This window comes from Paraburkholderia sp. GAS32, assembly GCF_050434225.1.
Taxonomy (GTDB): Bacteria; Pseudomonadota; Gammaproteobacteria; order Burkholderiales; family Burkholderiaceae; genus Paraburkholderia; species Paraburkholderia madseniana.
Genome location: NZ_JBNPVS010000058.1, coordinates 1 through 54434, shown reverse-complemented (window position 1 = coordinate 54434; position 54434 = coordinate 1). Strand labels below are relative to the sequence as shown.

57 protein-coding genes and 8 pseudogenes are annotated in these 54434 nt (G+C 60.0%); 33 read left to right on the top strand and 32 right to left on the bottom strand.

Annotated elements, in window-relative coordinates; translation table 11 throughout:
- Positions 1-124 precede the first annotated feature (124 nt).
- Entirely contained in the window at positions 125-832 is a 708-nt protein-coding gene (locus P3T25_RS41925; RefSeq protein WP_429363106.1) for a glycosyltransferase, read from the bottom strand.
- A gap of 1336 nt (positions 833-2168) precedes the next feature.
- Here P3T25_RS41925 and P3T25_RS41920 point away from each other — a divergent pair.
- The 3 genes and pseudogenes from P3T25_RS41920 to P3T25_RS41910 form a co-directional block, all read left to right on the top strand.
- Positions 2169-2465 (top strand): annotated as a pseudogene (locus tag P3T25_RS41920) (AI-2E family transporter); the annotation flags it as partial.
- A gap of 158 nt (positions 2466-2623) precedes the next feature.
- On the top strand, positions 2624-2950 hold the full coding sequence (locus tag P3T25_RS41915; RefSeq protein WP_429363130.1) for a hypothetical protein: 327 nt from the start codon (positions 2624-2626) through the stop codon (positions 2948-2950).
- Between the two features lie 217 nt (positions 2951-3167).
- Positions 3168-4415 carry a DUF2252 domain-containing protein gene (locus tag P3T25_RS41910; protein WP_154566556.1) on the top strand — a complete coding sequence of 416 codons (1248 nt, stop codon included), beginning with the start codon at positions 3168-3170 and terminating at the stop codon, positions 4413-4415.
- Positions 4416-4574: 159 nt separating this feature from the next.
- On the opposite strand, the gene P3T25_RS41905 is transcribed toward P3T25_RS41910, so the two are convergent.
- From P3T25_RS41905 to P3T25_RS41885, 5 genes are all read right to left on the bottom strand, one after another.
- Positions 4575-5120, bottom strand: coding sequence for a ferritin-like domain-containing protein (locus tag P3T25_RS41905; protein ID WP_429363104.1), 546 nt, complete (start codon positions 5118-5120; stop codon positions 4575-4577).
- 787 nt (positions 5121-5907) lie between these two features.
- On the bottom strand, positions 5908-6387 hold the full coding sequence (locus P3T25_RS41900) for a hypothetical protein (RefSeq protein WP_429363102.1): 480 nt from the start codon (positions 6385-6387) through the stop codon (positions 5908-5910).
- Entirely contained in the window at positions 6384-6983 is a 600-nt protein-coding gene (locus P3T25_RS41895) for an SAM-dependent methyltransferase (protein ID WP_429363100.1), read from the bottom strand. The genes P3T25_RS41900 and P3T25_RS41895 overlap by 4 nt, the downstream gene beginning before the upstream one ends.
- Positions 6980-8005: an acyl-CoA dehydrogenase gene (locus P3T25_RS41890; protein WP_429363098.1), complete on the bottom strand. Its 1026-nt coding sequence runs from the start codon at positions 8003-8005 to the stop codon at positions 6980-6982. The genes P3T25_RS41895 and P3T25_RS41890 overlap by 4 nt, the downstream gene beginning before the upstream one ends.
- A 297-nt stretch (positions 8006-8302) precedes the next feature.
- The gene (locus P3T25_RS41885; protein ID WP_097389064.1) at positions 8303-8776 is read right to left on the bottom strand and encodes a PRC-barrel domain-containing protein; all 474 of its coding nucleotides are present in this window, start codon (positions 8774-8776) and stop codon (positions 8303-8305) included.
- A 721-nt stretch (positions 8777-9497) separates the two neighbouring features.
- Here P3T25_RS41885 and P3T25_RS41880 point away from each other — a divergent pair.
- The 3 genes from P3T25_RS41880 (at position 9498) to P3T25_RS41870 (ending at position 11990) form a co-directional block, all read left to right on the top strand.
- Complete coding sequence (locus P3T25_RS41880; protein WP_429363096.1) at positions 9498-9926, top strand: transposase; 429 nt, start codon at positions 9498-9500, stop codon at positions 9924-9926.
- A gap of 103 nt (positions 9927-10029) precedes the next feature.
- Positions 10030-10422 (top strand): PRC-barrel domain-containing protein, encoded by a 393-nt coding sequence (locus tag P3T25_RS41875; RefSeq protein ID WP_097389062.1) that lies wholly within the window; start codon positions 10030-10032, stop codon positions 10420-10422.
- 665 nt (positions 10423-11087) lie between these two features.
- The gene (locus P3T25_RS41870; protein ID WP_171927255.1) at positions 11088-11990 is read left to right on the top strand and encodes a YihY/virulence factor BrkB family protein; all 903 of its coding nucleotides are present in this window, start codon (positions 11088-11090) and stop codon (positions 11988-11990) included.
- A 38-nt stretch (positions 11991-12028) separates the two neighbouring features.
- Here the strand turns inward: P3T25_RS41870 and P3T25_RS41865 are convergent, their stop codons facing one another.
- Together P3T25_RS41865 and P3T25_RS41860 are read right to left on the bottom strand one after the other, a co-directional pair.
- Positions 12029-12292: a hypothetical protein gene (locus tag P3T25_RS41865; protein ID WP_171927254.1), complete on the bottom strand. Its 264-nt coding sequence runs from the start codon at positions 12290-12292 to the stop codon at positions 12029-12031.
- A gap of 64 nt (positions 12293-12356) precedes the next feature.
- Positions 12357-12602, bottom strand: coding sequence for a DUF6723 family protein (locus tag P3T25_RS41860; protein WP_266261077.1), 246 nt, complete (start codon positions 12600-12602; stop codon positions 12357-12359).
- 287 nt (positions 12603-12889) lie between these two features.
- Here P3T25_RS41860 and P3T25_RS41855 point away from each other — a divergent pair.
- Positions 12890-13273: pseudogene (locus P3T25_RS41855) on the top strand (MgtC/SapB family protein); the annotation flags it as partial.
- Between the two features lie 247 nt (positions 13274-13520).
- On the opposite strand, the gene P3T25_RS41850 reads toward P3T25_RS41855, so the two are convergent.
- The gene (locus P3T25_RS41850) at positions 13521-14024 is read right to left on the bottom strand and encodes a DUF421 domain-containing protein (protein WP_429363093.1); all 504 of its coding nucleotides are present in this window, start codon (positions 14022-14024) and stop codon (positions 13521-13523) included.
- A gap of 113 nt (positions 14025-14137) precedes the next feature.
- A complete protein-coding gene (locus tag P3T25_RS41845) occupies positions 14138-14734 on the bottom strand; it encodes a ParB-like protein (RefSeq protein ID WP_097389057.1) in 597 nt (198 codons plus the stop codon).
- A 1513-nt stretch (positions 14735-16247) separates the two neighbouring features.
- Here P3T25_RS41845 and P3T25_RS41840 point away from each other — a divergent pair.
- Complete coding sequence (locus tag P3T25_RS41840) at positions 16248-16583, top strand: PRC-barrel domain-containing protein (protein WP_429363090.1); 336 nt, start codon at positions 16248-16250, stop codon at positions 16581-16583.
- Here P3T25_RS41840 and P3T25_RS41835 read toward each other — a convergent pair.
- Positions 16482-16814 (bottom strand): annotated as a pseudogene (locus P3T25_RS41835) (BPSL1445 family SYLF domain-containing lipoprotein); the annotation flags it as partial. The gene P3T25_RS41840 and the pseudogene P3T25_RS41835 sit on opposite strands and share 102 nt — an antisense overlap.
- Positions 16815-17389: 575 nt before the next feature.
- Between P3T25_RS41835 and P3T25_RS41830 the strand changes: the two are divergent.
- The 3 genes from P3T25_RS41830 to P3T25_RS41820 all read left to right on the top strand — a co-directional run bounded on the left by P3T25_RS41830 (position 17390) and on the right by P3T25_RS41820 (position 19919).
- Entirely contained in the window at positions 17390-18685 is a 1296-nt protein-coding gene (locus P3T25_RS41830; RefSeq protein WP_429342985.1) for an NRAMP family divalent metal transporter, read from the top strand.
- Positions 18686-19141: 456 nt separating this feature from the next.
- On the top strand, positions 19142-19438 hold the full coding sequence (locus P3T25_RS41825; protein ID WP_154567733.1) for a CsbD family protein: 297 nt from the start codon (positions 19142-19144) through the stop codon (positions 19436-19438).
- Between the two features lie 106 nt (positions 19439-19544).
- Positions 19545-19919, top strand: coding sequence for a phage holin family protein (locus P3T25_RS41820; RefSeq protein ID WP_171927251.1), 375 nt, complete (start codon positions 19545-19547; stop codon positions 19917-19919).
- A gap of 1056 nt (positions 19920-20975) precedes the next feature.
- Here the strand turns inward: P3T25_RS41820 and P3T25_RS41815 are convergent.
- Both P3T25_RS41815 and P3T25_RS41810 read right to left on the bottom strand, forming a co-directional pair.
- Positions 20976-22671: pseudogene (locus P3T25_RS41815) on the bottom strand (RecQ family ATP-dependent DNA helicase).
- A 51-nt stretch (positions 22672-22722) separates the two neighbouring features.
- The gene (locus P3T25_RS41810; protein ID WP_154567765.1) at positions 22723-23259 is read right to left on the bottom strand and encodes a hemerythrin domain-containing protein; all 537 of its coding nucleotides are present in this window, start codon (positions 23257-23259) and stop codon (positions 22723-22725) included.
- A gap of 320 nt (positions 23260-23579) precedes the next feature.
- Here P3T25_RS41810 and P3T25_RS41805 point away from each other — a divergent pair, with 320 nt between their 5' ends.
- Positions 23580-24515, top strand: a complete 936-nt coding sequence (locus tag P3T25_RS41805; protein ID WP_233465451.1) for a hypothetical protein — start codon at positions 23580-23582, stop codon at positions 24513-24515.
- Positions 24516-24750: 235 nt separating this feature from the next.
- Here the strand turns inward: P3T25_RS41805 and P3T25_RS41800 are convergent, their stop codons facing one another.
- From P3T25_RS41800 to P3T25_RS41790, 3 genes and pseudogenes are all read right to left on the bottom strand, one after another.
- Complete coding sequence (locus P3T25_RS41800; RefSeq protein WP_233465452.1) at positions 24751-25029, bottom strand: hypothetical protein; 279 nt, start codon at positions 25027-25029, stop codon at positions 24751-24753.
- A gap of 511 nt (positions 25030-25540) precedes the next feature.
- Complete coding sequence (locus tag P3T25_RS41795) at positions 25541-26059, bottom strand: phasin family protein (protein ID WP_429363087.1); 519 nt, start codon at positions 26057-26059, stop codon at positions 25541-25543.
- Positions 26060-26211: 152 nt separating this feature from the next.
- A pseudogene (locus P3T25_RS41790) lies at positions 26212-26628 on the bottom strand (manganese catalase family protein); the annotation flags it as partial.
- Between the two features lie 635 nt (positions 26629-27263).
- Here P3T25_RS41790 and P3T25_RS41785 point away from each other — a divergent pair.
- Both P3T25_RS41785 and P3T25_RS41780 read left to right on the top strand, forming a co-directional pair.
- Positions 27264-27701: a response regulator gene (locus P3T25_RS41785; RefSeq protein WP_429363085.1), complete on the top strand. Its 438-nt coding sequence runs from the start codon at positions 27264-27266 to the stop codon at positions 27699-27701.
- A gap of 467 nt (positions 27702-28168) precedes the next feature.
- Positions 28169-28642, top strand: coding sequence for a PRC-barrel domain-containing protein (locus P3T25_RS41780; RefSeq protein ID WP_429363083.1), 474 nt, complete (start codon positions 28169-28171; stop codon positions 28640-28642).
- 399 nt (positions 28643-29041) lie between these two features.
- Here the strand turns inward: P3T25_RS41780 and P3T25_RS41775 are convergent, their stop codons facing one another.
- Both P3T25_RS41775 and P3T25_RS41770 read right to left on the bottom strand, forming a co-directional pair.
- On the bottom strand, positions 29042-29317 hold the full coding sequence (locus P3T25_RS41775) for a GlsB/YeaQ/YmgE family stress response membrane protein (protein ID WP_154567498.1): 276 nt from the start codon (positions 29315-29317) through the stop codon (positions 29042-29044).
- A 29-nt stretch (positions 29318-29346) separates the two neighbouring features.
- The gene (locus P3T25_RS41770) at positions 29347-29664 is read right to left on the bottom strand and encodes a DUF883 family protein (protein WP_154567515.1); all 318 of its coding nucleotides are present in this window, start codon (positions 29662-29664) and stop codon (positions 29347-29349) included.
- A gap of 824 nt (positions 29665-30488) precedes the next feature.
- On the opposite strand from P3T25_RS41770, the gene P3T25_RS41765 reads away from it, so the two are divergent.
- The 3 genes from P3T25_RS41765 (at position 30489) to P3T25_RS41755 (ending at position 32115) form a co-directional block, all read left to right on the top strand.
- Positions 30489-30710: a hypothetical protein gene (locus P3T25_RS41765; RefSeq protein ID WP_154567516.1), complete on the top strand. Its 222-nt coding sequence runs from the start codon at positions 30489-30491 to the stop codon at positions 30708-30710.
- Positions 30711-30761: 51 nt separating this feature from the next.
- Positions 30762-31286 (top strand): PRC-barrel domain-containing protein, encoded by a 525-nt coding sequence (locus P3T25_RS41760; protein ID WP_429363080.1) that lies wholly within the window; start codon positions 30762-30764, stop codon positions 31284-31286.
- A gap of 562 nt (positions 31287-31848) precedes the next feature.
- Positions 31849-32115 carry a hypothetical protein gene (locus P3T25_RS41755; RefSeq protein ID WP_171927246.1) on the top strand — a complete coding sequence of 89 codons (267 nt, stop codon included), beginning with the start codon at positions 31849-31851 and terminating at the stop codon, positions 32113-32115.
- Positions 32116-32497: 382 nt separating this feature from the next.
- Here the strand turns inward: P3T25_RS41755 and P3T25_RS41750 are convergent, their stop codons facing one another.
- Entirely contained in the window at positions 32498-32653 is a 156-nt protein-coding gene (locus P3T25_RS41750; protein WP_174825350.1) for a hypothetical protein, read from the bottom strand.
- 420 nt (positions 32654-33073) lie between these two features.
- Here P3T25_RS41750 and P3T25_RS41745 point away from each other — a divergent pair, with 420 nt between their 5' ends.
- The 4 genes from P3T25_RS41745 to P3T25_RS41730 all read left to right on the top strand — a co-directional run bounded on the left by P3T25_RS41745 (position 33074) and on the right by P3T25_RS41730 (position 37798).
- On the top strand, positions 33074-33427 hold the full coding sequence (locus P3T25_RS41745; protein WP_429363078.1) for a HigA family addiction module antitoxin: 354 nt from the start codon (positions 33074-33076) through the stop codon (positions 33425-33427).
- A gap of 105 nt (positions 33428-33532) precedes the next feature.
- A complete protein-coding gene (locus P3T25_RS41740; protein ID WP_216674273.1) occupies positions 33533-35020 on the top strand; it encodes an ATPase domain-containing protein in 1488 nt (495 codons plus the stop codon).
- Positions 35007-37070 carry a hybrid sensor histidine kinase/response regulator gene (locus P3T25_RS41735; protein ID WP_171927244.1) on the top strand — a complete coding sequence of 688 codons (2064 nt, stop codon included), beginning with the start codon at positions 35007-35009 and terminating at the stop codon, positions 37068-37070. Before P3T25_RS41740 ends, P3T25_RS41735 begins: the two co-directional genes overlap by 14 nt.
- 551 nt (positions 37071-37621) lie before the next feature.
- The gene (locus P3T25_RS41730; protein ID WP_429363075.1) at positions 37622-37798 is read left to right on the top strand and encodes a hypothetical protein; all 177 of its coding nucleotides are present in this window, start codon (positions 37622-37624) and stop codon (positions 37796-37798) included.
- Between the two features lie 26 nt (positions 37799-37824).
- Here P3T25_RS41730 and P3T25_RS41725 read toward each other — a convergent pair whose 3' ends face one another.
- The 5 genes and pseudogenes from P3T25_RS41725 to P3T25_RS41705 all read right to left on the bottom strand — a co-directional run bounded on the left by P3T25_RS41725 (position 37825) and on the right by P3T25_RS41705 (position 40440).
- Positions 37825-38331: a hypothetical protein gene (locus tag P3T25_RS41725; RefSeq protein ID WP_429363073.1), complete on the bottom strand. Its 507-nt coding sequence runs from the start codon at positions 38329-38331 to the stop codon at positions 37825-37827.
- 35 nt (positions 38332-38366) lie between these two features.
- Positions 38367-38711: a DUF1488 domain-containing protein gene (locus tag P3T25_RS41720; protein WP_154566213.1), complete on the bottom strand. Its 345-nt coding sequence runs from the start codon at positions 38709-38711 to the stop codon at positions 38367-38369.
- A complete protein-coding gene (locus P3T25_RS41715; protein WP_429363071.1) occupies positions 38708-39277 on the bottom strand; it encodes a DUF4142 domain-containing protein in 570 nt (189 codons plus the stop codon). Before P3T25_RS41715 ends, P3T25_RS41720 begins: the two co-directional genes overlap by 4 nt.
- 97 nt (positions 39278-39374) lie before the next feature.
- Positions 39375-39926 (bottom strand): type 1 glutamine amidotransferase domain-containing protein, encoded by a 552-nt coding sequence (locus tag P3T25_RS41710; RefSeq protein ID WP_429363069.1) that lies wholly within the window; start codon positions 39924-39926, stop codon positions 39375-39377.
- Positions 39927-39995: 69 nt separating this feature from the next.
- Positions 39996-40440 (bottom strand): annotated as a pseudogene (locus P3T25_RS41705) (chemotaxis protein).
- Positions 40441-40571: 131 nt separating this feature from the next.
- On the opposite strand from P3T25_RS41705, the gene P3T25_RS41700 reads away from it, so the two are divergent.
- Positions 40572-41861: a DNA topoisomerase IB gene (locus P3T25_RS41700; RefSeq protein WP_429363125.1), complete on the top strand. Its 1290-nt coding sequence runs from the start codon at positions 40572-40574 to the stop codon at positions 41859-41861.
- A 50-nt stretch (positions 41862-41911) separates the two neighbouring features.
- On the opposite strand, the gene P3T25_RS41695 is transcribed toward P3T25_RS41700, so the two are convergent.
- Both P3T25_RS41695 and P3T25_RS41690 read right to left on the bottom strand, forming a co-directional pair.
- The gene (locus P3T25_RS41695) at positions 41912-42208 is read right to left on the bottom strand and encodes a hypothetical protein (protein WP_429363067.1); all 297 of its coding nucleotides are present in this window, start codon (positions 42206-42208) and stop codon (positions 41912-41914) included.
- Between the two features lie 207 nt (positions 42209-42415).
- Entirely contained in the window at positions 42416-42607 is a 192-nt protein-coding gene (locus tag P3T25_RS41690) for a hypothetical protein (RefSeq protein WP_429363065.1), read from the bottom strand.
- Positions 42608-42868: 261 nt separating this feature from the next.
- On the opposite strand from P3T25_RS41690, the gene P3T25_RS41685 reads away from it, so the two are divergent.
- The 5 genes and pseudogenes from P3T25_RS41685 to P3T25_RS41665 all read left to right on the top strand — a co-directional run bounded on the left by P3T25_RS41685 (position 42869) and on the right by P3T25_RS41665 (position 46636).
- On the top strand, positions 42869-43099 hold the full coding sequence (locus P3T25_RS41685; protein ID WP_154566218.1) for a hypothetical protein: 231 nt from the start codon (positions 42869-42871) through the stop codon (positions 43097-43099).
- 171 nt (positions 43100-43270) lie between these two features.
- Positions 43271-43799: pseudogene (locus P3T25_RS41680) on the top strand (PRC-barrel domain-containing protein).
- 162 nt (positions 43800-43961) lie between these two features.
- Positions 43962-44360 (top strand): DUF3175 domain-containing protein, encoded by a 399-nt coding sequence (locus tag P3T25_RS41675; RefSeq protein WP_429363062.1) that lies wholly within the window; start codon positions 43962-43964, stop codon positions 44358-44360.
- 135 nt (positions 44361-44495) lie between these two features.
- Positions 44496-45818 (top strand): cation:proton antiporter, encoded by a 1323-nt coding sequence (locus tag P3T25_RS41670; protein ID WP_429363060.1) that lies wholly within the window; start codon positions 44496-44498, stop codon positions 45816-45818.
- A 236-nt stretch (positions 45819-46054) separates the two neighbouring features.
- Positions 46055-46636 carry a BPSL1445 family SYLF domain-containing lipoprotein gene (locus tag P3T25_RS41665; RefSeq protein WP_429363058.1) on the top strand — a complete coding sequence of 194 codons (582 nt, stop codon included), beginning with the start codon at positions 46055-46057 and terminating at the stop codon, positions 46634-46636.
- Positions 46637-46924: 288 nt separating this feature from the next.
- On the opposite strand, the pseudogene P3T25_RS41660 reads toward P3T25_RS41665, so the two are convergent.
- Positions 46925-47212, bottom strand: a pseudogene (locus P3T25_RS41660) (hypothetical protein); the annotation flags it as partial.
- Positions 47213-47261: 49 nt separating this feature from the next.
- Between P3T25_RS41660 and P3T25_RS41655 the strand changes: the two are divergent.
- On the top strand, positions 47262-47480 hold the full coding sequence (locus P3T25_RS41655) for a high-potential iron-sulfur protein (RefSeq protein ID WP_429363056.1): 219 nt from the start codon (positions 47262-47264) through the stop codon (positions 47478-47480).
- 894 nt (positions 47481-48374) lie between these two features.
- Positions 48375-49361, top strand: a complete 987-nt coding sequence (locus P3T25_RS41650) for a hypothetical protein (protein ID WP_171927236.1) — start codon at positions 48375-48377, stop codon at positions 49359-49361.
- A gap of 343 nt (positions 49362-49704) precedes the next feature.
- Here the strand turns inward: P3T25_RS41650 and P3T25_RS41645 are convergent, their stop codons facing one another.
- On the bottom strand, positions 49705-49938 hold the full coding sequence (locus tag P3T25_RS41645) for a hypothetical protein (RefSeq protein ID WP_429363054.1): 234 nt from the start codon (positions 49936-49938) through the stop codon (positions 49705-49707).
- Between P3T25_RS41645 and P3T25_RS41640 the strand changes: the two genes are divergently transcribed.
- The gene (locus P3T25_RS41640) at positions 49931-50653 is read left to right on the top strand and encodes an IS6 family transposase (RefSeq protein ID WP_429363123.1); all 723 of its coding nucleotides are present in this window, start codon (positions 49931-49933) and stop codon (positions 50651-50653) included. The two genes, P3T25_RS41645 and P3T25_RS41640, sit on opposite strands and share 8 nt — an antisense overlap.
- A 492-nt stretch (positions 50654-51145) precedes the next feature.
- Here the strand turns inward: P3T25_RS41640 and P3T25_RS41635 are convergent, their stop codons facing one another.
- Both P3T25_RS41635 and P3T25_RS41630 read right to left on the bottom strand, forming a co-directional pair.
- Positions 51146-51724, bottom strand: coding sequence for a glycine zipper 2TM domain-containing protein (locus P3T25_RS41635; RefSeq protein WP_266258829.1), 579 nt, complete (start codon positions 51722-51724; stop codon positions 51146-51148).
- Between the two features lie 327 nt (positions 51725-52051).
- Positions 52052-52339, bottom strand: a complete 288-nt coding sequence (locus tag P3T25_RS41630) for a hypothetical protein (RefSeq protein ID WP_429363121.1) — start codon at positions 52337-52339, stop codon at positions 52052-52054.
- On the opposite strand from P3T25_RS41630, the gene P3T25_RS41625 reads away from it, so the two are divergent.
- The 3 genes from P3T25_RS41625 (at position 52332) to P3T25_RS41615 (ending at position 53278) form a co-directional block, all read left to right on the top strand.
- Positions 52332-52715 carry a hypothetical protein gene (locus P3T25_RS41625; protein ID WP_429363052.1) on the top strand — a complete coding sequence of 128 codons (384 nt, stop codon included), beginning with the start codon at positions 52332-52334 and terminating at the stop codon, positions 52713-52715. The two genes, P3T25_RS41630 and P3T25_RS41625, sit on opposite strands and share 8 nt — an antisense overlap.
- Positions 52716-52756: 41 nt before the next feature.
- Positions 52757-52879 carry a hypothetical protein gene (locus P3T25_RS41620; RefSeq protein ID WP_429363050.1) on the top strand — a complete coding sequence of 41 codons (123 nt, stop codon included), beginning with the start codon at positions 52757-52759 and terminating at the stop codon, positions 52877-52879.
- Positions 52880-53140: 261 nt separating this feature from the next.
- A complete protein-coding gene (locus P3T25_RS41615) occupies positions 53141-53278 on the top strand; it encodes a hypothetical protein (protein ID WP_429363048.1) in 138 nt (45 codons plus the stop codon).
- A 381-nt stretch (positions 53279-53659) separates the two neighbouring features.
- Here P3T25_RS41615 and P3T25_RS41610 read toward each other — a convergent pair whose 3' ends face one another.
- Both P3T25_RS41610 and P3T25_RS41605 read right to left on the bottom strand, forming a co-directional pair.
- Positions 53660-53878 (bottom strand): hypothetical protein, encoded by a 219-nt coding sequence (locus P3T25_RS41610; RefSeq protein ID WP_429363046.1) that lies wholly within the window; start codon positions 53876-53878, stop codon positions 53660-53662.
- The gene (locus P3T25_RS41605) at positions 53875-54315 is read right to left on the bottom strand and encodes an SET domain-containing protein (protein WP_429363044.1); all 441 of its coding nucleotides are present in this window, start codon (positions 54313-54315) and stop codon (positions 53875-53877) included. Before P3T25_RS41605 ends, P3T25_RS41610 begins: the two co-directional genes overlap by 4 nt.
- Positions 54316-54434 lie beyond the last annotated feature (119 nt).

The window sequence follows — 54434 nt, the reverse complement described above, 5'->3', positions numbered from 1 at the left end:
CGATCAACGCGAAGTGCGAGCTTCGAGGTTCGAGCAGGCACCTTCGCGTACTGCGTCAGTCCGTCGTGAAATTGACCCTGCGCGCGTGGCGAACTATCCGTGCCCCGTGCACAACCTTCCTTGTTCACTCTGGCTCGAATTCATCGAGCAATGCGGCGCGGGGCCAGCCCAATGGCGCCAATCGTCTGCTGACCCCCCGCAACGTTGCACCAAATCCCCGGCGAGCCCGGCAGTCCATCCGTGCGCTTGTCACGACACGCGTCGATGCGGTCCACGCGATAGTGGCGCCGGTGCCAATCAGTGCCTGGACGAAGGCGACATCTTCGTTAGATTCAAGCAACGGGAATCCGCCCGCTCTAAGGTATGCGGTCGCGGAGACACCGAGATTCGCACCATGAATATGATGGTGGCCGTCAGCGTCGCAGTATGTCCTGAGAAAGTCTTCCCGCACCGCGTCGCAGTGCTCTGACCAGTCGTGAACGCCGATTATGCCGCATACCGCGTCCGCGCTGCAGCGCAACTGCTGGACAAGCCAGTCTGCAGGAACCACAGAGTCGGCATCCGTGAAGGCGAGCCATCGCGCACCGCTTTCTAGCGCAGCGCGCGCGCCCGTCGCGCGGGCCATGCCGATATTGCGGCCCGCGACCTCGATGATCTGCGCACCCAGTGACGCGGCAATCTGGCCCGTATCGTCCATGCACGAGTCCAGCACCACCGTCACCTGCACGTCCTCGCCGCCGAGCTCCTTGTGGCGCGCCGCCAGCATTGCGGCGCTAACGCACTCCCCGATGCAGCAGCCCTCGTTGTGGGCCGGAATAATAATGCCGATCATTTTGCACTCCGTTTTGTTGTTCTGTCCGTGCGCACACGGACATGACGGACCGATGAAAAAGCACTGCCGCGTTGAGCCGGCTGTACCGATGGCGGATAGAAGGTGGCAGTGCCAAGCATGTGTGCGCTCAGAACGCATCCTCACACGCGCCCTAGCTCGCCCTGTCTTCTCTTCTCTACATGGTCCCACGGACCAGCAATTTCTGGACCGAGCGCGAGATGTGGCCTGTGGTTTTCTGCGGTGGAGTGCGGGCGCATACTGTCCATCGCGATCGATCGCAACTGTCGGGAGGCGTTCCGTACGTTTTTCAGACCGGCATCGCCCGATTTTCGGGTGGACCGGCGGCACTGCGAGTTGACGGTCTTTACCACTTCGAGCACTGGCATGATCGTTGCGCACCCGTAACGCCTGGTGGAGTTCGCCGCGACTACGTCGAACCTGCGAGCGCCGATTCCCATCGTCGCGCGAATCGTCAATCGTCGGCAGCGTCGCAGACATGATGGCTGCGACCACATGGCGGCATGTGTCGGATGAGCGCGTTCCGGGAGCGCCCTTCACGTTGCACTGCCTCGCATGGCAGCTGCCATGTGCCGGCCACGGACGCTTCATATTTGACGCCACCGCGCGGCGCGTCGGTGCCGCACGCGGTTTCAACAGGTACCACTTGCCTTCATGCGGATTCACGAGGCGTTAGGTTAGTGCACGAGTCATTCGCCCGCACGTGGAACCGGGTGGCAACCCACGACGTCATGAAGGGCAGTACAACTAACCTGAGACGAATGACCGATTGCTATGGAATGAAGGCGGCCGACGCCGCACTGCACTCTCCGGCGCGCCACAGGACGCCTTCCGCCCACAGAGCAGTATCGGAACAAAAAATGACTCACCATGAAATGAACCGAGAGATTCTGCAGCTGGAAAATCTGTTCGGACATATTTTCGCCGTCGTACTGGCGCAGTCGCCTCGATTCCCTCCATGCGGTAGTGCTGCTTCCAATGCATCGCGCGCGGCAAATGAGGCTCGATGCATCGTTACGCGTCATGGAGCGATCAAGTTGGGGCGTGCCCGTGAAAATCCGATCGGGATGGTTCGCTCCCGCTCTCTGAGCGCCCTTGCCCGATTGCAACGAGGTTCGTTCGTAAGCCACGCGGTTCTCTCATGTTGGTACCGGTTGACCCGATTTGTAATCCGTGTCCCACCGCGAGACACAGAAAGGCAGTGTCCATGGCCTGCCATTTCCGGCCCAGTCGGAACCGAATACGTACCAGACCGCCAGACCCGTTCTATGCCGGATAGAACGTGTAATGGCGCGTTATACCCCTCCTGCAAGCTTAGATGACTCCGAATCCGCCACGATGGCCAGCGACAAAGGTGGCGCCTACGGATGCCCCCCATCTCCGAGCGTTGACGTCCCTTGTTACCTCCGTCGTTGTAATTTTCGCACTGGATCTCGAACGGGTCGTTCTAGTCCCAATCACGCTTGCCGTCCTGCTTAGCTTTCTTGCGGCACCGTTGGTCGATTTGCTTCGGCGTCTGAAACAGGGACAACTACCTTCTGTTGTAGTTGCGGTCCTTTTGGCGTTGACTCTGATCGCAGGTGTAGGAACCCTGCTCGGCGCCCAGATCGCCCAACTCGCGACCGAGGCACCTCAGTACCAGGCCGCCATAGAAAAAAGATCGCGCGTGTGCAAGAGTCGACAGTTGGACGAGCCGACGCGTTTCTCGAGACCGCATCAAACGCGCTCAAGCGTCTCTCGCGTCCTACCAGGGCAAACGGCGGAGGCAGTCCCGTGTCGGCGCGACCGGCTGAAAAAGCACCGATGCCCGTGGAGGTCCACGAGCCGCCTGCGTCGCCCGTCTCCCTGGCACAGCAATTCCTATCGCCAGTCGTCAACCCCCTTGAGACCACCGGCATCGTTCTGGCGGTTGCCACCTGTATCGAGAAACTGGAATTCATCGACGTGCTTTTCGGGGATCGCCCACCGCTCACTCCGCCGACCAACTTCTATCAACGGATACTGGCAGACGATCCCCAGGAAGCGCTCCAGCAAGCCGAGACATTGTTGAAGAAATGCCCCTTGTCGAGTACTACGACTCTGTCGCCCTTGAAGGGCTGAAGCTTGCCCGGAACGCCCAGCCGGCGACTTTGCGGAACAGTCGGGTAAGGAAACGGGTTGTGGGCCAACTGCCACGCGAGTGAGCGAAATATCGCCGGACACGAATTAAGCACAATCTCCCTGACATACCGGGCCCGCGCGCGCCAATAACTTTTGGTGCATTCTATCCAACAAGCGATGCCTCTGGACCACGTCCACTTTATCTCGAGATCACGCCATGGCCAAAAAGCAAACCGACGAAAAGAAGCGTACCGGCGGTGAGAAACTGCCTGACTTCAAAAGCCGGCAGGCCATCCTGCTTGCCACACGTAACGCAAAAATGGCGCGGTCAGCCCATGCCTATGTCCGTGGGAACACCACGCAGTTTTACGAATGGCTTGATGCAAGTGACAATAAAGCTTTGCCCGAGGGCCCCGCGATATGGATCTGCGGAGACTGTCACACCGGCAACCTGGGTCCTGTTGCGGATGCCCAGGGCCGCGTCGAAGTTCAGATCCGGGATCTCGACCAGACCGTTATCGGAAATCCCGCCCACGATCTGATTCGGCTAGGGCTATCGCTTGCGACCGCCGCGCGTGGTTCGGACCTGCCCGGGCTGACCACGGTCCATATGATGGAGGCGCTCGCCGATGGATATGAATGCGCGTTCGACAAGGCCGCAAAGGGAAAGCATCTCGATCTCGGCGAAAAGCCAGAGACCGTGCGGGTTGTCATGAAGGAAGCGGTCCGCCGATCGTGGAAGCACCTGGCAGTCGAACGCCTTGAAGACACCAGGCCGACGATCCCGCTCGGCAAGCGTTTCTGGCCCCTCACGAAGGATGAAGCTGCACAGATATCCTCATTGTTCGAAAAGGGTGCCATCAGCCAGCTCGCCACCAGTCTGCGGGGACGCAGTGATAACGGTCAGGTGACCGTGCTAGATGCCGCCTATTGGGTGAAAGGGTGTAGTTCGCTTGGCCGGCTGCGCTATGCCGTGCTACTCGACGTGGACGGCGGTGTGGTTGAGGGAGACGACCTTTGCCTTGTCGATATAAAGGAAGGGATAAAGGCGGCAGCCCCTCGATACTCGGGCGCAAGCATGCCACGCGACAACGCGGAACGCGTCCTTGAAGGGGCGCGCCACCTGTCGCCGTTTCTAGGCGAACGGATGCGCGCAGACCGATTGCAGGACCGGTCAGTGGTCATCCGGGAATTACTTCCGCAGGACATCAAACTCGAGGTTGAACAAATCAGTCAGGCCGAAGCGATGGATGTGGCGCGCTACCTCGCGCAGATCGTCGGTAAAGCACACGCCCGACAGATGGATCACGGCTCCCGCCGGGCCTGGCTGAAAGAGTTGAGGCGCAACCGTTCCAAGACCATTGATGCCCCCCCTTGGCTATGGAACAGCATTGTCGAACTCGTCAGTAGTCACGAAGCTGGATACCTCGAACATTGCCGCCGATATGCACTAGCCGGAATGTAGTCAGATACGGCCGACGTAACGACGTGCACCATGGCCAAGTCGGGACTCTCGCCCGCCGGCACCGCGCTACAGTCGACTCTGAACGCGCGGGCCGCCAGTTCTGGGAGCCTACAGATAGATTGAAATCGACTTTGCCCCGCTCTTGCGTGGGCCGTCCGCTCAGCTCTTTGCCGCAAGGCCTCCGAGCAAATCCGCCATGTCGTCAGCGTGTTCTTCTTCCACTGCGAGAATTCCCTCCATCATGCGCCGCGTCGTCGGGTCTTTTTCGCCGAGGTACTGGATGATGTCGCGATAACTGTCGATGGCGATGCGCTCAGCGACAAGGTCTTCCTTGATCATGTCTACGAGGGATGTGCCTTCCACATATTCAGCGTGGCTCCGGCTCACCAATCCGTCGGGTGCAAAGTTGGGTTCGCCACCCAACTGGACTATGCGTTCTGCGATCTGATCGGCATGACCCTGCTCCTCGTTCGAATGGACCAGAAACTCATCTGCGACGCTTTTGGATGCCGGTCCCTTTGCCATGAAGTGATGGCGCCTGTACCTCAGCACACAGACGATTTCTGTGGCCAGCGAGTCGTTGAGTAATTTCAGGACAGTTTCGCGGTCCGCCTCGTAGCCAGCCGTTACCGCACCTTCGTCGATATGCTGACGGGCACGCTTGCGCAAGGTCTGGACGTCCGTCAGGAAGGGTTTCTGGGACATGAGAATCTCCTTGAAATTTCAATAAAAGACATTGATCTACACATCCGCTGAGACCGACCAGAATGACGGCGCAAACGCGGAACGATATGTCGTATTTTCCGCCAGCTCACGGCAGGGAGCCACACAGAGGCATACTTGAACTCGGGTAAAGACTTCAAAGACTGATCGCGGCGCCAGACGGTACAACCTGCCTTCAGTCGACCTGATTGCCGCTGGACGGAACCGCGATCTGGGCCGAGTGGAATCATTTTTATGTCCAACCAGCAGCAAGGCACGTGCCCCCGCAGTGCAGCACGGGTGAGAGTGGCGACCTGGAATTGAATAGACAACGCCCAACGTACCGGGCTGCAATGAAGTGAACCGTGAAGAAGCGTTGGAATGCGATCGGCTAGAGTCACGGGCACCGCGCCGAGTAGTTGCGACGGTGCAACCGCGCTTATCCGAGCGCGTCCAACGGCAACGGTCGGATGCACGGACAGACCACACTGCAGAACGTCCTGTCCAGTAATGTCGGGAAGACTTCCATCGTCCACGAACGGACAAATGATATTTCCCGCTTGAGCGATTTACGGCGCGTTTCAGCCAGGTGGGCTCCAGCGTCGGTGTACTGAACACCATAACGATCATGAATGTAGATTCGACCCGTTCGGTGCGAACCCGATGCGTCGCGGCAAACGAACGGGATCTGTGGCCTTGACCCTGCGAAGCCAACCCTGCGAAGCCAACCCCGTGATCCATAGCCAGCGGACCGCACTCCCCTCCAGACCCAGCTCCGTCCAGACACGAATCAACCGGTGACGGTTTGCAGTATCGCTGTGCGTTGCCCGCCGTGACGCAGCGCCCCAAAGCTGTCGACGCATTTCTGCGCCATGGTCCTGGCACCGAAGCGCCGTTCGAACTGAGCCAGTATTTCCGTTCGCGACCGTTCGTTGAGATGTTGCAACGTACGCATTGCACTCTGAACGTCTTCGCAGATATAACCGATGGCGCCGTGATCGATCACCTTGGGTACAGAGCCACAATTGAATGCGACGAAGTATTCCTGGTCGACCTTACCGGTCTTTCGAGCAGTCAACGCATCAGATCCCAGTTCCTGGTCCAATGCATGATCGATGAAGTCTTCTTCGCAACAAGCACGTCCAGCGTCTGCATAGCGACTGTTACGGCACGATCGCTGGGCGCGCGCAGCCACGGACGGCGGGCTGACGAAAGAAGATACCCACCGGCGTGTCAAGGCGCTAATTCCTCGCATCGCGATGCCGATCACACCAGGCCCTCCCATTGCGCGACGGAGCGAGCGCACTTTGACCAGAGTTCGAGTGTGAAATCCGGTTCCACGTGTTCAACCATTCGATGCAGTAATCCGGGCCGATGGAACGCCTTCGATATGTCGTCAACTGTCTGCGCCCATGGTTCGATCGGGTACCGCCAGTGGCAACTCACTACGTAACCATCGTCTGTCAATGACAACAGCACGTGCTCGACGAGTGACGCGAGTTTGCGTGGCGCGAGGTAATACGCCAGTTCGCTGAGCACGATCAGGTCGAATCGTTCATGGGGCCAATGCTCAGGCATCTCAAGCTGCTTGACGCGTGCCCCGGGAATGCCAATGAGGCGATGGCGGGTGAGCTCGACCGCACGCGATGAAAAATCCGAACACAACAGCCGATCGCAGCGCGCGGCAAGTTCCGCTGCAATTGATCCGTTGCCGCAACCCGGCTCAAACCCATGCCTAAAACGCTCGCGTGGTAGTGCGGCCAGCATGAGCGCGCGCTTTCGCCGCTCGTACCAACTGATGTTGCACCGCCAGGGGTCATCGTCGCGTCGGAACTTGTCGTCAAAATACTGTACGCGCGTCGTCATAGCGACCACTCATCGTGATCGCGCGCAACCGACTGGCCGAGCGCAGCGAGGTCGTGTTCCGCGTGGCTCTGCCGCACAAATACTGGCAAGTCGGCACTCATCTGCGCAAACCAGCGGTCGCGGCAAAAGGGCGTTGCACCCAACGCACGTCCTGTCGCCTCCAGAACCGCACAGACCGCCGCTTCCGTCACGCTGCGGGCACGAAGCGCGACTATCATTGCATTGCAGTGCGGGTTTTCGTCGATCCACGCGGCCGTCTCGCGAAGTACTGAGGCGGCGCCGGTGAGCGCGGCATCGACCGTCCCCAGGTGTGCGCGCCTGTAAGGATCGTCGCGACGCACGACCGCGCGACGCAAGGTGTTCCCAAGCGCAGCTGCGGCGCCATACCAGCAGGCCGCAATACCCGCTGCACCCTGCCAGAATCCCGGGCGGCTCAGATACTCGCCCGATACGCCGACAGGTGTTGCGGGCACGGCGTCAAACTCGACTTCAACACTTTGTGTTGCTGCCATGCCGACCGCATGCCAGCCCCGTTCGGTTAGATGGATACCGGGTTGCCGAAGGTGGACTGCAGCAAGCCATTTTTCCCCGAGCGAGTCGCGGCAGGTGACAAGCGCGTCGGTGACGAAGGCCGCTCCTGAGCACCACGCTTTGGTGCCAGTGAGTGTCATTACCGCATCGCAGTCGCGGTCCGCCCGCAAGACTGCGTCAGGAGGCTCGGCCGCCCACACAGCCCAGATGCCCCCGGGCGTGAGCGCCATCGGAGCGCGTGATTCGGCAAGAATCGCGAGCGCGTCCGTGTGCGACTCATAGATTTTTACGAGCGACAGGTCACGGCCGGCGATCGTCGCCAGGACACGCCAGCGCGCCAGCGTGGCGCCGCGGCCAGGCAGCGGCAAGCGGTACCCTGAACCGGTCAGCGCTGCGCTCGCCCCCGCGAGTGCGTTGACGCTTCGGCACGGAAGATCCAGCTTGGCCAGAACGCCATCAAGTACAGAATATTCATTCGGATAATTTGGCATGACATATCAGACAGCATGGCTAGCCGCTTTCCAAGATCTCGGACAATCTGAAGCCCACCACATCGCGTTGGGCATTGACGCACCAGGGGCAGCATCGCTTCCGACGCTGGGTCTTCGCTCGTCGGCACCTGGTGTGCAGTGTATTGGTGCCTCAGTCGGTGACGATGATCCAACTCGGACGCCGACTTGCATCCGTGTGCGAAGGCTGAATCAAGCCCCTCGAGTAGAATCAGGTGGCGAGTTCACGTGAGGCGGAGATGTCAGTTCCTCTGACACCGCCGTCTGTTTGCCGTGCAGTTAAAGGTCGCGGGGGTCTCCTTCGACAACATCCCGCGTGGCCATCCAGTATGGCCGGCGGTTGTAGTATTCGTGCACCGAAGAACCCCACTGGGGGTCCACCATCGAAGGCCAATGGTCCTTATCGAATCCGGGCGCGTTTTTGATGCGGTCCGCGGTCATGTCGAACAGGCGGAAGCACTTCTCGTCCGTATCCAACGTGAGCGCGCTCCATGGGATAGCGTGCAGCGTGTCGCCCATTCCGAGAAAGCCTCCGCTCGACAGCACGGCATACGCGATGCGGCCGCCGCGCACATCGAGCATGATGTCCGCGATCTTGCCTACATGTTCACCATCCGACGTGAAGACCTTGTTGCCGTCGAGCGTGGCTGCGGCCATTACGTACGGGCCGGGGCCGTCGCCGCTCGCGATGCCGACGATGTGCGCGCCTGTTCCAGTTGACGGTTGCTGGATGCTTGGGTCTAGTGCGGTCATGATGTACTCCTGCTGGATCGGACCTTATTCCGAGCAATCGGCATGCCGCACCGTAATGCGGTCAACGAATTGCACGGCCCGCCGGTCGTCAACGGCCCGGGCCGTGCCTCCCATTCAGGCGGCGCTCTTCCGAAGATCGCAAACTTACGATCGCAGCGGGTGAACGCGCACAACGGATCTGCAATTGCGTGGACTTCAGGATGTCGACACGACGCTCGCGCTACCGAAACGGAAGAAGATGTGACGTACAGTCGTGGTCGCTGGCACGCGCAAGCATTGGCGAAAGCGCCATGCGCAAATGAGCCGAGCATCTTTGCTACATACGGCTATAAGATGAAACCGAACGCTGGTGGCCGGGAATGCCCGTTGCGTGAGGGGTCACATGGACGCTTACACCTCGTCAATTGGCGACGGCGATACCCTGTCAAAGAAACTTCTGCTAGCAGATGATGACCACTCCGCGTGTGCTGCGGTCGGGCTATTTTTCGAGTCCGAACAGTTCGAAGTGAAAACGGCGGATGACGGAATCGAAGCGCTACCTCTTTGCACGACCTGGCACGCAAGCGCATGCAGCTTGTACAGCAACGCACCCTGCACATCCTGAGTATCGAAAGCCTACTGGCCAGACAGTTGAACCTGCGCATCAATGGTGAACACATATAATGTCTCGACGACGCCGCGGTGCGGGCACTCGCGCTGCCGCTTCACGTCGAGCGCGCTGATGGCGAACCTGGCGGTCTTGCGCACGCTACGCGGGGAGATTCCCTCGCTCGAAGCCATTCTTCATCAGAAAGTAAAATTGCGCTCGGAGTTTCGCGTCCTCAAGACCACGCCAGGCATCGGCGACTCGCTTGCCGCAACCATCATGCTCGAGACAGGGAGCATCACGCGATTTCCCGGCGTCGGCCACTTCAGCTACTACTGCCGTTGCGTCGAGAGCGAGCGGATCTGCAACGGAAAGAAAAAAGGTGAAGGCAATGCCAACCCGCCCCGTGCTCGCACGACTTGCCGTTTGCAACGGACTGCGCGGCGGCAACGTGGCGTGCAGAAAACGCTGTTTCTTGCTGGGGCCTGCCACCCGGGCACGTCGTTAAGCTTCGCGCGCGGCATCGTCGATGGTCAATCGTTCCTCCAGTTTGTCCAATACTAGCCAGGTTGGGCGGCTTAACGCCGACAGCGGGAACAGTAGCAGCGCGCGGCATGATTTTTGCATCTGGCACTGTACATGCGCTAGCCGACAGAAGGTGAACACCATGATTCAACGAGTGACCACGCTTGTTTCCGCGGGACTGCTCGCCGCGATTTTCACCACAGGTGCCCTGGCTCAAGGTGTGCCTCAATCCATTACGGAGAAGCGGACCGATGTCGTCCAACTCTCCGCTGGGTACCGAGCCTCCAAGCTCGAAGGCGCAACCGTCTATAACCGCGAAAAGGACAAGATCGGGACAGTGGACGACCTCGTCGTAGCGCCGAATGACAGCAGCACTTACGCGATTCTGTCCGTTGGAGGCTTTCTGGGGATGGGCAAGCATCTGGTGGCGGTGCCCTTCCGCGATCTGCAGATCGACCGTCGGCAGCTCATCCTGCCGGACGCAACGAAGAAGTCCGTGGAGGCGCTGCCCGAATTCAAGTACGCGCCTGAGTAGGCGCGGGGGCTCGCCTTCGGCGACGAGCGGCGAGAAGTCTCGCGACGGCTGCGCCCAATGGCCTGCCCCTCGCAAATTTTTCAAACCACAGGCACTCAAAGCCATCGGCGTCCAGCAGCAATCGCAGCGCGTCGGATGCCCCCGGGTAATCGTCGAGTACGAGCACGCGCCCATGCGGCACCGAAGCCGCCATGCGAACGCGGAACGCGGCTTGCTTGGTTATGAGCGTCGAACTTTTGGACAAGAGCCGGCGTAACGCGAAATCGATGTGTACGGCCATTGGCTCGAACAGGAACTGACTACGGTGGGGCGCGGGTGATTGTCGCGTTGGGCGTCACCGTGCTGAAAGACCGCAATGCGCATCCGCGGGACGCGCTCGGCAACGTGGTCGTACATGGAGAACGGCTCGTGGTGACGACCTATCTCCCGTCGTTCGCGCTGCGCGCACCCGATGCCATACAGCGCCATCGTCTCGGGTCTGCGCCACGCGTGCGAGTTTGTGCACGAGCGCCGCGGGTCCGACAGGTAACTCAGGCGAACTGCCTCGGCCGCTGTGTTCAGTCCACCCGCCATTCCAACAAGGAGCCCTTCATGCCTGTCGACCATCCGCCACCCGCCGTGCCCGTTGCGCCCACTGCGCGCGTTTCGGCGCTCGCGCCACAGCCATGAGCGTCGATACGCTGCACCGCGCGCGCAGCATTGCACGCCATCCGGGCGCTTTCCTGTTGCAGACGCTGAAGGCCTTTCGCGCCAATCAGGGCATGTTGCTGGCGGGCGCCGTAGCTTACTACGCTCTCCTTTCGATTGTTCCGCTTCTGATCCTGATTGTCATTGTGCTGTCGCACGTGGTGGACCAGCGCCTTCTGCTCAACACGCTTGCACGTTTGCTGCGCTGGCTGGTGCCGGGCCAGGCCGACGCGCTCGTCCATGAACTCGCTAATTTCCTCGCGCACCGCGCGGTGATCAGCTGGGTGCTGCTCGTGACGATGTTCTTCTTCAGCTCGCTTGCTTTCACCGTGTTGGAGAACGCGATGTCGGTGATCTTCGTGCATCGGGTGGCGATCCGCCGGCGGCATTTCATGCTGTCGGCACTGCTGCCGTATTGCTACATCCTCTTTCTCGGCGTCGGCCTGCTGATAGTCACGTTTGTTTCCACTGGCTTGCAGGCGGTCGGCGCGCAAGGTATCGATCTGTTCGGCCGCCATGTTTCGCTGCAGGGATTTTCGCGCGCGCTGCTGTATCTGCTGGGGGTGGCAGGAGAAATCTTCGTGCTGACATCGATTTACCTCGTCATGCCGGTTGGCCGCCCCGTGCTTCGGCACGCGTTGTTCGGCGGCGTGACGGCGGCCCTACTGTGGGAAATCACGCGCCATATGCTGGTCTGGTATTTCGCCACGTTGTCAAAAGTCAGCGTAGTTTACGGCTCGTTGACGACTGCCATCGTGATCCTCTTCAGTCTCGAATGGCTTGCCACGCTGCTGCTGTTCGGTGCCCAGGTGATCTCCCAGTATGAGTCTTTTGGCATTGGTGCCGGGCCGCCGCCCGAACAGGGACTCACCACCCGCTGAATTGCGCCTGCGCGGCAGGATATTCCATCCGTGCCGTATCACCGCTTTGCGGAATTGATCGGGAAGCGAAGGCGGTTGTGTCCGCGTATATGGCCCTTGTCGATCAACGCGGAGATTGCGATTGGTTGGCCGCCATCGGGTCGCGCCGTGAAGCGTTCGCGGCGCGCGCCACGGCGGGACGCTTCGGTTTGCGACGGTTCGGCGAGCATCGAAATCAGCGCGCCGCCTTTCGCAACCCCGTTCCACGAGCGCGTCTGCGTTTCGCCGCCGACCAGGTTGAATACCGGCTCGACCTCGGGCACGACGTCCTCGAATCGTGCGCTTACATGCCAGAGCCGCCACGTACGCCGCGTACTATCAGAGGCGTTACTCTTCGGGCACAGCCCGGTCTGCCGCAACGATCTTGCGGCCATACTCCACTGCCGCCTCACGCGCTTCCGCCGGCGTCGCGAAAGGTCCGATCTGCGGCGCGCCGTCGAACGGGAACAGAATCTTCCGGTCAGACTTCCTGATCACCCTGAGGCTGCCCATATATCGACCGTCGCCAGTGCCATGGTAGCTCGCGTAAATCTCGAAGTCGCCGTCGGAAACATCCGCCTTATGTCGCGCCATTGCTGATTCGTCGTTCATGTTCTTGAGCCGCTCTTCCTGCTCGACGCCGCGGACTATGCCACCGGCACGCGCCGTGCACCGGGTTGCTTCAAGTGCAAGCGTGAACGACTCGAGGAGGCCATGATCTGGCAGAGCAATCCCTATTCCCGAAGTCCGAAAACACTGACGAATCGGTTTGGCATGTGCCTTGCGTGTCCTCTGTCTGACTTGTCCGGCTCGCGGCAGCCGATCGGCAACCACCAGTATGCGAGGCGTCAATCGACCGACCAGTAGAGAGCCCCACTACCATGCAACCGATGCCGCTCGTCCCCGGCTGGCAAGACTTCGCGATCCGGTTCGCTGTGGCGCTCGTCGCCTGGCACCGCGATCGGCCTGAATCGCGGCGAATCGTGCAAGGCTGCAGGTTTGCGCACGACCCTGCTGGTTTGCCTTGCCGCGCGTATCGCAATGGTTCAGGTGAACGCTTTGCCGCCGCAGACCGGCAATCCGGATAATTCGTTCGCAGTGCTAGATTTAATGCGCCTGCTCTTCGCATCCTGACCGGCGTCGGTTTCACCGGTGCGGGTGCAAATCTGCGCAAGGACGGTCTCATTATGGGTGTGACGACCGCCGCGACACTGTGGTTCGTCACCGTGATCGGACTATGCGCTGGTGGTGGTCAGATCGCGCTGGCGGGGGGGCCAATACCGCGCTCGGCCTAAACGTGCTTCAATTTTGCCAGGTGTGCTCGAACGCCGCCTGCCGCACACCCATCGCGCGTGGCTGACGGTTGAATACGCCGAGGAGTAAGCGAACCCGCGGCGCAACGAACAAGAATACGCGATCACACAGTCGGACGATCCACTCGCAGGCAGACGTGTGTTTCGAAAGTTTCAGCTCCGCAGACTGCAGGCAGCGCGAATCCTCAGCGCCGAGCGCTTACGGTCGCGAAGGGTCCGTCTTTCGGATAATACTTATCTCGCCGTTGCGCTCGAGAATCGCACTTTTCACCCGGTCGAGGGCATCGGAGCCGAGTTCCTGGCGAACTGTCTCAAGGACATCGGTTCGGGTTATCAACGCTGCCAGCATCTCACGTTCGTTAAATCTGCCGTCACCGTAGACCTCTCGCTCAACCCCTACCACTAACGATTCCAGCGCCCGAGAGCGAATACACGCCCAGGCGAGTGCGCGATGGGTCAGAACGATAACAAGCGACGCGACAAGGGTCGGGACAGCGGGCGACGCACCAACAATAGCTCGGCTCAGTGTCGCACCGAGCAGAATGGCAACAACATAATCGAAAGGCGAGCGCTGTCCGAAGGAACGTCGCCCCGATATCCGAATGAAGGCCAGAGCGGCAAAAAACGTAGCCGCCGCGCGCATCGCCATCTGTAATGAAGAAAGATCGTTTCCCTCTCCGAAAAGCGCAGTGAGTATTTGCATATCTGTCTCCTCCTGACCGACACATTCCGGCGGATGATGGGCATGCCCGAGCCCAATGGGCGCAGCAGGAAATTACCCCGTCCTGGAGTGACACTTCGTAGCTTGCAGTTGTCTCAGGAACGGGTCTCGCCGATGTAGCCCGGCAACCCCTCCGCGACTGAACTCTTTGCCAACTTCAACGCCTGTCGTTCTACGGAAGCAAATTCTTCGTCAGTTCCGGGATACGGAAGATAGGTGCGAAACAGGTCCGCCCACCGGAACTCTTCGAGGGGCACCGTCGTCTTTTCGTAGCCGCCAGCGTCCCGAACCGACGCCGCGAGGCTGCGATATTCGTCGTCGGCTAACGCCCAGACGTGGTCCGGCATATCCGCGAAGTTTCTGCGCTGACCTCTGGCGTCGTACGGGTAGGTCCAGCGCTGGTTTTCCATTGACAGCCAGAACTCCCGGTAGGACAGCGACGACAAGTCGGCAACCAGCACTGCCGGCATCGTCTTGATCCCGGCACGCCACAAAGCGGTCGCGACGTGATGATGATCAATCGCAAAAGGCGAACCACCAGGACCCAATACAACAGGAACAGGCTTTTCCGCTATTGCCATCTCAAGGTCATGGCCGGAAAGCGATCGATAAAACTGGGTCTTCTGACGTATTTCGCGCAGACCGTGCGTCAGTTGGGTTGGGCGCAGGTTTTTGATGGTTGCAGTATTCAAAGCTCCTCCCTCTTCGGACGGGGGAATTCCTCGGCCCATCATAGGCGGCACGGTGATGCTACCCTAAGGCCACGGCTAACGGCTGGTAATGCTTCAGCTCGGCGATGCTTTGCTGAACAGCGCGTGCGACCTCAAATCCGCCCGTGTCGAGCATACGAACGTCGATAGTTGCAACTCCTCGACGAAGTTCCGACATCAGAAGGATGGCATCCCCGCGCGTTCGACAAGTTCGCGAGTCTGGTCACCTGTTGGGCCGGTTCACCGGTCGCCTTTTGCCTGGCCTGACCTTAGTCGCATGGGTGGTGACAGGGCCGATGACCTAACCAGAGCGTGCTTCAGTAGAGGGAGAATCCTCGAAGCAAACGGTGTTTGGTCGCGGCGGCGAACGCCAACGTCGGGACGACGGGGTCGATGCTCCTAACAAGCTACTCATCAATCGGAAGCATTACACCGGCGGTCGGCGTCATCTCACTATGCCTGAAGCCGCAATACGCGCGACCGCCAGACATCGTCAAAGCCTACCTTTCAACTGCCACCCGAACCCGGATTGGCGGCCGAGGCCGGCGTGGCTGCGCTGGACTTCTTGTGCATCTTCTTGTGCGGAGTAGAACCAGCGGGTGCCATGCTATTCGCCCCGGACGCGCCCGACACAGTATCGGTTGAACCACTTGCGTTCGGTTTGCTCATCCCCGTGCCGCCTTGCCCCCCGGCCGCCCCGCCGCCGCCCGCACCTTGTGCGTAGACGGACCCTGATATACCGACAAATAATGCTGAAATCAACATTCCTCTCGTCGCAACTCGCATGACAGTCTCCCCAAATGCGAAGCGGTCGTTAGCACCGGAAGGTGTGAGCCCGCGTTCTATTCGCCGCAATTCCCATGCCGGAGGTCGGACAAGGAACCCACGGTGAACGCGATACGCTGTCGTGCGGTCGCGGTCGAGTCGACCACGGGGCGCGATTTTGCGTGAGTTGCGCTCACGCGCCACCGTCATAAGCTCCAGAGCTTTCTTTCTCGCACATCCGTTGATGCCGGCACGCTACAGTGTCTACCCTTCGTTCTTGGCGACGGTGCCTCGCTGCGCCGTTGCCGCCGCGCCCCGTCATCGTCTCCATCCCGGCAGGATCGGGAAGTGAGTACATCGGCAGTGCGCAATTGCATTGCGTGGCACAATTGGCGCGCCCCAGACATGACGATCGTCCCGTCGCCGCAACGAGGCGCTAACATGAGAATGATGGGAGCGCGGGCGGTGAGCACGATGCTTTCACCGCGAACGGCACGATCGCGCCTGCGGGCCCCATTCGTTCCTTCGTTGACTGACTGACACGTAGCGAGTTTGATATGAAGTTCGCCATCGTCACCTGCTCGGTTATGCTTGCCACCGCGTTTGCCACCGACACCCTGCAGGCCAGGGGACGGTGCAGTCGATCACCACGACCCGCGTCGACGTCGTTCACCTGGCGTCCGGATAATGGGCCTCCAGAATCATCGGCTCAATCGTCTACAACGAAAGCATGGACACGATCGGAACGATCGACAATCTGGTTGTGAATCCCAAAGATAGTGGGATGTACGCCATTCTGTCCGTCGGTGGTTTCCTCGGTCTCGGTATCCACCTGGTCGCGGTGCCATTTGACAGTCTGCACGTCGTCGATAAACAGATGCGTTTGCCGGGCGCCGCCCGAGATTCACGGAAAGCGTTGCCCGAATTCAGATACGCGTCGCCTGGACCATCAGGACTCAGCGTGTCAGATCCTGAGCCGCGTGACCTTGGTGCCTTCCGGCGACACGCCGGCCATCAGCCCGGCATTGGTCAGCACCAAGGCCTGTACCGGCGCGGTCGCGGTTGACGTATCGATATTGCCGTTCGCCCCGACTTTCACCACGGCGACCGTCGCGTCGGCGCCGACTGCCCAGCCATCGCTGTTGCGGAAGCGGTCGAGCGCATCCTGTGTCATGAACAGGAAAATGATTGCTTTGGACTGCGCGCCGATTTGCAGACCGAACGAACCGCCAGCCGTGCTGTAATAGCCGACTGTTTGGCCGCCAACGCGCAGGGCGCCTTCGCCGTACTGGCCGCCGCTTTGTACCGGTTACGGGAAATCAAGCGGAGCGCAGAGCTGGATAGCGCAAAGATGCTCGCGCACCGCGGATTCGTGAATTATTTGGTGGCCCGATTCATGCTGCGCTTGATGGAAACCGGCGGGAGGCCTTCATGAAAACGCGGATCTTCACTTACCTCGAATGCCCATGCGGACATCGCGGAGCCCTCATCGAAACAATAGACGCAGGCGTTTTTTCAAACGGTTGGCATAAGGCGTGGCTGCGCGGGTTGACCCATACCGGGACGTACGACGGAGAAGGCCGACTGTTTGCGGAAATGAAACCCGGGTGCCCGGCGTGCGACCGGAGTCCGGGCCCGGATGATGTGGTCGGACGCAGTGAGTTGCGGGAGACCGGCGAAGTGCTGCGAAAAAAAAGCGAGTCGGAAGCGTCAGAGGCAACGCCTGGCGTCGGTTGCTGACCGGCGGGACCGGACACCCCGTGGGAGGCTTCGACGCGCCCAGCGTGACATGCAGTCGCTTCATGAAAGGTTCAGGGGGCAGACTTTCCCCGCTCGTAGTACATGCCACGCACTTTTCCCAAAGGCGCCGAAATGGACATCGACATCGACCCGTCCGACAAGCCGGATCCCGAGGTTCAGTCGTGGCTGGAAAAGCTCGGTCCGGGCCTGGTTACCGGCGCCGCGGACGACGATCCGAGCGGTATCGCGACCTATTCGCAGGCGGGTGCGCAGTTCGGCTTCAACATGTTGTGGACCATCATCATCACCTATCCGCTGATGGTCGCCATCCAGATAGTCAGTGCACGATTGGGGCGCGTGAGCGGTCACGGGCTGGCGACAAACATCAGGCGCCACTACCCCGCGTGGCTGCTCTACGGCTCCGTAGTCCTCCTCCTGGTTTCCAACACAATCAACATCGCGGCCGACCTCACGGCAATGGGCGCGGCGGTCAACCTGGTAATCGGCGGTCCAATGCGCATTTACACCGTCGCGCTTGCATTCATTTCCGTACTGCTGCAGCTCTTCGTTCCCTATCGCAGTTATGTTCGCGTACTGAAGTGGTTGACACTCGCGCTGTTCGCTTACGTGGCCACGGTGTTTGTCGTCCAGATCCCGTGGCAAACGGTGCTGGTTCGTACCTTTATTCCGCACCTGTCCTGGAAAAGCGATTACCTCACGACGGTCGTTGCTGTATTGGGTACAACCATCAGTCCGTACCTGTTCTTCTGGCAGGCTTCGCAGGAGGTAGAAGAGATGCGCGCCGAATCGGGCCAGCGTGCACTCAAGAATGCGCCTGGCCAGGGTCGGGCCAACCTGCGTCGCATCCGGATCGACACCTGGATCGGGATGGGATTTTCAAACGTGGTTGCTTTTTTCATTATCCTGACGACTGCGGCAACCCTGAATGCGCACGGCGTGACTGACATACAGACGTCTTCGCAGGCCGCTGTCGCGCTGAAGCCCATTGCAGGTCGGTTCGCTTTCACTCTGTTCAGTCTGGGAATCGTCGGCACAGGCCTGCTCGCGCTGCCAGTGCTTGCAGGATCTGCAGCCTACGCGATGGCGGGCGCGTTCAACTGGCGCAACAGCCTCGCGCTGAAACCGCAACTGGCGAAACGTTTCTACGGCATCATCGCCCTGTCGACTCTGATCGGTCTCGGGATCGGCTTTACAAAAATCGATCCCATCAAGGCGCTTTACTGGAGCGCCGTCATCAACGGAGTGGTTTCCGTCCCGATCATGGGACTGATCATGTTCATGGCAGTGAATCCAAAAATCATGGGTAGCTTCACCATTCCTACGCGCCTGCGCGTCACGGGATGGGCTGCAACGATTGCGATGGGCGCAGCCGCGCTCGCCATGTTGTGCTTCATGCTCAGCCCCTGAACGCACGATCGGTGCGGGCGCCACTGAAGCGTTCTTTCCCGTCTGCCCAAGCGCACTCCAACAGCCACGTCGCAGAGGCGACGAGGCGTTCCTGAAAAACACCAAGGAGTCAGCGGGTTTCTTCCGTCCGCTCGGCTTGTCGGGTCCACCGCGCGTTATCGCGCCGGACCGGCCATGCGCGCTTCGTGGCATTGCTTTCATGCTAGTCCAGCTGGACGACTGGATCAGCACCTTGCGTCAGACTAACGAAATGACACCGGCAGCTGGATACGGAGAGCGCCCGCCGTTCGTATTCGCGTGTCAACGAATTGTCGAGCTGGGCCCAACTCTTGCGCACCAGTTGGTACGCTATCCCGATGCCTATTCTTTGCCTTGCAGAGAGGCGCGGTTCGCGATTTTCACACACTGGCGTAATTTACCCGTGCGGCCCGGCCGCACTCACTCGAGGAGCAGACAATGGAAACGACGAAAGGAGAAGGAACGCTACGGGAAGTTGCTGGCGACGTACAGCAAGCCGCCGGGAACCTGCTGGACAATGCCGGTGCGCAGTTTAGCGGAACAGCGAAGGAACTGGGTGGCAAAGCGCAGCAACTCTATGCCGATTTTGCGGATGTCGTACGCGAGTCTACTGTGGAGCGGCCGCTCGCAGCCCTGGCGATTGCCGCCGGCGTGGGCTTTATCCTCGGAGCGCTACACGCAGCGAATCGCACGAGGCCCGATAACGTTCGGAGCGACTGGAGAGATCGGGAGTAAGGCTATTCGCGTCTTGCCCTCAACGAGACCGAAGAGGTGCAGACGACAAGCCCCTGGCGCGCCGCCACGGCGTTTCCGCAACCAGCCAGCCCCGAGGAGTGCCGCAATGTCCATCCGTTCGAAAGTCACCAGGTGGCGAAACGTCGGCAGATTCTGCGTCGAACGGGCCACTGATTATGGTGAGCTACTCGGTGTCGAACTTGAAGAGACCAGGAAATGTCTGGTCCGCGAGTTAAGCGCACTCGTTGCCCTGGCCGTCGCTGGCCTTTTCACTCTTTCGTTTGTGTGCATTGCGATCATCGCGACGGCTTGGAGGACGCCCTATTTTCTTCCCGTGGTATGGGGCGTCGCCGCGATGTGGCTGATCGTGTCATTTATCTCCCTGCTCCTCGTTCTCGCTCAGAAACCCGGCCGCTCGCTTCATGTTCTGCAAAGGGAGATCCGGAGCGACCTCGACACGTTGAAGGAAGCGCTCAAATGAGCCGCGCATCTACCGATCGGGAAGCCGAGACTGCCATACTGCTGCGCATGGCGGCATCACGCGCAGCATTGCTTGCGGCAAATTGCACGCCACCATCAGTCCCGGCCGTGCACGGGCGGACGCGGTCTCCCGCAGTTGACGTGATCGCTTCGCTTGCGGACGCACCGCGCGTCACGCTGCTGGTTGCACTGTGCGTCGGCGCAATCGTCCTCGGACCTCGGCGCACAATCGGAATTGCCAGCCGTTCGGGGATCACCGCGTTTCTAGGCGGAACTGTCCGGAAAGTGATTCTCAGATCTGTCTGACTTGCATCCTGGGACGGCGCGGTCAGGTCAGTTCAGACTCGCCAAACGTTCCCCCACCCCGACTCAACCGCGGCCCGGCTAGCCGTTAGCCCGTTGCAGAACTCGTCGCGCCGCAAATTCGCCTGGGACGCGCTCTCTTGCGGTCATGACAGGGGGTTACGACCGGGACTGCTGCGGCATGTCTTTTGAAATCGCCGTGCGTTTTGGTTACGGAGGCAGGACGCAATTGTTTATCGCCGGTACATTAAGGTGCAGGGCTCGCGCCATTTGAAACTGGCCGCCGCCGCTACGCGTCGGCGGCTGCCAGAACGACGTGCCGGCCCTCCGCGGAAGACTACGAACCGGTCGCCGTAAAGTGCCCTGGAGATGATCATGATGTACTCTGAAAATATCAGGTGAGAACCTTTATGCGCAACGAATATGCCCGCCGGCTTGCCCTTGGAGGGCAAGACTCCCAGAGGATCGTTTGCCCGGTGGTTCAGCAAATACCGACGAACATATGCACCCCGCGCATCGGGCACGCTCCTGCCTTCGTCGTTCGGGACGCTCCCGCTGCCCGGCAAGTCTCATCGCTTTCATCGTCTTCGCGATGCCGATGTGCCGTTTAGCCCCTTTGATGTTGTTCGTAGCCACGTAAATTTTCATTCAATGCTCACCGGGTTAAGAGAGAGCGTGCAGGAAAGCGAGTCGATTACAGGAGCACGACGTTGACGCTCGTCTTTGTCCGTACGTCAATCGCCACACACGCGAACTAGATCGCACGGCGGACCGCCTTCAGAAAATTCGACATAAAGGTCCGTGTTCTGCCGTCCGGAAATACGATCGCTACCTGCTCGCCGCTCGCCAACGCGACTTCTCCCGCCCCAAACCTCGGCACGCAGACCACGTCGCCGGGCGACCACGAGTGTGACTTCGGCGATCGGGTCGATGCGTTCGCGTTGAACGCTGTGTCGCCCACGGCGATCGACTGCTCCGCCGGTGCAATCTGCGGAGGACTCATGCAGTTGTCACATACGCCACAGTGCTGCATCGCCGGTGTATCGCCGTAGTACGGGAGGATAGCGCGCCAACGGCACTGGCCAGTCGGCGCGTAATCGATCATGTGTTGCAGCGTTTCCTTATCATGGTCGCTCATCGCTTCGAATCGTGCGGCGGCTTTCGCCATCGCATCACGCGTGCTACCCTGCCCGCCATCGCGTGCCCGCAGACGATAGCGTCGCTGCCGGTCGCCGCCCGCGATACGGCCATTGAGCAGCATGCCGATCGCCACCTCCAGCTTGCCGCCGCCCACCTCCGGCAACGCGTCCTTGAGCTCCGCGACCGTGACACCTTCCGGCGCATCTTTGCAGCGTGCCGCGAGCATGTCGTAGACACGCTGCGCCAGTTCGACGCTCGGATACCTGCCGGCGAGAAAGAACTGCTGAACACGCCGGTCGTTCAGACCGAACAGCAGCACGCAATCGGCGGGTTGCCCGTCGCGGCCCGCTCGGCCAGTTTCCTGATAGTAGGCGTCGACGCTGCCAGGCATCTGGTAGTGGATGACAAAGCGGATGTCGGCTTTGTCGATACCCAAGCCAAACGCGTTGGTCGCGACCATCACCCGGGTCGTGCCCGACATGAATGCCTCCTGCGCGGCGTCGCCAGCTTCTGCGAGCCAGCCGTAAATCTCCTCTGCGTCGCGTATCGTCGCTGTGTAGATGATGCCGGCTCCAGCGTTCGACGCGATCACTCCGCGCAGCTGCTCGCGCTTGGCCTGTGTGGCGCGCGTAACGCCGTCTTGGCCGCCCCCTACGCTGAGCTGCACGACACGATAACGCAGGTTATCCCGCCACGTACCCGTGCGGACCACGCGCGGATCGCGCATCCGCAACAAACGCGTGATGTCGTCCAGCGCAGGCGGAGTCGCGGTCGCAGTCAGCGCAAGCACCGGCGGTTGGCCGAGCGCCTTGACGGCGCAGGCAATCTCAAGAAACGCCGGCCGGAAGTCGTGGCCCCATTGCGACACGCAATGCGCTTCGTCGACCACTACCAGACCCATGTTATGTCCTGCACCCGCCCGCAATACCTTCATGAATGCGGGGCCGCTCCAGCGTGACGAAGATGATGCCGCTCTTCCCGTCCAGAATGCGCTGCAACGCCTCCCGTTCATCGCGGCTGCGCAACGTGCTGTTGACCAACGTACACTCGATGTCCGCCGCCAGCAGTTTGTCCGCCTGATCCTTCATCAAGGCGATGAGTGGCGACACGACGAGCGTCGTACCGTCGAGATGTAATGCCGGTAATTCATAACAGAGGGATTTGCCGGCGCCGGTCGGCACCGTCGCAAGTGTGTCACGCCGCTCCAGCACGCTGCGAATGATGTCCTCCTGGCCGGCACGCAATCGGGCGATGCCGAACATGTCACGCTTCGTCTTGCGCACGCCGCGAAGCCGCTGCTTCAGCGTCATGAACTTTTTATCTCCGGTTGGCGTGCGCGATCTGCTATTGCGCTGCAGGACTCAGAGCATCTCAGTCTTGTCGCCTACCGATCCGCTGCCCACTGCATCGAGCTTGCTTTGCAACTCCGCCTTGCGTTTTGCCAGCTTTTCGCCGAGTGCGCGGAGATTGCATTTCGACTTGCGCAGTTCCGGGAAGAGCTCCTCCTCTTCTTCCTCGACATGATGGCCCACCATCTCGCTCATCACCTTGAAGGTCGCGTCGAAGCCCTTGTCGCAAGGTTTCAGCGTTTCAAACTTCGCGATCAGCGTCTTGACGAGGAAGTGCTCGATATACGCTTCGTCGACGTCGATCTTGTCGCTGTCGGCCAACGCCTCCTGTGCGGCCGGATAAAGCAGCTCCTCTTCGAGTATCGCGTGGATGGATAGCTCTTCGCAGGCGCGCTGCACAAGCGCCGACCTCGCGTCAAGGTCGTCGTCGCCGACCTTCCCGAACGCCTCGAACAGTTTTTCAACTGAACGATGCTCCGCTTCAAGAAAGGCCAGTGCATCGTGCGAGCCGGATCCGGTCTTGGTCTTGTCCTGTTTCGTCGCTTCCATACTGATCTCCTCGGTCATGCGGTTGGCTGCTACGGGTGAATGCTGCGGTAGAACGCTATGTCGAGCAAACCCCATGCCTACCACCTGACGGGCCAGTACGCAGAGTCGGGAAACGGAACGTGGAAATACGGACGAGACGACACCCTGATCTGGCGTCAGTCACGTCCACACCAAAACGCGCATCACAGACGGCTGCCGGGCACAAGCGGCACAAAAAATGCGACATACGCAGGCGATTTGCTACAGCACGGCGTCGCAGTGATGCCGAACGGGTCGGCATATCGACAATGGCGGTATCAACAAGTTCATGGAGGCTGTCAATGAACAACACAAGAGATCCAGCAGACTATACGCTGGCCACGAATGATCCTGCGCTGCTAGTCCGTCAACACGAGGCCGCGCTCTCATGGGGAGCCGTGTTCGCCGGCGGCGTCGGTGCGGCCGCGTTCGCGCTCATCCTGCTGACGTTAGGCACCGGCCTCGGCCTAACGTCGATTTCCCCGTGGTCATCGGGCGCCTCGAATGCGAAAGCGTTCGGTGTCGCCGCTGTAGTATGGGTATGCGTCACCTCGATTCTCACGTCAGGATTAGGTGGCTATCTGGCGGGACGGTTACGCAGCCGCTGGCTGGCCGTCGACGCCGATGAAGTCCACTTCCGGGACACGGCGCATGGTTTCCTGAGCTGGGCCGTGGCGACGCTCGTTACCGCCGCCATACTGACATCGGCCGTGTCGGGCACCGTGCGGGCCGGCGCGCAGACCGCCGCGACAACCGCCGCGGCAGGCGGCTCCATTACGATGGGGACGATGCAACGCGGCAATGCAGAGGCCGCGACGAATACGTGGCCGCTCGGCTACTTTGTCGATTCGCTGTTCCGGATGCCCGCCGGTTCGTCACTCGCGGCCCCCGCGACCGTAGCCGGCGGCAACGAGATGCCGCGTGCGGAAACGGCACGAATCTTCCTTAACAGCGCGGCAATGGGCGATCAACTGTCGCCGGAAGACACTGCCTATTTAGGCCAGCTTGTTGCGCAGCATACTGGCCTTACACCAGAAGCTGCAAAAGCTCGTGTGGTGACCACCTACACACGCCTGCTGCAGAAAATCGCTGCCCTCGATGCTGCCGCTAAGGATGCCGCCGACAAAGCACGCAAAGTCACAATCGGCGCATCGTTGTGGTTATTCATCTCGCTGCTGATGGGCGCATTCTCTGCGAGTCTGATGGCAACTCATGGCGGCCGCGTGCGCCAGCTCTGATTGAAACTTCAATTCATTTACCGAAGGAGGTGTTCATGCGCTCAATTCTTCTTTATATGCTCGGGGTACCCATTCCCATCATCATTCTAATCGCGCTGTTCTGGCATTAGGCGCCACCGTGCCGCCGATCGCGGGGCGTATCCTAGCGTTCGGCGACAGTGAACGACGAAAAGGTCGCAATTGGCGAGCCGCAGTTGAGCGCGTCGCGTTCCTTTTGACACCACGTTACTGTCGATCAACCAGGTCTAGGCCGGGATAGGGTCGGCACCAGCTCCGAGGTGGACGGCACGAACTGAAAGCCATCGACCGATTCATGGCCGAGCAGCTTGAGGACCATGCCTTCGAGCTGGGTTAGCTCAGCAGGCTTGCGGCAGACGGCGTCGAAACCAACCTCCTTCATTTCCTGGATGTAGTCGGCGGTACCGAATGCAGTAAATGCCAGAAGAGGACTCTTTCCGGTCGTCCCGATTCCCCGGAGCGCCGCTGCGACGCCTGATCCGGATAGGCCGGGCATGGCGACATCCAGAACAATGCAATCAGGTGTCCATGCCTTCGCGTCCCTCGGGGCGTCCGACCTGTGGTAGACGGGTTCGCACCCTCATGCCGCCGACTTGCAGGTATGCGCTCAGAGCGCCGGCCGACGGGCACGAATCGTCCACGACAAGCGAGTGGACAGGCGCCCAGTTCTAGAGGCGCCTGTGCTGGCCTGCGGTCGGATCTTCCCGGCATTCCCGGTTTTCGAAGCTCGAGTTCATGGGTTTTCTCTCGCTATTGGCTCGTTGGCATGGGACCGCTACCAACTGTGAGCGCACCAACCGCTCACTCACACCGGCCGTTCCGTCGACTCGTCGCAGGCGAACAAGCTGTGCGCAGCGACATAACTGCTCCGCAGGCCGTACCAGAGCGCATGGCGGCTAGCAATTCTTGCTCGACTGCCGTGCAACTCGACAGCTCGCGCAGTAGCGCGCTTCTAACCTCACGCGTCTACGCCGACGGAATGAAGCGATGCACGCCCGCCGGCCGATTCAATCCTTGTGCAAGTCGCCCCTTGCATCGTCCGAAGAAACCAACTTACCCGAACTGTCCACGATTGCAACCCGCTCGGCGTCGCCAGTCGCCGGTTGCGCCATGACAAGCAGGCTCGACCCGCCGAGCCGCTCCAGAGCGGCGAATCCGACTGATGTGACGTCGAACATCTCCGCGAACGGCTGAAGCGAACCTCCGAAGTGCTCCTCCATTACCCCGAAGAACCCGTCTCGTGTTTGAACCGCAATGTCCTCGACATGCCGCCAGTACGCGAAGGTCTTTTTAACGGAGGCCGGGAATTGCTGCGACTGGAGATCAATTACCTCACTGAGGGATCGGGCAGAAAGTGCCGCGTCGGCCAACGCCTGCTGCTCGGACAATGAGGTTTTCACAGTCTGGACATTCAATTCGACAATTTTCTCAATACCGGCAAAGACCTCCGTAGTGCAGTCGAAGGCTGCTTCGACGACAGCGTCCCGTTGACGCGGGGAAAGCTGGTTCATGGTATCAGGGTACATAAAGGCTCCGTTGTGGTGAGGCGCGCACAGCGCCGTGATACGGCATCTTGGGGCGACCTGTTCGCCCCCGCTCGCACTGCGCTGAGACCGAACAGGTTCCGCCGTCGCCGGTGTAGAGGTGCCGGCGACCTTGATTTCTGCTGCTAACGCTTTTACTTCGATACGGCTGTATCCTTCCCGGCGCCCAGGTCGGCACCGGTGACCGGATTGGTTTCAGTTGCAAAAGCCGTTCGCGATGCCATCGCACTCGACATCTCGACTTCATTTTCAGACACCCGAACATTTGCGAGGCCGTCGCCACCGTCGACTGACGGTTCCGGCATTTCGACGAACTCCCAGCCCGGTCCTTCATTCCACGGACCGCGCGGCGCGTCGTCTCCGGTGGACATGTTGTAGTAGACGTTGGTGAATTCTGGGACGCCCGGCAACTTGCCTTGCGGGAAGTTTGGCTGGATCGAGTGCAACGCCTTCTCGAACGATTTCTGGTGTGCGATCTCGCGGGTCACCAGAAAGCCGAGAGCTTCCTTGAAGCCTGTATCATCGGTCACATTGATCAGCCGTACGTAGACGCCTCCGACTTCGCATGCATCGTGCCCGGGGAACTGAATTGTTTGAGCGGATCCCTCCCGGTCCCGCTTAAGATCGGTCTACCCATGCGAGGCTTCGACGGCCAGCGGTTCGCATGCATGTGAGTCAAGACTTATCCAATTGCGTTGCGGACAGCACGAGTTACCCACAAAATCTGTTCACAAATCTGTGCATAACTCGTCCGAAGGTGTCCACCCGATAGACCAGCGTCACTGTCGGCATACCGGCTCAAGCCGGCGCCCGCGTAACTGCTAAGCCGCGGACGTTGTGGTATCGACCGGAAAGGCCGGCCTTTTGAATTCATAGAGAAACTTTTCGTAGCCTGCTTGCACGCCGAGCGCGTCTGACCTTTGTCAGATAATTCCGTGCGCAAGCAGACAGATTCGCGGCAGATATCGGAGGAGCGAGCGACGCGCTGTATCGGACAGAAACGAAAGCAGTGCGGTGACGTTCACATCGCCAGCAGGCAGATTGAGACGGAAAAACGCTGGACACCGTTATCGGGCTTTGGCCTTGCGCAAGCTTGACGCAGGGCAACGCGCGATGAAGCGACACAACTCTGGAAAGCTGACAGGCATATTCGTTGCGGAAATCAGGTTGCCTCCGGACTACTTACATGTCTGCTATCCTGCTCGTCGACGATGAAGTGGATTCGCTCTGGCGGCTTCAGATTATCCTGGAGGGACGCGGTTACCGCATACTCCTCGCGGAAGGCGGGGAGGCAGCCCTCGACAAGGCAGCGCGGTACCTTCCCGATTTGATAGTCACGGACTGGAACATGCCAGGTATGGACGGAATTGCCTTGTGCGAACGGTTGAAGTTTTATCCCGCACTTGCCCAGATTCCCGTGGTCATGGCGTCCGGTCGCGTCCCGCCAAAAGAAAAATCCACGCTGTGGAATGTTTTTCTTTCCAAGCCCGTCGACGTGGATGCCCTGGAATCCGCCATTGACTCGCTGTTGGCGAAGCGTTTGTCCAGTCCTCAAACCCGCGTGAATGTGCCCGCGCCGGCAGTTTCCCGGTGGCAACCAATATCCTCAAAACTTTGGGCGTAGTTAGCAGTATTCGCAGCTGTGACTGGCGGTGGGGTTCAGGAAAAACTTTAGTCGTCACCAAACCTCTCCGTTCTTTCCCCGCTCGGACAGGAATGGGAACAATGCAACGTTCTTCAGGCGTTGCTGCCGTTACCTCAGCATCCGAGTCTCCGTAAGCGAAAGTTGTCGCAATCGGTGCTATGCCTCGGCGATATTCGAGCGGAATGAGAGCATCCCGCTTACTGCGCGATATCCAAAACGGGGACTGCTTGTAAAAACTCCTGCCCTAAAGCTTGTCGCCAATTTTTATAACCGGACCGTCCGACCTTTGCGGCCGCCGCAGTACGAGGGACAAGCCAGTCCTTTGAACCCGCGCCTTGAGGGACGGGCTCGGGTTATCTTGAAAGCAAGGGAAGCAGGCCTGCGGCCGACGGCTCGGGAACACCGCTTGCGCACCACTGGAGTACCTTTTTCGAAGGAGGTGAATCATGGGCTCAATCAATCCGCAAGGTGGCACCCGACGCGGAGCTGACATCGTCGGTGGTGGTATGGGTGAAGGACCGGGGCCGGACATCATGGCCGCAGCAACGCTCGATGGGGACAAGGTCATGTCCTCTGATGGCGAACACGTGGGGAAAATCTCAGACATCATGCTCGACGTCAGGAACGGACGCGTCGCCTATGCAGTACTTTCTGAGGGAGGTTTCCTCGGAATGGGTTCTAACCTACATGCCATTCCATGGAGCGCACTGACTCTCGATACGGACGAGAAGTGCTTCGTCGTCGACATCACGGCACAGCGCCTCAAGGACGACCCGGGCTTTGACAAGGACCACTGGCCGACGATGGCAGATGCGAAGTGGGGAGAGTTGACGTATAGCTACTACAACCGGCAGCCGTATTGGTCAGCGACCCATGAAGTGGTGGAAAGCGACCCCAGCATCAGGCCCAGCGAGCACTGAATAAACAACGGGTAAGCCGCGCCACGCGGACGGCTAGTCTGTCGCTCTAGTCCCTACGTCACTGCGACACACTGCGGTGGCGTAGGCGCGTGGCTCCAGCGACCAGACGCGCGCGAATTGCCGGTGAGCTCGCCACCCGGTGCATTACTTCGGTCGGAAATCCTTTCGTCGAGCGTAGTCTCAGTCGATGGTTACCAACAGTTCTCCTTTCCGTCGCGAATTCGATGCTTGCTGACCATCCCACGCAGGAAAGAAGCAAAGCCGTGGCGAAGCAAAGCCTTGGCGGATTGAGGTCAGCGTACGCTGACTGCGCAGCCGGGCGCGGAGCCAGTAGGTGAGGACCGGCGAAAAGGCATTCTCGAAATTGAAACGTAACGCGCCTCGGCTGAATTGAATGCTTTAAAGTGGCCGCGCCCGACCTCGGCTGAAAAGTCGCAGGACAGCGAGCAGGATAACCGCGCCAATCAGCGCCGTAATCAGTGAGCCGATTATGCCGCTTCCCAGGTGCAGACCCAGCGCCCCGCCAAGCCAACCTCCTATGAAGGCTCCGACAATTCCCACGATGATGTCGACCACAATGCCGAAGCCGCCGCCGTCGACGATACGACCCGCCAGGGCGCCAGCGATGCCACCGATAATCAGCCAAAAAATAATTCCATGCGAGACTGGGTCCATATTTCTTCTCCTATAGAGCTAAATCCGCGTTAGCGGCGAGCGAGCATTCCGATGATAAGTCCGCCGATGAGTGCCATGGTGACCGCTTTCCACGGAGCCTCATGAACGTAATCGTCGGTCGATTCAGAGACGACACGGTACTTCTTCTTGACCACCTCCTGTGCACCAGCAATCTTGTCCTTCACGTCGGACAGCGTGCGGGCGCCGGTTGCTCGGTCTCCGTCGTCGCCGCTGGACTTCGCTGTAGAGCCGTTGCCCTGTTGAGATGACCCGGCGGAACTGGGTGGGTCGGACGCGACGGGCGAGGACCCGGCTGCCGGGGCGGTGGGTTGATGCGACTCGGTCATTTGAACCTCCATATTTTCGTTTGAATGGTCCAAGGGTTGAGCAAGTGGCGTGCCCCACAGAGAACTTGTACGCGAGTAGAGGTCGTCATCAGTGGCGCTCGCGGCGACTCGGCCTCGCGACGTTTCCGGGCGCATGCTTCGGACGACGGTCGAGATGCGCGCTATTTCCGCAGAAGGACTGCTATCAGCCCTGCTTGCCACAAGCCTCAGTGCACATGGTTCCAGCGACCAGGAGCACGCGAAGGACGAGAAAGTTGGAATCGAACAGCCTCGCTCCATCCCAGCAGAGAAAAATCGCGGATGAAAAGTTGAAACATGGGGATGGGACAGCGGCTGCGATACACCCGATACACCTTTGTGATTTGCAAGCGAGCCGCGAGGAGCCGCGACCAAGGACGTCGGAGTCGACGCTCAGAACGAAGTCATTCTCGAAAACAGCGTGGAATGACCTAATGTTATAGATCGGCGCACCTATCCCCGGACAGCATCCGCACCCAGGTACGAACTGCATCGCCGAAAGCAGTCTTTACAATCGAACCGTTTCCTCCGCCGACGCGGCCGTTTCTGAAATGGCCGTTGCTGTCAGGAACTAATACCAACTCGCGAAGGAGGTATCAACGCATAGGCTACAGGCAATCACTAGCGCGATAGGTTCGTGAACACGCCAGAAGACGTTTCGCTACTAGTCAGTTTGACTCCCGTGAGGCAAAGGCTGGCCTGCCGTGAGGAATTACGGCGGGTCAGCATTGCTGCCAGAGCCGCATGGTGTTGACACCGGGAGTCATATCAGCTCATCACTATGGAGGCGCATATGGCGCAATACCTTGCTCACGAACAAGATCATCGACATTCAGGATAACTGGGTCAGATTGCGACGCAAAAAGCGCACGACGGCGCGGACTATCTGGCTGCTTGCGACAAGCCGGTTGAGACAGCGCGAAAAAACGGCGTGGACCAAGGATGTTATCGATCGGATCGAGCGGCTGCCGGACCACAACTCTGATAGTTCCGCAGCAGTCTCGAAAGAAGTCTCACGGATCCAATGACCCATTGCACTTTGACCGGCCCGATGTGCCAATCCAATATGGATGTTCATCATGACCACAATTGACGAACCACGTGCAGGCGCAGGCATTGTCGAGAAGGGGCGTGAAACCGCGGAAGGCCCCGGCCCCGAAGTGATGGCGACCAGCACGCTCGACGGAAACAAGGTGCTCAGCACCGAGGGCGATGATATCGGCAAGCTGAAAGACATCATGCTTAACGTACGTTCCGGCAGGATCGCCTGTGGCGTGCTTACCAGCGGCAGTTTTCTCGGCAGCGGCGACAAGTTGCGGGCGATTCCGCTCCATCCCAGGCGCATCATCTACCTTGATGCCAGTAGATATCATCGAGGTAAAGGGGAAACGTTGCAGAGCATTCAATCCTTTGCCGCGCCGGCTTCATCCATGCTCGATGCCAAGCAGCCGCGCCAGGGCCGCGCCGCCTTCGCGCATCATTGCATCGTGGTTCCATTGGAAAACCGGTCGCAACAACGGCACCAACGCATTCATCCATGCGCAGGTCGTATGCACGCACCAGTCATAGCGGACCACGGTAAAGCAGAAGCGAAAAGAAGCTGATCGGCAGGATATCTCCATTCGCGAATGCTCCGACAGTGCTGTTCGAAACGATGCTGATGAAGAACGGCCCTTCCGCCAAGATTTTCCGAAGGCTTCAATGTCGTCGAAAGGTGGCCGCTCGGCATGTTAGTCTGCAGCGGCTGTCATGCAGCGGGTGCAGCGATCCCCATCCTCGCTTCGCCTCGCTCTTTGCGATTGCGCCCTTAAGTTTGCCTTAAGCTCGCTCGGGCGATTTCAGGCAATAATGCGCGCCTCGCGTCATGCCAGACCTCAGACAGGTCCAGCACTGCTGCAAGGTCTGATCTATGCGCCACCTCCTCTCACGTTCTAGCTCACTCGGACGCTAGACCTTTTCAAGCCGGCTTCGCGCCGGCCTTTTTTTGCGCTGAGTGCCCCCAACAACGTGTCCCAAGGTCACGGTGCATCAGGTTTTCCCTAATCTTAAGTTTTCGTTCAGTGCCCCGGCGTAAATTAGGTGCGGACTGCAGTCCCGCTCGGCGAAATTTTTAAGCGCCCGTAAATGCTGCGGTGTGTCTACGACTAATAAAAACAGAGAGACCAGATGTCACGTGCAAAAACTGACGGCCGCGCCATGGCGAAGGCTCGCGCATCTTACGTGCTTGAACTGGCGCGAGGGTGCTCATACATCAGCAGTGCGCTTACCCCGGACACGCTCAAGCGGACCATCGCCGAAGTACTCGGAGAGTTTCGCGAACTGTACGGGGATCGGGAACTCGGCGTGTTTCGAAAACTGCTTGCTGAGGACCTGCAGCGACGCGACAAACAGGACGCCGCCTCGGCCGTGGTTGACTTCAAATTCGTCGGCTAGTTGGCATGGCTGAGCTTCGGCGTTCCGTACCGGCTTGTAGCCACTACAAGGGCTTAATTCCCGGCACACGCTGGAGAACCGGCTTTCAATGACTCGCCCGGTCTCGCGCGGATTTCGCCCGAAACTCGGTACGTCCGACATGGATTACGCTGAACGACTGCAGCGGACTCGTTGATCAGCCATCCGGCGGGGCCGCACGCTTGTCTCTTCATGACCAAAAGTGTGGAAGAATATTTTTGGCCGGCAACTCCTTCCATTAGCGGCAATCCTAAGGCGGTCGAAAATGCTGATCAAGGACATCCGCAAGCTTCCAAACCGGACACGGCCTTTTACACAGGCCGTCAAAGCCCATCCGCTTCATATTGGTCGGTGACTCGTCGGGTCAGATGTTAGTCATCTCGACCATGACGACACCGCTAAAGGCTGTATCGCTGGCAGCATCCCGAACAAACCGGAAGTCGTCCGCCTTACACAGACGCGTGTCGATCAGTACCTCGCGAGGCTTCCAATGCTCAAGCAACAGCTCCAGCTTTTCCATCGTCGATGTGGCTACTGCGACAATGCGCTTGTGCGTTGATCCCGGCGCAGCGCCATCGCAGTCTGGAAGCCATTCTCTCCGGCATTGAAATATCCATGACGATGACGTGTAGGCGCCAGTCGGTTCCGATGCGGACTGCCTCCGCTCCGCCGAATGCGAGGCGGCACACCATGGCCAACTAAACAGCGACAATCACCTCGGCCGACCGGCCAAGATGTTTGTCGGTAAGCCGGACGTCCTGCTTGACGCTGTCCACCCGACCGGTTGAAAGAACGGCAGCATGACGCGTCCCAGATAGGCTCATCTGCTTGACTGTCGATTCGGCACAATCTGGTAATCAGCGCGACGAACGCTTTTCTGCCGGCCGAATGCGGACTTCCGGGGCCTCGTGTGTCCGGTTTTGCAGATTGACGGTGACGCATGGATAGCTCGCCAGTTACGGCAAAACGTTGTGATATTCTGAGCAGAGTGTCACACGAGGGTTTACAGCGCGATATGAAAGCCGCGGTCGCGAAAGGGTCGTCACGCCTTGTCGAAACACCCCACCCGGGTAGGCTCCTGCGCGACCATGTTTTACCCGGCTTGACGCTTTCGGTGAGCCAGGCCGCTCGTGATCTCGGAATTTCGCGCCAAACGTTGCACCGAATCCTCGACGGCAGCACTGCGATCACCCCGGAGATGGCCACGCGCCTCGGGGCGCTCGCCGGCTTACCCCCGTCTTCTGGCTGCGTATTCAGTGCGAGTACGACCTCCAGCGAGCTCACGTTTCGCTAGCGGACGCTCTGCGCCGAATTCCAAGACGCACCCTACCCCACAAAATCATGAAGGAACTGGGAGCGCTCGATGGACGCTGAGACAGGAATCACAGGCACGAGACCCATGGCCCGAACCGGCGTGCCGGGTTTAGACGACGTTCTGACCGGAGGCCTGACGCAAGGAAATCTTTTCCTGCTCGAAGGCGAACCTGGGACCGGAAAAACCACTATCGCTCTGCGTTTCCTGCTGGCGGGCGCGGAGGCCGGCGAGCAAGGTCTTTACATCACGTTGTCCGAAACAGAACAGGAACTGCGCAACGGTGCAGCTTCTCACGGCTGGAGTCTGAACGATAAAATCGAGGTGTTCGAGGTCGTGCCGCCGGAAAGCCTGCTTGACGCCGACCAGCAGCAAAGCCTGTTGTATTCCTCCGACCTCGAACTTGGAGAGACCACCAAACTGATTCTGGGCGCTTTCGAACGGGTGAAACCAAAGCGCGTGGTCCTCGATAGTTTGTCGGAAATACGTCTGCTCGCTCAAAGCTCGTTGCGATATCGTCGCCAGGTTCTCGCATTCAAGCATTACTTTTCGCGCCATGGTGCGACGGTCCTGCTGCTCGATGATCTGACCTCGGACGCCGCGGATAAAATCGTTCATAGCGTCGCCCACGGTGTTATCAAGCTTGAAGAGCTCGCGCCTGACTACGGAGCCGAGCGACGCAGGCTCAGAGTCGCGAAGTACCGCGGCCACGTGATTCGCGGCGGTTATCACGACTTCTCGATCAAGAAGGGCGGCATTTCAGTGTTCCCGCGCCTCGTCGCGTCAGAATATCGGACGAAGTTCGAGCGCCGGCAGATAGCCAGCGGTGTCGCCGAACTGGACGCACTCCTTGGCGGTGGCGTGGAGAAAGGGTCCAGCACGCTGGTTCTTGGACCAGCCGGCACAGGCAAGAGCACCTTCGTGCTCCAGTTTCTTGCCGCAGCGGTCGCACGAGGTGAGAAAGCGGCGCTATTCGTCTTTGACGAGGAACTCGGCCTGCTGTTTAACCGAACCCTCTCAATGGGTTTTGATCTGGAAGCGATGCGCGACGCGGGCAACCTCCTTATCGAGCAGGTTGATGCCGCGGAACTGTCTCCTGGTGAGTTCGCTCATCGTGTACGTGCGCGCGTCGACCATGCGCAGGCAAGAACCGTGGTCATCGACAGCCTGAACGGCTACCAGGCTGCGATGCCCCAGGAAAACGCGCTGGTGCTGCATATTCATGAGTTACTCCAATATCTGAACAGGCAAGGCGCGACAACCTTTCTGACCGTGGCGCAGCACGGCCTGGTCGGCGATATGAAGGCGCCGGTGGATGTGACTTATCTCGCGGATACAGTCATCCTGCTGCGTTATTTCGAGGCCTTGGGCCGGGTGCGACGCGCGGTCTCCATCATCAAGAAACGCACCGGCCACCACGAAGAATCCATCCGGGAGTTTCGCATCGGCCAGACCGGCCTGATCCTTGGCGCACCTCTGGACGATTTTCAGGGGGTGCTGCGCGGCGTGCCGACTTTTGTCGGCAATACCGGACCGCTGCTGACCCCGGGTGCAACCGGCAATGAACCCGACTGACCGCAACCTCTGCCCAGCATTGGTGTTCACGCCAGCAGGGCGGGACGCCTCCGTCGCGCTTGCCCTTCTGCGAGAAGCGCGAGCGGAAGCGATTGTATGCCCAGACCTTGTGCGTTTCTCTGCCATGCTGAGCGACGAGATCAGTTGCGCGGTCGTAACCGAAGAGGCGCTGCGCGGCGGTGACCTCCGTGCGCTAGCGGCTTGGGTTGCAGCACAACCCCCATGGTCAGATTTCCCGTTCATCGTGCTGACCCAGCGTCGGGGCACGCCGGATGGAGATACACGACTCGCTGAGCTATCGACGATGCTCGGGAACGTGACCTTTCTCGAGCGTCCGTTTCACCCAACGACATTTATCAGCGTGGTAGGCACCGCATTGCGCGGCCGGTTTCGACAGTTTGAGGCCCGGTCCCGCATTGAAGAGTTACATGAGGGCGAGGCGCGCCTGCACACCGCGCTCACTGCTGGCCAACTGGGTTCGTGGGAGTTGGATCTCCTGACCTCCGGCCTTATCACGTCGGCCACCTGCAAGGCCGTCTTCGGACGTGTACAGAACGCGGATTTCTCGTATGGGCAACTCGTCGCGAGCATCCATCCCGACGATCGTGACCAGGTGCGGAACGCCATGGGCGAGAGCTACGAAACAGGCTGCGATTTCGCGATTGAATGCCGCACCGTCTGGCCCGATGCAACCCTGCATTGGGCTGAACTTCGGGCCCGATTGGTACGCGACGGGTCACGGAGCGAAATGCGGCTTGTCGGCGTGGCATCCGATGTCACCGTACGCAAAACCGCTGAAGACAGCCTGCGTCGTCTCAACGAGACGCTTGAAGCGAAGGTTGCCGAGCGGACCGCGGAACTCGAACGTGCCCACCAGGTTGTCCTGGATGAGATCCGGCAACGTGAGCGCACAGAAGAACTTCTGCGCCAGGTTCAAAAAATGGAGATGATGGGTCAGATCACCGGAGGTGTGGCCCACGACTTCAACAACCTGCTGATGGCGGTGATGGGCAATCTTGAACTGTTGCGCAAGCAGATTCCGGACGATCTGAAGACGGGGCGTTTGATCGACGGCGCCCTTAAGGGGACCCAACGGGGCGCCGCCCTGACGCAACGTCTTCTGGCATTCGCACGGCAACAGGACCTCAGGATTGAACCGACGCACCTCTCTCATCTGATTCGCGGGATAACTGATTTGCTGGAACGGTCGATCGGATCGCAGATAGAACTCAGACTCGACCTACCTGAAGCGTTGCCGCTTACCTTGGTGGACGCTAACCAGATCGAACTCGCGTTGCTCAATCTTGTCGTCAACGCCCGCGACGCGATGCCAGACGGCGGCACATTATTGATTAGCATTGACGTGGCCAAATCGGCCGGGCGAGACGAGCTTGCAGCCGGTGACTACTTGCGTGTCACCGTTAGCGACACGGGAAAAGGCATGGACGCAGCGACGCTCGCGAAGGCGACGGAGCCCTTCTTTACGACCAAGGAACTCGGTAAGGGAACTGGGCTGGGCCTTTCGATGATTCACGGACTTGCGTTGCAATTGAACGGTTCACTACGGCTGGAAAGTGAACTGGGTCGTGGCACCCGGGCAACATTATGGCTTCCCGTTACGTCACACGATCCGATTGCGCCATCGCTGGCAGAACCCAAGCCTCAAGACAGCGCTATCGATTCGGTACATGCCACCATCCTCGTTGTAGATGACGACGCCTTGGTTGCAACAAGCACGGCGTGCCTGCTTGAGGACTTAGGGCACGAGGTCATTGAAGCGGACTCCGGCGCAAATGCACTCGAAGTACTGAAGAACGGGCAGAAGGTGGATCTCCTCATTACCGACTACTCGATGCCAAAGATGACCGGAGTGCAGTTGGCCATCGCTGCACGTGAATTGCGACCGAACCTCCCGATTCTCCTCGCCACGGGCTATGCCGATCTACCCCCAGGGACAAGCGTGGACATCCCAAGACTGCGCAAACCGTATCAACAGCATCAGCTCGTTGTAGAGATAGCCCGGGCTCTACAACACGTTCGCTCTGGCTAGCTTCTTTGCGGACCTGATGGACTCGCTTGCCCTGAGGGTCGAGAAATAGAAGCCGGGAGCGACTGCGTCCCTTTTATCTACGCCTATCGCTTGTCGATTGTTGACGATCGTCGCTGTAGTTAGGAATCTCAATTAGTGACCGAGTGGGCGTCTTCTGGCAGAACCTAAGAAAACAGCGGCAGGATTCGACGACGGTTTGGCGCCGACGTCGCGGGGGGACGTGAATCGACTAGGCGCTGCAGCAATTTTCTCGCTGGCCGAGCCTCCGGTTCAGATCCGACAGCGCTCGACAGACGGACGTGCGCGCGGGCGTCCCCGTCAGTGCCAGTTCAAACCGGTCCAGTAGTTCCGGCAGATTCACTTCCCCTGCACTTTTTCTTGCGAACTTCCGCTTCTGCATAAGGCCACTCCCCTGTATGTGTCGACGATACGCGCTGGCGTCGACGTCACCGCCAATCGTCAGGATCCAGCGACATCTATTTCCTCGCGCTTACGCCAGGAGCACCGTCGGATGCAACGCCCTTTGGCAACGGTGGCTTCAGCACGTCGGGATGGAAAACCACATCCAGAGGATCGTCATCAGCCAGCAGATATTCAATAAACAGTTCTTCACCGGCCCCGATCGGCCGGAGCGTGTGGACGAAGAATCCGCCTGCGGCGTGCCCGGAACACGTCGCCCGATTGGCGGCTCGACAAATGCAGGGCCGTCCTGTCGTCCGCCTCGCTGAAAACTTCAGCGAAAAGCGCCCTTAAATCAAGGGCGTTTCTCGTTGAATTCGCTGAGCGGCTCCGGCCGCTTGCGCGGATCGAAGTCGGCCCACCGCCCTTGCTGCCAACGGCCGGTCGCACGTTCGATCGTCGCGCCTGCCGTGTCGCGCAGCACCCGTGCGGCATCCAGCTGATTGTCCGGCGACACGTGGACGGCGACCAGCACACCGGAGTCCCGGATTTCTTCATAGTAGGACACCCAATGCCCGGGCTTCCCGGCTTCGAGAGTGCGCGACATCGCGCCGACCAACGACCCGACATACGCCCCGACCCCGGCCGCGATGAGCGACACGGGAAGCGGCGACAAAAACGCCGCGAAGATCGCAACGCCGACGACTGCTTCCACCACCGCACCAATCGTGACATGCTGGCCGCTCGAATTGACGAAAAACAGGGTGGCGTCCTCTTCGACAAGACCCCCGTTGAAGAGCCATTGCGCCGCGTCCTCAGCAGCGGGAGATCTCGTAAAGCGCGCTGCGACGATGGGTGACATATGGCCTGCTTTCATCCTTGAATAGCCGATGCGGACTATGCCGTGGTGCCGCGATCGGGTTCCATGCCTTCCACTCTGAACAGTCCGCTATGTAGCACAACGCTTTCTCCGTCGTTCTGGCCGAGCGCTTCCGCGCAAACCGAACGGATGCGATTGCGGCCGTTGTCGAAGGCGGCCATCAAGGCGGGTTCCAGCGCGGAATCTGCGCCAAAATGATCTTCCAGTGCCTCGGCGGTTATCGTGCACTCAACCGGCTCGCCATCGATGTACGCCACAAAGCGCACTGTCAGATTCGCGCCGTCGAAGACCGCGCGGTCGTCGGGAAAAGTAATGTGCATAAGGGAATCCTCATAGGCCAGCCGCAGCAGCATCACGTTCATGATGGACCCTTCACTGCGCCGGCGAGTTTCTGCGCCATCGCGAGTTGATGTTTGATTGTCGGCAATGCGTGAGTGGCTGCGGCCTTCAGTTGCGCGTCAGTGCCGCTCTGGCTCTCCTGCTGGAACAGGTCAACCGCTCGTTGATGCGCTTCTACCCCGATCTGTTCGACGTAGGCCTGATCGAATTCGCGGCCCTTGAGCGTCTGCAGTTTGCCGACCAGTGCTGAATCGGCGGACTGCGCCGTGGCCAGCCCCTTCTTCGTGGCGAGAGCGGCCACGCCGTGCGAAAGTTTCGTATGGTCAACGATCATTTGCTGTGCGAATGTCTTGACGTGCGGATCACTCGAATTCCTGAGCGCGATTTTGCTTGACGCGATCTCGGTGGCGTCGGACTGTGAGGCATCCTGCACGAACTGCTGGTCTGCCGGCGAGAGCTTCGTGCCGCTCATCGGCGCATCGTTCGCGGGTGCGTCACTCGCTTGCGCGTACGCAGCGCCGATCAACGCTGCGCCCAGCCCCAGCCCCAGCGCAAGCGTCATCATTTGCAGGGAATACCGGAATTTCATGCATTTTCTCCTTGGTGGACATATCACGGACTCAGGCTGAACGACGAGGTGCAGCATTTAACAGAACGTCTGCACGCCTCGTGCAATCAAGCTTCGCTTAGCCAGCCTTGCGCTTTGACAATTGCGCAATCAGTGTCTTGGTGAAAGCTGGAATATCGTCAGGTTTGCGGCTGGTAATCAGATTGCCGTTCTCGACTACCTCCTGGTCCACCCAGGTGCCACCCGCATTGCGAATATCGTCTTGCAAACTCGGCCAGCTCGTTACCGTGCGCCCGTTGATGATCCCTGCCGACACTGGCAGCCACGTGCCGTGGCAGATCACGGCGATCGGTTTCATTGCGCTGTCAGCGGCCTTAACGAAAGCCTGTGCCTGCGGCAGCAAACGGATGGCGTCGCCGTTCACCACACCACCCGGCAGTACCAAGGCGTCGTAGTCGTTTGCAGTGGCCTCGTCGAAGGTCGAATCGACCTCGATGGTGTCACCCTTCTCGAGATGATTGAAACCCTGGATCTTGCCAGGCTTCGCTGATATGACGTGGACCGTTGCGCCAGCCTCGGCGAGCGCGCGTTTCGGTTCGACCAGTTCGGCCTGTTCGAAGCCGTCGACGGCGAGTATCGCCACCTTGCGAGCTTTCAGCGTTTTAGCCATGCGTTTTCTCCTTCAACCTAGATGCAGGGAGCGGGCGCCTGACACCGCATGTTCCCTTCGCTTGCCTGCTTAGCCAGCAAAAGATATGCCCAGGCAAAAGCGCGCGGAAAGCGAGGCGCCGGATGCCTGGCGGGCACAGTCTTGGCGACCCGTCGGGTCCTCGTCGAGGTCGTCATCGTCAGTTGCCAATGAGTCGACGATTCGATCTGGTTCAATGTCGGCGTCGTGGACCAGCCCCGGATCGCTGTCGGCCGCAGCCCGCTCGCCTGTGCCTGAATGGTCCGTGTCACTGCCGAGATCCGTATCGCCAGTGTCGAGCGCTTGGTTGTCCAGTTCGAAATCGACATCGAAGTCATGACGCTTCGCGCCGACAACATCGCTGCCGCTTTTCGGACGAATCGCCCGGACCGCGCGCACCTGTTGTGCCGCCGGTTTGCTTCACTTGCTGTCGCGGCTCCTCGTCGGGATTCCGCGTGCTGCTCGTGACGCTCTCCTTCGTTTGTCCATTGCCCACGGCGAGCAATCGGCGGGACTGGTCCGCCCGTGCATCCTGCGGTGCCCGGCACGCGCACCGGGCACCGCCTTTGCTTCCAGCGAGACATCGGCGCAACCCGCGCCTCCCGCTTGAAACTTCTACCTGCAACGATGGCTGCCACGACCGACCCGACCCAGCGCCGCACTGACGACATCGCCCAGCAAGCTGCCCCTGCCGCGATGCCGCCCGGTCTGCGGCATTCGGACGACACCAGGCCCGGCTACACGCGCAGGCGCGAAAAAGATGGCTTCGCATACTTCGACGTGAGCGGCCAACGCATCGACGATGCAAGCGAAATTGATCGCATCGCCGCATTGGCAATTCCACCGGCGTACGAGGACGTATGGATTTGCCCCGACGCCCGCGGTCATTTGCAGGCAACCGGCCGTGACGCGCGCGGCCGCAAGCAATACCGCTATCACGCGCGCTGGCGCGACTCACGCGACGCCAACAAATACGAGCGCATGGCCGCGTTCGGCCGCGCGCTGCCGAAGATCCGCAGGCGCGTCGCATGCGACCTGAAGTTACCGGGCATGCCGTGCGACAAGGTCATCGCCGCAATCGTGCAGCTGCTTGACACGACGCTCATCCGTGTCGGCAGTGTCGAATACGCGCGCGATAACCAGTCGTACGGCCTGACGACGCTGCGCAAAAAGCATGTGAAGATTGAAGCGGACCAGGTGCGCCTGAAGTTCCGCGGCAAGAGCGGTATCGAGCACGATGTCACTGTGCACCATCCGCGCGTCAGGCGCATCGTGCGGCGCTGCGCCGAATTGCCGGGCCACGATCTGTTCCAGTATCTTGACGAAGACGGCACGCGCCGCACTGTCGGCTCGGCGGACATCAACGACTACCTGCGCCGCGCGACCGGTGGGGATTTCAGCGCGAAGGACTACCGGACCTGGGCGGGCAGCGTCTATGCACTCGCCGCGCTGCGGCGGCTGATTTGCAACAGCGCGGCGGAAGCACGCCGGCACTTCGTCGCGACAGTGAAGGACGTCGCGACGCTGTTGCGCAATACGCCGGCGGTATGCCGGCGCTGCTACATACATCCGGCCGTGATCAGCGCATTCGAGGCGGATGAATTGCAGGACCTGCCGCCCGGCCAGGCGCGTCGCGGTCTGAAAGTGGATGAAGCGGCGTTTGCCGTGCTGCTCGCGCAGGCGGACAAGCGTGCCGCGAAGCTCGCGCGTCAAGCAGACGCCAGGGGTCGCAAGACGCGCGACTCGGCGGTGACCGGCGGCATCGAAGGCTCGCTGACAACGTTGCTGAAGAAGTCGCGTACGGTGCGCAAGGCAACCGTTGCGAAACCCACTGGCAGATCCAGCTCGCTAACATCTCGCCGTGCGGTCAATGCAGGCCAGGCGGCGTCCTCGCGCGCGGCGAGGCGGCCTCGTTGAACACGTCGATTACGGGCTGCGAGCAGAGAAGATGCGGCGCGCGGGCCGCCTCAAGCTTCTTCTTCGAACGCTGCCATCACTAGCCACAGGTCGCGCTCGCCGCCGTGAATCTCGGCGGCGAGCGCGTAGGGATCGCTCGGTCCGCAAACGCGCTCGAGCGCCCGGTGCGCGACCTCGCCGTCGTTGAACACACGTCCGGACAGTGGACGCACTTCCTGTTTTCCCTCGCACGTCCGCTGGTTCCAGCGATACACGAGTGGCTGCGATTTCCAGTCACGGAAGCATTCTCTGACATGCGTGAAATCGCCGCCACAGATATTCATCTGGTAATGGATTTTTGAGTCCATGATTGCATCTCCGCGATGCAAGCGCACGCGCTTGTTCCCACCGTCGCGAGAACCGAGCGGCATGCATAGATTGCACCGATACAGCCGGAGCAGTATGTCCGCGCCTGTCCACCTCCTCAACCTGCCTATATTGCCGCTCCTGCGTCTGCCTGGTCATGAGGCATTTCAACCCAGACCGCCCTACCGCAAATCGGCGCCGGACCAAGGTCATTGGCTCGCGCCCGATTGCGCGGCGGCTGCGGCGGGCATGCTCGCCTTATCGGCTGCACCCGCTGCGCCGCTACTCGTGTCAGCGGTGCTGCCGGTCGCCGCGTGACCGCCCATCACGCCGCTGCTGCCCAATGCGGCGCCGGCGTTGTCGCTAGAGGAGGGCTTGCAGCCGCCTACGGCCGTCAACAATACGAGCGCCATCACCATCAGTAATTGTTTGGCCGTGCTTTTTTGGTTAGCTTTTTCAAGATCTCTCCTTACTCGACGTCTCCGTAGGGTAAATGCGGCATTCAACGCTTGCGACGCAACTGTTGTTGCTGTCACCAGTGATCAAGCAAGGTCGGCGCCTTCCGGGCGTGCGCTCTCGGAAACAGCAACGATGCGGGCGTGGAGAACATTGGCACGCGGCGTGCGTCGTCTTCGTGCATCAGTGTCTTTATGGTGAAAGCGATGCAAACCACGCCGATATCCAACGAGGTCTCCAGCACACCGGGATCGGAAGACGATCAGGCACCACCGAACGACAGCCACAATCTGCCCGAGTTGCCCGATCCCGCGGAAGTCGGCGAAGACGGTCAGGCAGCGGAGACGCCGACCACGCGCAACGCCGCATCGTCCCTGATGCAGCGCAAGACGTGTTTCTTCTGCATACGCAGGAATGCGTGCAAAAACGTTCATTAGTTTTACTTATCTATTCATACGAAAAAATTGCAAACCAGCCAGTATCCTTTACGCGCGCCGTACCGCGGCGCGTCGACCTTCCTAGACCGTTGCCCGCGGCTGCACAACCGAAGGAACGCCCGTTGCTGCGACACCCTTACACTCAACCTGTAGAGGAGGAAGATCATGCCGATGCCGATCCAGCCACAGACGCAAGGCAACCTGCGCCAGCGCCAAGGCGCACGCATTGGCGGCAAGGGCAGCGCAAGCGCGGACGGTCCCGGGGCCGGACGTGATGGCAGCAGCGACCCTCGATGGCAACAAGGTGCTCAGCAGTGACGGCAAAGACATTGGCGAGATCAAGGACATCATGCTCGACGTCGGCTCCGGCCGCATCGCGTATGCGCTGTTATCGAGCGGGGGCTTTCTCGGCATTGGCGACAAGTTGCTGGCCATTCCATGGCGCGCGCTGACGCTCGATACGCAACAAAAATGCTTCGTACTGTCGATGACGGCCGAACACGTGGAAAACGCTCCGGGCTTCGATAAGGATCACTGGCCTTCTATGGCGAATCAGACATGGGCCACCTCCGTGCATCAGTACTACGGCAGCGAGCCGTATTGGGGACGCGATCCGTTCAACCGGCGCGACGATTTGGGCGTCGCCGAGATTCCGGCCGGATCGTCGGATGCGTCGAAGGCCGGCGGCCTGAAACTGTAATCCGGCCGCTGTTGCAGGCTGGTCCGGACAGCTTCAGGTTCGGGGCTTGCTCACCGTGATCTGCCGGCAATCCTTCAACGCGATGTCCGGCGCGTTTCGCTTTGAGCACGCGAAACACACGAAGCGCTCCGCCAAGCGACTTCACACGAAGGAGGCAAAACCATGGCCGCCAGCAAACCGAAACATCCAGTCGCGCGCGGCAAGGCGGGACGCCCGCCGCGCCAGCGGCATGCGCGAGCGCATGCGCACGCCAAGGCGAAGACCGTCAAAAACGGCGCCACGAAGAGTGAACAGAAATGGTCGCATCACGTAATGGAAACCAGTGACGCGCTGGATATCGAGCACAACATTTTCAAAACCGGCAGCGCGCAGTCGATTGCGAAGTCGCTCAAACGTTCGTCGACGCAGAGCCGCCGCCGCAAGGGCACGCCGTTCCAGTCCGCGATGTCGATGCTCAACTTCTATATCAACCGCGCGGGCAGAAATTTGCCGAAGACGCGCCGCGATACGTTGCAACAGGCCAAGCGCAAATTACGCGAAGCGTTCGGACGTTCGCCTTGAGGCGCCACCGCGCCCACCATCGGTCCGATAGCGTCCGATGCCATACGCGCAGGCGCGGCCGGGCATCGCGCGGAATGCGCGCCTTTCAACCGGCAACGCGTGCAATGTTCGCGCGCCAGCCTCAAGCGGATGCTCATGCACGAAGAATCACTCTGGTTTCTCATCGTCGGTGCTGTGCTTGTTTTCATAGGCATTGCGGCGACGACTTTGCGTCGGCTGCCCTGTAGCGCTGCGATGTTCTACCTGGCCACCGGTTACGCGCTCGGGTCGCCGGGCATTGGTCTGCTGCGCCTCGATATCGCCGCCGACGCGCACCTTCTTTGCACCATCACGGAAATCGCGCTGCTGGTGTCGCTGTTTGCGATCGGTTTGCGCTTGCGGCTAGGAGTCCTCGAGAAGCTCTGGACCGCGCCGCTGCGGCTCGGCTTCCTCGCCATGCTGGCGACGGTTCCACTACTGACGCTCGTCGGCGTCTTCGTGTTGCATCTCGGCTGGGGCCCGTCTTTGCTGCTCGCGGCGATTCTCGCGCCAACCGATCCGGTGCTGGCTCACGACGTCCAGGTGCACGATCCTGGCGACCACGATCTGCTGCGCTTCGCGCTATCCGGCGAAGGTGGCCTGAACGACGGCATTGCACTACCCTTCGCGATGCTGGGCCTCGCGTTATGCGCAGCGCCTGCTGCCAATGCCGGCGACGTGCTGACCTTCACGCTCGCGGGCAGCATGGTGTGGGGCGTGGCCGGCGCCATCGCGATCGGCGGGCTGCTCGGTTGGGTCACGACGCACGCGGTTGCATGGTTGCGCACGCGCCATGCGCAGGCACTCGGCCTCGAAGGATTTTTCGCGCTCGGCCTGATCGAACTCACGTACGGCGCTGCCCAACTCGCACATACGTACGGCTTTTTAGCGGTGTTCGCAGCGGGTGTCGCAATGCGCCGCGTCGAGCATCGCGCGAGCGGGGGAATTTCGCCTCGCAAGGCAATCGGCACGGTCGATTCCGAAGACATCGACGCGACCGCAACGAATCCGAGCAAAGCGCATGCGTATATGACGGAATCGGTGCTCGGTTTTACGATCGAACTCGAACGCATCGCCGAAGTCGCGGTGATGGCGATGGTCGGCAACGTGCTCGCCAATCTGCAAGTGCCGCTGTTCACATGGCAAACGGTCGCGCTCACCGTCGCGCTGTTCGCGCTGGTGCGACCGGTCTCGGTGGAATTGTCGCTGCTGGGATCGAACGCGACACATACCCTGCGACGGCTGATGAGCTGGTTCGGGATTCGCGGCATCGGTTCTTTCTACTATCTCACGTACGCGCTCGAGCACGGCGCCGCTGCGGACATCGCACCATTGGTGCCGCTCGCATTGGCCGTTGTCGCGACGTCGGTAGTAATACATGGCGTCTCGGCCACGCCCTTGATGAACTGGTATCACCGGCTGCGCGGCAGCGAAGATTAGCCGCGCGAACTCGTACCCGCGAGCCTCGATCTGCTCGATCGTCAATCGACGAGGCCGGCGTCCTGACGGCTTCAGGTCATGCGGCTGGCCACCTGTCACATGCACACGGCACGATTGATGCTGAAACATCAAAGTGCTGGGTAAGGCTTCCCGACTGCCGCTGCTGCGGGTCTTCCCACACGCTGGGCTCTTACCTGGGCAGCATGAATGCTGTTTGCTAATGCAGGAGAAAGATCATGCGCAGAAGACAGTTCATCTTGACCACCAGTGCCACGCTCGCGGCAAGCAGCCTCGGGCTCACTGGCTGTACCACCACGTCAGCGTCGAAGGCTTCAGACAATGCCGATAAACGCCATTCCATCAACGCCGGTGTCGACTTGACGCTCGCGCGTCTTTATACCACCGTCAACGGTTCGCACGAGCTCGTTTCGAAAGCTCGTGGCGTGCTGGTGTTTCCATCCGTCATCCAGGCCGGCTTCTGGATCGGTGGCCAGTACGGAGAAGGCGCGTTGCGCGTTGGCGGCCAGACGGCCGGGTACTACAGCACGGCCGGCGGCTCGTTCGGGCTGCAGATCGGCGGGCAGTCCAAGTCGATCGTCTACCTCTTCATGACGCAGGACGCGCTCGAACGGTTCCGCGACAGCGAGGGCTGGGCAGTCGGTGCCGACGCGACCGTTGCGGTGATGAAGGTGGGGGCGAACGGCAATATCGATACGTCGACCGCAACCGCACCGGTGCAGGCGTTCGTGCTAACCAATGCCGGCTTGATGGCCGGCGTGTCGCTCGAAGGCACCAAGATCACGCGGCTTCGGATCTGACGGCAGGCTCGACGCAACGATAGCGGCAGTTCTTTGCCTGCAAGCCCTCTATATCTTGACGCGAGGCACCGAACGCTTGGCCAGGCGGACCGGCATCGCTGCCGCCTGTGAAGGACACGTTCTGATGGTACAGCGGCGGATCGCCGCCCTCCCCGGCACCGCTTGTCCAAGCCCTTCCGGCAAGTCCGTGCAACGCCGCGTTTATGGCGACGCGTATCTGATTTCGGGCAGCGCCTTCAGTCGCTACTTGCCTGCCGATCGGCGATGGCAGATTTCGAGCGAACACCTTCAATCGTTCTTTCCCGATCGATCGAGACGCTTTCGCATTGCCGCGATGATGCGCTGCCGGCACTTCGAGTAGCCGGCCCACGGGTCGCTCTTAAGCGCGTCAAGGCGCTCGCGCAGATTGCCGATGGTCCATTGATCAACACGGGTCGTGAGTCGTGTGCTCGACTTCATTCCACGCAAGCGGCACCGAAACGCCCAGCCCTGCCCGTGCGCCGAAAACGCCGAGATCGTGCTCGAACCGCGATTGCTGCGCATATAGTCGACAAGGATCTTTTTGTTGCGGTTTTGCTGCCTTGGATGGCCGGTTATACGGCACGCATCGGCGCAAGCGGGTCCGGTGTTGGAGTCAGACACCAACGCGCAGGCACTCGGTTACAGAACCGATGCGACGAGGGTCGACAGGGGGCGGCTCCCGAAATATCAGGCTGGGCAGACCTGCGCCAGCTGCCAGTTCTTTCAGGGCAAGGCAGGTGACGCCACCGGGCCATGTCAGGTCTTTGCGGGCAAGCTCGTGAACGCAAAGGGGCTGTGCAGTTCCTATGTGACGAATGCGTGAAAGGGGGCGCATAGCACGTAGTTACGCAGTCCGTCACAAATGCCTCTGGCGGGTATGGTGTAGATCCTCATTCGTTTTCTCATCAGCCATACTCGTGCGCCATCTGGCGGAACAGGACTCTGTCGCTTTCCTGGTTTCCTGAGAAGGAACCATGCAAGGACCGACGCGGCCCAGCACAATTCAGTCCGATATCCGTTTCGGTCGACGTGTCACAGGCATGGTTGTTGCGTACGTGAACAAACTGAGTGAACGTAGAGTGCGCGACCGTTGACGGCCAGATAATGCGGATGCGGACAAACACGAAGCGTGCACCGATCCGGGGAAGTTCCGATTCCACGAATCCTTGTAATTGTTACTGCCAGCGATGAACCACGCTCCAGCCTCACGACATCGTCGGGCATTGATCGTCGTGCCTGGCGTCCTCCGCGATTCGGGTGGCTTTGCGGACGGACTTTGGGCCCTGTCAGTTCGTTGCCCGACAGGACAGCTCAGGGTCGCCACGCTGTGGCAATTGATTCGGCCGTATACCTCGCACCTGATACGGACCCGCGCACGTTGTGACCGCAAGGCGGGTTTCGAGGAACTCAGTCTGGTCTTTGCCGGAACGCCGGGCGAAACGTTACCCGCGATGGTTGACCATCTTGCCGCGCAGTCATGGGTGCTCCATGCGTGGTTCGTTCCATGAACACCTTTACGGGTGCTTCCACTAACGACGTTTGATGAATCTGGAGATCCTGATTGACGGGTTGCCTCACAGTGTACTTGGGGGAGGAGTGTGAGACGCTGTGGTGACGCGTAATCGCGCTGCGACGACCGGACAGTGAAGGCAGCGCCCGGAAAAGCCGGGAGTCTGCCAGAAGGATAGAAGAGCAGTGTTGAACCTTCAGGAGCAACATGAACTTATTTCCCTGCACGCTAGTTTATGTGGATCTCGATGCGAGCCCCGGTCCCAATGCAACGAATCGCGACCCTCTGTCGTACGTGAGTCAGGCGATCTGCCTGAACAACAGTTTGCGACGGGTGGGCATGCCGACGCTGACCATCATGAGCAACGCGCCCGCCGAAGTCGCGCGACGGCTCGACAGCATGGCGCCGGAGAATCGTCCGGCGCTGATGAGGTTGAACGCGACCATCGAGTTGTCGAAGGACACACCGTTCTACGCGGCGCATTTCAAACTGGATCTGCTGGATCAGGTCGCCGGCGCGTTACCCGCCGACACCATGCTGCTGCTGCTCGACACGGATATGGTAGCGATGCGGCCACTCGAGCAGAAGCTGATCGGGCGATGCGCTGAAGCAGGTCTCGGCGCGTTCGACATCTCCGATCAGGTATTTCCGGCGTATGGGAGCGAAAAGGTGGTCGCGGATCTGGAAATCGTCGCGGGCCGGCGCTTCAGGAATCCGCGCTGGTACGGCGGCGAGTTTCTGCTGGGTACCCCCGCGGCGTTGCGCCGGCTGGTGCTGCTCGCGCGCAGCACTTACACGCGATATGTCGGTGAAATTGACCGGTTGGGGCATCACGGTGACGAAGCGTTTATCTCGGCGACACTGAACGCACTGGCCGATGAAGGACAGGGAATTGTCGAGGTCGGTGCTTACCAGGCGGTAGGCCGCCATTGGCCCGGTAATAACTATCGCGACCTGCGGTGGTTTCGCGGCTGTTCGTTCATCCACCTGCCGGGCGGCAAGGCGTTGCTTGAGAAAGAGGCGCGTTCTGCCGGATTCGTGCCGCAGCGCTTCTGGCGCCGGGTGCAAGCGGCGCACCTGCGTGGCCGGGCGCGGTATGCCTTGAAATGGATCGCCCGCGCTCTCGGAGTCGAGCGCCCCGTGACGCGTTTTGCTTGCACGATGCGTCGCCTGAAAAGCCAGACAATGCGGTAACAGCAGGCGGAAGACCCGGCACTGGCGTGCTGCATGGAAAATCGCCCGACTGTCGCGCTAGTTACAGGATCAATTTGGCTTAGCAGAGCGATTCAGTGCGATCCTTATCGGCTCACCGTGCGCGCAAAGGCAGGGGACTTGAGGGTAATTGCGGCCTGGCAGATTCTCGGTTGCGAGGCACACTTGGCGGACCACGTTCGGATCCGTGTGGATAGCAGTCATTGCTACGAAGAAGTGACCATTACGTTCGCGGCCGTGTCGCCAATACACTCGCGGCTATGATGGGCCGCCTGATCACGCGACCGTGGGCGCTCAATGCGTACTTTTATCCCTGAGCATTGCCTCAGAGGTAAGGACTTCCAGTGTCCTGTACTTCCAGAAGCATGTCGTCAACATAGAGCTCGATCGAGCAGGCGCCTTCTAGCGGAGGCGGCTTGTACTGTTCGTCAAAGCGTTGCCGGACGGAAAGCCCCAACCGGTCCCGGAACGCCCTGCGCTGGGCGGTGCCCAGGCTCTGTCGCGCTAAGGCGGTCATGTAAAATTCGGCAATCGAACTTGAGATGACCGCGATGGCCATGACGGGCAACACGCCGCGCAAGACATTACCGCCAGGGATCCCGAAAGTGTTGAAGCGACTGCACTATCCTCTGGACGTGATCCTGCTGTGTGTGCGGTGGTACGTGGCCTACTCGCTAAGCCTTCGCAATCTCGAAGAGATGATGGCCGAGCGCGGCTTTGAGGTTGACCACTCGAGCGTGCATCGCTGGGTCATCAAGCTCATACCGCTGTTCGAGAAAGCTTTTCTCCGGCACAAACATTCGGTCGGCAAGAGCTGGACGATGGATGAAACCTACGTCAAGGTGCGCGGTCAGTGGAAGTATTTGTATCGCGCAGTGGACAAGGCCGGTAACCCGGTCGATTTCCTGTTGCGTGCGCATCGCGACAAGGCTGCCGCGCGCCGCTACTTCGAAAAGGCCATCGCTCGAAACGGCGCGCCTGAGACCGTGACCACGGACAAAAGCGGGGCTAATCGGGCCGCGCTGCAGGCCATCAACGCGGAGCGGGAAACGCCAATCAAAGTCCGGCAGGTCAAGTATCTGAACAACATCGTCGAGCAGGATCATAGGGCGATCAAACGCCGGACCAGGCCCATGATGGGATTCAAGGATCTCCGGTGTGCCCGCATCATCCTGTCAGGCATTGAGACGATGCACATGATCAGCAAAGGTCAGATGATTGACGACGGCGTCACACGAACAGCTGCCGCCCAGTTCTATTCTCTGATGATGTAGCAATCCTTATCATAAAATATTTTTTGCCTTGTCGACCTTATCGCGACACAACCATTTTTGTCCACTCCAATTGACACGGCTAGCGCCAATTGTGAACAGCAACACTCCGAGTGGAAGCAAAACTATCACCTTGACTCCACTTGGCCGCATCGCGCTGTGGTGCAGCCAGTGACAGATTTATTGCGCTCTACGCCATAAGGCGATTCAATGATTGGAATAACTACAAGTTCTGGCGATTCTCATATGCAAGGTGGCGAGATCGGGCGCGCAGAAGCGAAGCCGGATTAGCTGCCATCTGATTTCGGTCAGATTTATATGAGCATGCGATCCTGGCGCGGGCGCACGCCAGTCAACGAGTATGCAGACGCGGGCAACTCACAATGCTTCGGGGTCCGGAAATACAGGCCGGCGCATGCTGCGTCGGAACGACTGGCCAGCCAGTGAAAAAACTCGGCGAAGCACAGGCACCGGCCATACCGGCAAGCAGGTCGATCAGGAACGGTCCAGCCGGTTTCCGTCAATCCGCACGCGGTCGCCCGGACGGAGATCGCCGGGTGAGGGCACGTCGAAGGAGCGTGACGATCCGTCATTGAGTTGAACAACGATTCGATACGCGCTCGGGGCCGCATTGCTGTACTGCCGGCCAATCTGATTTCCGGCCACCGCGCCGCCGAGCGCACCCACTACGGTCGCCACGTCGCGGCCATGCCCGCCGCCAAACTGGTTGCCGACCACACCACCGACGACCGCGCCGACCACCGTGCCCATTACACTGCCCGGGCTCACCGCATTGGATGTGGCGAGAGGCTGAATTCCCGAAACAACCCCATACTGAAGTCCGTAACCGGAGCTTGCAGGAGGCGCGTTGCCATAGGCGCTTGCGCTATCGACTGGCTGTGGATAGGTTGGCTGCACATACGCCGGCTGGGCATATGCGGGTTGCGCATAGGCAGGCTGCGCCGGACTCGCACCGTACGGCATGTTTGCGCCAGGAACCACGCATCCACTCAGGGGTAAAGCTGCGCACAGCGCGATGTAAAAGATTGGTTTGGCAAATTGAGTGTTGTACATGATGCTCTCGACATCTTGACGCCGCATGTCAGCGGGCAATGTTGAAGTTCGGCATGGAGTATAAGGAAGCGTTGCCGAATATTTTCACTGCGCCGCGTAACAGTGTGTAAGTTGTTCCGCCGCCAACGCTCAAGTCAAACGCATCGCCTTGCTGACTTGTGAAGCATCGCCTTGCTGACTTGTGTAGTTTCTCGGGTGAGCGGCGTCGCGGCGTCACGTTGAGTCGACCGCTTGATGTGTGCCGGGCACTAAGCAAACGGGGGTGCCGGAACACAGCCGCTCGAACGCACTTACGTCCTTCCTCGCGGCCGCAGTTCGAAACGCTGATCAGCACTCGCCTTTTTTCGCATGTCCCGGCGGACAGTGATCGGGCCCAAGCCCGTGATGGCGATGACGCTCTTCCCATTCGTCGCGATCCCAGTAGCGGCGTCCGTCGCAGTAACGGTCGCCATGCCAACCCGGCGACACGACGACCACCGCTGCCGGAGCGACCACGTCGGGCGGCGGCACGCCAATTGTTGAACATCGGCCAACCACATTGACCACAGCTGCCCAACTAGCGAAGCGCAGCTGATCAGGTCGGTCCGATCTGATTCCGTACAAGCTTTTGAACATCACCGGCATCATCTACGGTCTCATTGGCGTACTGGTATTGTCGGAGATGGTCGCAAAAAGCGATGCGATGAAGGCATTCATGGTCCATTGGGTGGTGGGCGTGCTCATCTGGGCTCACACGGTTACCCCTATCGGTGCCCTGATTGGTGCGAGCATCGGTCACACACTTCCATCCGCCGCGATCACGGTGAAGTTCTTCATGTCGTTTTTGTGCTATTCGGTCGTCGTGCTAGGAGTCGTGGAGTCGGTGGTATTTTTTCCACGGTTAAGGCGCTTTCAAGCGCTTACATCGCGTGCGCAGGCATTCGGCCTGATCCTACTTATCACCGGACTTGTCGTGCAGTTGAACGCTGCGCTGCAGAATTTCAACGACTAACATTCTTTGCGGCACCGCTTTGGACACCAAGGAAAAGCCATATGAAACTCATCCCAATTGCGCTATCCCTGATCCTCACTGGCTGCGGCCATGCATCGCATGATGCTTCGCCCACGGCATCAGGCCACTACCAACTGGCTGTGGATGGCGGCGGCAATGCGTGAAGACTAGATACGAACACGGGAGAAATGAAGCGCTGTTGGCAAGGCACCTCACCAGCAAAAACGGCGCCGGGTTGCTATACCGCGACTCAGGAGTGACGCGATCTTCCGCTGACTGATGACGCACCGTTATCAGCTGGCCATCCGTTCGCTGGAGTCAGAATACGCGAGACCGGTCGCTGAACCGTGCTCGACACGTTGCACACTTTTGCCGAGCGCGGGTAGATGCTCGCCGCGACATTACCGGCGAACCTGGATAGTTTTATGGCTTGGAGTCACTGGCGGCGCAACGCCGGCGCTCGTGCGGGACTTCGCGTTTGCGACGGCCTGCGCATGAGCGAACTGGTCGGTACCTATCTCGGCAACAATGAGACCGACGCCCGGGGCGGTCATTGGGCTTGAACGCTGCGCGACGCCCACAAACCAGAAATGCTCGAAAACCGCTCGATGTTCCTGGCCGATTCAGTGGGACGTGCCAATCCCCCGTCGGAGCACCACTCACGAAAACAGTGGCAAAGATTCGACGGTGGTTTGGCGCCGACGTCGCGAGGACGCGGATCGACTGGTCCGTGCAGCCGTTTTCTCGCTGGTCGAGCCGAGCCGCCAATTCAGATCCAACAGCGCCCGACAGACGGACGTGCGAGCGGGCGCCCCCGTCAGTGCCAGTTCAAGCCGGTCCAGCAGTTCCGGCAGACTCGCTCCCCCTGCTCTCTTTCGTGCGAAGTTCCGCTTCTGCATAAGGCTGCTCCCCTGCATCTGTAGAGATACGCGCTAGCGTCAATGTCACCACCAATCGTCAAGCTCCAGCGACATCTGTTTCTTCATGTTTACGCCAGAAGCATCGTCGGATACATCTGCCTTTGGCATCCATGGCTTCAGCACATCGAGGTGGAAAACCACCTCCACACCGATCCGGACAAATCCATCATTCTCCCGCTTCGATACCTCGGCCCTTTTCGGGATAGCGACGCTGCCCGGTACCTCTTCCGCCACCCTGTTCACGCTGCGTCCGCCAGCATCGACTGACGGCAACCCGCAGCGGCACACCGGCACGCGTATTGCGCCCGAAGTTCCTCGTCCGAAGGATCGTCGATGGCCAGCAGATATTCAATGAACAGTTCTTCGCCCGGCTCGATGGTCCGCAGCGTGTGAATGAATATCCGTCCCTGATCCTCGATGGTCTCGCAGTTCGGTGCGCAGGCGTGATTGAGCCAGCGTGCACTGTTGCCACCGCGACTCCCGTCGATCACGGTCCCGTCCGATAGTCCGAACAGAAACGTATGTCCATCAACGCCTTCGCGTCGGTGACGGCGCACCGCATTGCGCCATGACGTGATTTCACCCTTGTACTGCAGCACGCGCTCGCCTGCGGCGAGCGGCCGAGCGGCGAACACGCCCCTGCCGTGAACAGACGATCGCCGGACGATCACACGTTTCATGGTGTTCTCTCGATTGACATGCGCGCCAGTATAGAAGAGGCAGTGCGACGTGCGAAGTCACGTGGAGGATTGTTTCATCTGGGTTGCCCAGAAGAGAAACCGATTGTTCCGTCAATCGT

Excerpts from the sequence above, each read along its gene's own strand:
- P3T25_RS41925 (WP_429363106.1), bottom strand. The coding sequence starts at position 832 with ATGATCGGCATTATTATTCCGGCCCACAACGAGGGCTGCTGCATCGGG.
- P3T25_RS41910 (WP_154566556.1), top strand. The coding sequence starts at position 3,168 with ATGGCCAAAAAGCAAACCGACGAAAAGAAGCGTACCGGCGGTGAGAAA.
- P3T25_RS41905 (WP_429363104.1), bottom strand. The coding sequence starts at position 5,120 with ATGTCCCAGAAACCCTTCCTGACGGACGTCCAGACCTTGCGCAAGCGT.
- P3T25_RS41895 (WP_429363100.1), bottom strand. The coding sequence starts at position 6,983 with ATGACGACGCGCGTACAGTATTTTGACGACAAGTTCCGACGCGACGAT.
- P3T25_RS41890 (WP_429363098.1), bottom strand. The coding sequence starts at position 8,005 with ATGCCAAATTATCCGAATGAATATTCTGTACTTGATGGCGTTCTGGCC.
- P3T25_RS41885 (WP_097389064.1), bottom strand. The coding sequence starts at position 8,776 with ATGACCGCACTAGACCCAAGCATCCAGCAACCGTCAACTGGAACAGGC.
- P3T25_RS41880 (WP_429363096.1), top strand. The coding sequence starts at position 9,498 with ATGGCGAACCTGGCGGTCTTGCGCACGCTACGCGGGGAGATTCCCTCG.
- P3T25_RS41875 (WP_097389062.1), top strand. The coding sequence starts at position 10,030 with ATGATTCAACGAGTGACCACGCTTGTTTCCGCGGGACTGCTCGCCGCG.
- P3T25_RS41870 (WP_171927255.1), top strand. The coding sequence starts at position 11,088 with ATGAGCGTCGATACGCTGCACCGCGCGCGCAGCATTGCACGCCATCCG.
- P3T25_RS41860 (WP_266261077.1), bottom strand. The coding sequence starts at position 12,602 with ATGGCGCGACATAAGGCGGATGTTTCCGACGGCGACTTCGAGATTTAC.
- P3T25_RS41850 (WP_429363093.1), bottom strand. The coding sequence starts at position 14,024 with ATGCAAATACTCACTGCGCTTTTCGGAGAGGGAAACGATCTTTCTTCA.
- P3T25_RS41840 (WP_429363090.1), top strand. The coding sequence starts at position 16,248 with ATGGACACGATCGGAACGATCGACAATCTGGTTGTGAATCCCAAAGAT.
- P3T25_RS41830 (WP_429342985.1), top strand. The coding sequence starts at position 17,390 with ATGGACATCGACATCGACCCGTCCGACAAGCCGGATCCCGAGGTTCAG.
- P3T25_RS41825 (WP_154567733.1), top strand. The coding sequence starts at position 19,142 with ATGGAAACGACGAAAGGAGAAGGAACGCTACGGGAAGTTGCTGGCGAC.
- P3T25_RS41820 (WP_171927251.1), top strand. The coding sequence starts at position 19,545 with ATGTCCATCCGTTCGAAAGTCACCAGGTGGCGAAACGTCGGCAGATTC.
- P3T25_RS41810 (WP_154567765.1), bottom strand. The coding sequence starts at position 23,259 with ATGGAAGCGACGAAACAGGACAAGACCAAGACCGGATCCGGCTCGCAC.
- P3T25_RS41805 (WP_233465451.1), top strand. The coding sequence starts at position 23,580 with ATGAACAACACAAGAGATCCAGCAGACTATACGCTGGCCACGAATGAT.
- P3T25_RS41800 (WP_233465452.1), bottom strand. The coding sequence starts at position 25,029 with ATGCCCGGCCTATCCGGATCAGGCGTCGCAGCGGCGCTCCGGGGAATC.
- P3T25_RS41795 (WP_429363087.1), bottom strand. The coding sequence starts at position 26,059 with ATGTACCCTGATACCATGAACCAGCTTTCCCCGCGTCAACGGGACGCT.
- P3T25_RS41785 (WP_429363085.1), top strand. The coding sequence starts at position 27,264 with ATGTCTGCTATCCTGCTCGTCGACGATGAAGTGGATTCGCTCTGGCGG.
- P3T25_RS41780 (WP_429363083.1), top strand. The coding sequence starts at position 28,169 with ATGGGCTCAATCAATCCGCAAGGTGGCACCCGACGCGGAGCTGACATC.
- P3T25_RS41775 (WP_154567498.1), bottom strand. The coding sequence starts at position 29,317 with ATGGACCCAGTCTCGCATGGAATTATTTTTTGGCTGATTATCGGTGGC.
- P3T25_RS41770 (WP_154567515.1), bottom strand. The coding sequence starts at position 29,664 with ATGACCGAGTCGCATCAACCCACCGCCCCGGCAGCCGGGTCCTCGCCC.
- P3T25_RS41760 (WP_429363080.1), top strand. The coding sequence starts at position 30,762 with ATGACCACAATTGACGAACCACGTGCAGGCGCAGGCATTGTCGAGAAG.
- P3T25_RS41755 (WP_171927246.1), top strand. The coding sequence starts at position 31,849 with ATGTCACGTGCAAAAACTGACGGCCGCGCCATGGCGAAGGCTCGCGCA.
- P3T25_RS41750 (WP_174825350.1), bottom strand. The coding sequence starts at position 32,653 with ATGGAAAAGCTGGAGCTGTTGCTTGAGCATTGGAAGCCTCGCGAGGTA.
- P3T25_RS41745 (WP_429363078.1), top strand. The coding sequence starts at position 33,074 with ATGGATAGCTCGCCAGTTACGGCAAAACGTTGTGATATTCTGAGCAGA.
- P3T25_RS41740 (WP_216674273.1), top strand. The coding sequence starts at position 33,533 with ATGGCCCGAACCGGCGTGCCGGGTTTAGACGACGTTCTGACCGGAGGC.
- P3T25_RS41735 (WP_171927244.1), top strand. The coding sequence starts at position 35,007 with ATGAACCCGACTGACCGCAACCTCTGCCCAGCATTGGTGTTCACGCCA.
- P3T25_RS41730 (WP_429363075.1), top strand. The coding sequence starts at position 37,622 with ATGGAAAACCACATCCAGAGGATCGTCATCAGCCAGCAGATATTCAAT.
- P3T25_RS41725 (WP_429363073.1), bottom strand. The coding sequence starts at position 38,331 with ATGTCACCCATCGTCGCAGCGCGCTTTACGAGATCTCCCGCTGCTGAG.
- P3T25_RS41720 (WP_154566213.1), bottom strand. The coding sequence starts at position 38,711 with ATGAACGTGATGCTGCTGCGGCTGGCCTATGAGGATTCCCTTATGCAC.
- P3T25_RS41715 (WP_429363071.1), bottom strand. The coding sequence starts at position 39,277 with ATGAAATTCCGGTATTCCCTGCAAATGATGACGCTTGCGCTGGGGCTG.
- P3T25_RS41710 (WP_429363069.1), bottom strand. The coding sequence starts at position 39,926 with ATGGCTAAAACGCTGAAAGCTCGCAAGGTGGCGATACTCGCCGTCGAC.
- P3T25_RS41700 (WP_429363125.1), top strand. The coding sequence starts at position 40,572 with ATGGCTGCCACGACCGACCCGACCCAGCGCCGCACTGACGACATCGCC.
- P3T25_RS41695 (WP_429363067.1), bottom strand. The coding sequence starts at position 42,208 with ATGGACTCAAAAATCCATTACCAGATGAATATCTGTGGCGGCGATTTC.
- P3T25_RS41685 (WP_154566218.1), top strand. The coding sequence starts at position 42,869 with ATGCAAACCACGCCGATATCCAACGAGGTCTCCAGCACACCGGGATCG.
- P3T25_RS41675 (WP_429363062.1), top strand. The coding sequence starts at position 43,962 with ATGGCCGCCAGCAAACCGAAACATCCAGTCGCGCGCGGCAAGGCGGGA.
- P3T25_RS41670 (WP_429363060.1), top strand. The coding sequence starts at position 44,496 with ATGCACGAAGAATCACTCTGGTTTCTCATCGTCGGTGCTGTGCTTGTT.
- P3T25_RS41665 (WP_429363058.1), top strand. The coding sequence starts at position 46,055 with ATGCGCAGAAGACAGTTCATCTTGACCACCAGTGCCACGCTCGCGGCA.
- P3T25_RS41650 (WP_171927236.1), top strand. The coding sequence starts at position 48,375 with ATGAACTTATTTCCCTGCACGCTAGTTTATGTGGATCTCGATGCGAGC.
- P3T25_RS41640 (WP_429363123.1), top strand. The coding sequence starts at position 49,931 with ATGGCCATGACGGGCAACACGCCGCGCAAGACATTACCGCCAGGGATC.
- P3T25_RS41645 (WP_429363054.1), bottom strand. The coding sequence starts at position 49,938 with ATGGCCATCGCGGTCATCTCAAGTTCGATTGCCGAATTTTACATGACC.
- P3T25_RS41635 (WP_266258829.1), bottom strand. The coding sequence starts at position 51,724 with ATGTACAACACTCAATTTGCCAAACCAATCTTTTACATCGCGCTGTGC.
- P3T25_RS41630 (WP_429363121.1), bottom strand. The coding sequence starts at position 52,339 with ATGTTCAAAAGCTTGTACGGAATCAGATCGGACCGACCTGATCAGCTG.
- P3T25_RS41620 (WP_429363050.1), top strand. The coding sequence starts at position 52,757 with ATGAAACTCATCCCAATTGCGCTATCCCTGATCCTCACTGGCTGCGGC.
- P3T25_RS41615 (WP_429363048.1), top strand. The coding sequence starts at position 53,141 with ATGGCTTGGAGTCACTGGCGGCGCAACGCCGGCGCTCGTGCGGGACTT.
- P3T25_RS41605 (WP_429363044.1), bottom strand. The coding sequence starts at position 54,315 with ATGAAACGTGTGATCGTCCGGCGATCGTCTGTTCACGGCAGGGGCGTG.